The following is a 57,671-nucleotide window of genomic DNA, read 5'->3' as shown; positions in this document are numbered from 1 at the left end:
TAACGCTGAGCAGCCCCGAGAGCGGACAGCTCTCGCGAGGCCTCTCCCTGCGCCACATTATGTTCATCGCCCTCGGCTCGGCCATCGGCACGGGCCTGTTCTACGGTTCCGCCTCCGCGATTCAGCTGGCCGGCCCCTCCGTACTGCTGGCCTACGTCATCGGCGGCGCGGCGGTGTTCATGGTGATGCGCGCGATGGGCGAGCTCGCCCTGGCACACCCGGTCGCCGGCGCGTTCTCCGAGTACGCGACCCTCTACCTGGGCCGCTGGGCCGGTTTCGTGACCGGCTGGACCTACGCCCTAGAGATGGCGCTGGTGGCCGTCGCGGACGTGACCGCCTTCGCCGTGTACATGAAGTTCTGGTTCCCGAACAGTCCCTCGTGGATTTGGATTGTCTCGGTGCTGCTGATCCTGCTCGCCATTAACCTGGCGAAGGTCAAGGCCTTCGGCGAGGCAGAATTCTGGTTTACGCTCGTGAAGGTCAGCGCCATTATCGCCATGATCGTCGGCGGCATCGCCCTGCTCTTCGTGGGCGTGCAGGCGCACGAGGAAGTCGGCCCTTCGGTCACGAACCTCTGGGCCCTGGACGGCGGCTTCTTCGCGAACGGCTTTACCGGCTTCCTCGCCTGCTTCACCGTGGTGATGTTTGCCTTCGGTGGTATCGAGAACATCGGCATCGCTGCAGGTGAGGCGAAGGATCCGCGCACCTCGATTCCCAAGGCGATTCGCACGGTGCCGTTCCGCATCCTCATCTTCTATGTGCTGACTCTCTCGGTCATCATGTCCCTGTACCCCTGGTACTCGGTCTCGAAGGAGAACTCGCCGTTCGTGCAGATCTTTGAGGGCCTGGGCATCCCCGCGGCCGCTTCGATTCTGAACGTGGTCATCATTACCGCCGCCATCTCGGCCCTGAACGCCGATGTGTACGGTGCCGGCCGCATGATGTACGGTCTGGCCAAGCAGAAGCTGGCCCCCGCATCCTTCGCGAAGGTCACCAAGAACGGCGCTCCCTGGATGACCACCCTGCTCATGGTGCTGGTTATGGCGGTCGGCGTAATTGTGAACGTTCTCTTCGAGAACGCCTTTGAGGTGGTTGCCTCCCTGGCTACCTTCGCGACCGTGTTCGTGTGGGTCATGATTCTGCTGGCGCACATCGCGTTCAAGCGGGGCGGCGCGGACGCCGAGGCGCAGCCGGTACGCCAGCCCCTGTGGCTGAGCTACCTGGCGTTGGCGTTCATGATCTTTATCGTGGTGCTCTTCGGCTTCTTCGCCGACACCCAGCTGGCGCTGGTGATGGGTGCACTCTGGTGCCTGTTCCTGCTGGGCTATTACCGCCTCGTGGTGGTGCGCGCTCGCGCCGCGGCGTAGGCACTCAAGCCACCGGGCACCCGGCGGTAGCGGCTGCCGGGTAGCGCCCGTGTGAACGTTTGTCTCGAAAGCCCGGCGGCCGGTAGTGTGATGAGCTACCTGCCGCCGGGCTTTTGTGCGCTCTTCCGCGAACGCGTCCCGGTAGCGTAGAATGGGAAGAACGCGTCTGCAGTCCGCAGCAGACGTCGTGTATTGAGGGCGCAAGCCCACCACCCGGCGGCAACCGTCCGTACGGGACGTATGCGGTACTAACTCTAGGAGTTAAAAGTGGCACTGGATCCCGCTATCAAGCAGGAAATCATCAAGGAATACGCAACCCACGAGGGCGACACCGGTTCGCCCGAGGTTCAGATTGCAGTTCTGTCTCGTCGTATCTCCGACCTGACCGAGCACCTGAAGTTCCACAAGCACGATCACCACTCCCGTCGCGGCCTGATGATCCTCGTTGGTCGTCGCCGCAACATGCTCGGCTACCTCAAGAGCGTCGACATCGAGCGTTACCGTTCGCTGATCGAGCGCCTGGGCCTGCGCCGATAAAACGGGAGCGTTTGACGCTTCACGCGGTGATTAACCGCCCCGCGGCGGTTCGTGCGGACGTGCTGTAGCTGTTCCTCGCCTTCTTCGTAAGGCGCGGGCGTCGGCACGTCCGTACTGCCGCGTTCGGGGGCGCTCACCCCAACCGGTCGCGGGTCGGACGGCCCGGACCGTCCGGTGGGCACACCCCACCAACCATGACAGAAAACCAGCCGCGAGCGCACACGCCGCGGTCCTCGGTAGCGAATTACGGAATAACACCCCTCAGCACATAGCGAACGGTGCGGAACTCTGCCTGGAACCGCCGGAGCCAACCGGCGCGATGACGGCGGGGGAACGGTGCCGTGGTTTCCTATCGAAGGCCGACTCGTGCGCTACGCACCGGCTGACCAAGAGAAAGAAGGAACCGTGGAAGGTCCCGAAATCCAGTTTGCCGAAGTCGAAATCGACAACGGCATTTACGGTAAGCGCCACGTGCGCTTTGAAACCGGCCGTCTCGCCAAGCAGGCTAACGGCTCGGTGCTCGTCACCATCGATGACGAGACCACCCTGCTCTCCGCAACCGTGGTCGGCAAGTCTCCCCGCGAGGGCTTCGACTTCTTCCCGCTGACCGTGGACGTGGAAGAGCGCATGTACGCAGCCGGCAAGATTCCGGCATCCTACTTCCGCCGCGAAGGCCGCCCCAGCACCGAGGCCATTCTGGCAGCCCGCCTGATTGACCGCCCGCTGCGCCCCGCCTTCACCAAGGGCATCCGCAACGAGGTGCAGGTCGTCGTGACCGTCCTGACCTACAACCCGGACGAAATCTACAACACCTTCGCGATTAACGCGGCTTCGGCATCGACCACGCTCTCCGGCGCGCCCTTCAGCGGCCCCATCGGTGGCGTGCGCGTGGCCCTGATTGACGGCCAGTGGGTCTGCTTCCCCAAGTACTCCCAGCTCGAGAACGCCGTGTTCGACATGGCCGTGGCCGGTCGCATCGTCACCAAGGCCGACGGTACCGAAGACGTCGCCATCATGATGGTCGAGGCTGAGGCCACCGACAACTCCTGGAAGCTCATCAAGGAGGACGGCCAGACCGCCCCCACCGAAGAGGTCGTCGCTCAGGGTCTGGAGGCCGCTAAGCCCTTCATTGCCGCCCTGTGCAAGGCTCAGTCCGACCTGGCAGCCCGCGCTGGCAAGTCCGCCCTCGAGCTGCCCTTCTTCGGCGGCCACGGCGAGGACGTGGACGCAGCCGTGAAGGAATTCGCCGCAGACCGCCTGGTCGAGGTGTACTCCATCGCCGGCAAGCAGGAGCGCGAAGCCGCCGCAGCCGAGCTGAAGGAAGACCTCAAGGAGGCTCTGACCGGCGAGGGCAAGGAATTCGAAGAGCGCGATGACGAGGTCGACGTGGCATTCGCCGCCCTGACCAAGCACATCGTGCGCCAGCGCATCCTCACCGATCAGGTGCGTATCGACGGCCGCGGCCTGACCGATATCCGTCAGCTCACCGCCGAGGTTGAGGTCCTGCCCCGCGTGCACGGCTCCTCCCTCTTTGAGCGTGGCGAGACCCAGATTATGGGTATCACCACCCTGAACATGCTCAAGATGGAGCAGCAGCTGGACTCCCTGCACCCGCTCAAGTCCAAGCGCTACATCCACCACTACAACTTCCCGCCGTACTCCACCGGTGAGACCGGCCGTGTGGGTTCGCCCAAGCGCCGCGAAATCGGTCACGGCGCCCTGGCTGAGCGTGCAATCACCCCGGTGCTGCCCTCGCGCGAAGAATTCCCCTACGCTATCCGCCAGGTTTCTGAGGCTCTGGGCTCCAACGGCTCGACCTCCATGGGTTCGGTCTGCGCCTCGACCCTGTCCCTGCTGAACGCCGGCGTGCCGCTGCGCGCACCCGTTGCGGGTATCGCAATGGGTCTGGTGTCCGACGAAGTGAACGGCGAGACCCGTTACGCCGCCCTGACCGACATCCTGGGCGCCGAGGACGCACTGGGCGACATGGACTTCAAGGTGGCGGGTACCTCCGAGTTCGTGACCGCTATTCAGCTGGATACCAAGCTCGACGGCATCCCCGCCTCCGTGCTGGCCGGTGCGCTGACCCAGGCCCGCGAGGCTCGCCTGCACATCCTGGATGTGCTGACCAGCGCCATCGACGCACCCGACGAGATGAGCGAGTACGCACCGCGCATTATCTCCGTGAAGATTCCGGTTGCCAAGATCGGTGAGGTCATCGGCCCCAAGGGTAAGATGATCAACCAGATTCAGGAGGACACCGGCGCAGACATCTCCATCGAGGACGACGGTACCGTGTACATCGGCGCAGCCGACGGCCCCTCCGCCGAGTCTGCCCGCGCCGCCGTGAACGCCATCGCGAACCCGCAGGTTCCCGAGGTCGGCGAGCGTTACCTGGGCACCGTGGTGAAGGTGACCGACTTCGGCGCCTTCATCTCGCTGACCCCCGGTAAGGACGGCCTGCTGCACATCTCCGAGATGCGTAAGCTCAACGGCGGCAAGCGCGTGGTTGACGCCGAGGACGTTGTCTCCGTGGGCCAGAAGGTTCAGGTGGAGATCACCAAGATTGATGACCGCGGCAAGCTCTCGCTCGCACCGGTCGTTGAGGGTGGCGACGACGAGTAGTCGTAACCCCCGCTAAGTGATGAGGGGCGTTCGGCGCACCCGGTGCGGTTCACTCCCCGCCGGGTGCACCGGGCGCCCCTTGTCGCGAGTAAGAGGGATAAGATTAATATATTTCTCTTGCACTGGAAGGAAAGTGAGCGAATGTTGACACGACGTGACAGCACAATTGATATTGCTAAAGGCATCGCAATCATTGCAATTGTGTTTGGGCACATTCATCGAGGGATGTGGGCATCTGGACTGGGGACGGAAGCCTTCCGCCCCTATAAATATGTTCTTGACTACGGTGTCTATTTTTGGCACCTGGTAGTTTTTGCCTTCCTGAGCGGCCTGTTCGTGTCGCGAGGAGCAACGAAAACTACCCCCTCCTCATACCTGACGAAGCGCCTGATCCTCTTCGGATACCTCTACGTTATTTGGCAGGTTCTGCAGGTGGGCATGAAGCTTGTGCTTCCGTCTAATTCTTCCGATAAGACGACTGTTATGAGCCTGCTCGAGCTGTGGAAGCCTGAAGGTCAGCTTTGGTTCTTCCCCTGGCTCATGATTGTCACCATTATTGCTGTGGTGACGCGAGTATGGCGGAAGAACGCTATCGCTGCCCTAACGATTGCGGGCTCAGCGATTCTTGCACTCGCCTCGTGGGGGTACATCGGTGAGTATGTCGGTACTCAGGGCCTTTCGCTACTCTTCTTCTTCCTCGTTGGTGTGGCGCTTGGCCATGAACGATTCCAACGCATTATGAGCTCCATTCCCTTGGCAGCTCACGCGGGTATCGTTGCTGTTGGCCTGTTCGACTACATCTACCTTCTGATGCACATTCAGGCTACTCCGCCTACCGTCATTCCTTACTTCACGAATGATGCTGGTGCGGTAGCTATGGGTATTCTTGCGACGGTGATATCCTCGCTGACGGTGCTCTCGCTCTCCTACCTGCTGGCTCGGGTTCCGTGGAGCGGCTGGCTCGCCTACCTGGGACGCCACTCCCTGGAAATCTTTATCGCGCACATCGTGTGCGGTGCCGCTTTCCGTTTCGTACTGACGAAGTCTGGTCTTTTCTCGGTACCTCTGTTCCTGGTGGGCGGTACGATCTTTGCGATCCTCGCCTCGCTGCTGCTGGGGTACTGCGCTCAGAAGCTCCGGATTCCGCTCTTTACCCTGCCGCGTCCCATCGAACAAAAGATTAGCTAACCGAACTCACATCGAAGGACACTGAATGTCTATTTCCCTGCCCGTCGAGCTTGACGCCATTGCCGAGGAGCTCGACTACGAGCGTGGCCGCCTCATCTACGAGGGCGCGGGCGGCAACGAGGTGCGCCGCTCCATCCTGCCCGGTGGCGTGCGTGTCATCACCGAGAAGATGCCCGGCACGCGCGGCGTGTCCATCGGCTTCTGGGTGGGGGTGGGCTCGCGTGACGAGGCTCCCGGCATGCTCGGCTCCACGCACTTTCTGGAGCACCTGCTGTTCAAGGGCACCGGTACCCGCACGGCGCTCGACATTGCGTCCTCCTTCGACGCGGTGGGCGGCGAGTCCAACGCGCTGACCGCCAAGGAACACACCTGCTACTACGCGCGTGTGCTCGACGACGACGCGCCCATGGCCGTGGACGTCATCACCGATATGGTGACCAACGCCCTGCTGGATCCCGCCCACCTGGAGCAGGAACGCGGGGTGATTCTCGAAGAAATCGCGATGGATCAGGACGATCCGACCGACGTCGCCTTCGAGAACTTCGTGGAGCAGCTCATGGGCGCCAACCCCCTCGGACGCCCCATCGGCGGCACCCCCGAGGAGATTCAGGCGGTCCCGCGTGACGCCGTGTGGGAGCACTACAAGCGCTACTACACCCCGGATCGCCTGGTGATTTCCGCCGCCGGTTCCCTGGAGCACAGCACTATGGTTCGCCTCGTGCTGGAGTCGCTCACCCGCTACGGCTGGGACCTGTGGGAGGGCGTGGCCCCCGCGCCGCGCCGTGTGCGTACCGACAGCGGCATCGTTCCGCTGAGCGAGCTGCGCGAGGTGCAGAAGGGCTTTGAGCAGACCAACATCGTGATGGGCTGCCCGAGCATCATCGCGGGCGACGACCGCCGCTACGCGTTGAGCGTGCTGACCAGCGCGTTTGGTGCGGGCATGTCCTCGCGCCTGTTCCAGGAGATCCGCGAGAAGCGCGGCCTGGCGTACAGCACCTTCGCGTTCTCCGGTGCCTACTCGGACGCCGGCTACTTCGGCATGTACGCCGGCTGCCTGCCTGCCAAGACCGAGCAGGTGCGCGAGGTCATGGGCCACGAGTTCGATAAGCTCGCGGCCGCCGGCATCACCGAGGAGGAGCTGCTGAAGGTGCGCGGTCAGCTGGCCGGCTCCACCGTGCTCGGCAGCGAGGACTCCGGCTCGCGCATGTCCCGCCTGGGCCGCGCGGAGATGGATTCTGGCCAGTTCACGAGCACCGACGAGCTGCTGGAGAAGATTCGCGCCGTCTCCCTCGACGAGGTACGCGATCTCGCCGCCTTCCTGGGGGAGCAGCAGATGATTACGACCATCGTGCGGTAGCTTGTGCGGGGCATTGGCCCCTCGCCGTTTGAAATAGAGCTACGGGAAATCGAAAGGCCCTTGGTCACTCCCATGGGAGTGACCAACGGGCCTTTCAGCGCGTCTTCATCGCGTCAGAACCGCCTATGCATTGCTCCAACCAGCGTCACCGGGTTAGCGCCACCGGGCCAGCCGGTTCGGGTCGGTTCGACGCGGGGTACTTGCGCTTTGTGGCTGCGACGCCGCTACTTCTTCTGTGCCTTGGCGATGGCCTGCTCCACGACCCGGGCGTAGAGCTCCTGGCCGGCCGCCTCGGGGTGCACGCCGTCGGAAGCGAGCAGGCCGCTCTGGGTCTGCAGGGCCTGGCGAATCGCCGAGTTCCAATCCGCGATAATCACGCGGTCGGAGTGCTGGGAAGCAAACTCTCGAATCTTCGTATTCGAGTACTCGATCCAGCTCAGGTTGCGCGGGCCGTAACCGGTCACGAGCACCAGCTTCGAATCGGCGGGCATGGCCGCCAGCACCTGATCGAGCTGACCGTCCAGAATGGTCGAGTTTGCGGTCACCGACAGCACCAGGGTCTTTCGAATCTGACCGTTGGCGCCCATGGACTTAATAATGGGCAGCGCGTTAGCGATGGTGCGTCCCTCAGCCGCATTAATCTGGGCCTCGGGCATCTTGTCGTAGAGATCGGGGGAGGTCGCCACCACGATGGAGTCACCCACGACGGTCACCTGTGAGGAGTCGATGGGGCCGGTGGCCTCCTGGGAGGCCGAGGCGCTTGCTGAGGCGGTGGCCTTCGCATCCTTTCCGTCCTTGGCCGTGGGGTTGACCGAAGCGCTCGCGGAGGCGCTGGCGCGCGCCTCCTGTCGGGCCTTCAGGCGTTCTGCCGCGGCGCGCTTGCCGTCCTCAACGGACTGTTGGGCGGTGGTCATGGCCGGCGCGGTGCGTACGGCCACGCCGGTTGCGCCGGCGGCCGCAATCACGAGCAGGGTCAGAGCGATGGGCAGGGCCTTAACAGTGGCGTTCTGGAAGGAGGCGATAACGCGGTTGGCGCTTCCGCGGAAGCCGTGGCGTCGAATCGGGGTCTCAACCCAGCGGTAGGACATCTCGGCGATGGCGAAGGTCGCCACCAGCACGCCGACGTTCACCAGCGGGGAGCGGTCCGCGCCGAGCACGTAGTGCATGACCACGGCCAGCGGCCAGTGCCACAGGTACAGGCCGTAGGAGCGTTCGCCCACCCAGCGCAGGGGCGCAAAGTTCAGCAGGCGGCGCAGGGCCTCGGAAGCACCGGCAAGCATATCGGGCAGCATGCCCTGAATCACGCCGAGAGCCAGCAGGGAGGCGCCGAACAGACCCCAGGGGATTGCACCGGGTGCCGATTCGGGCACGAGAACCGCGTAGGGAATCAGCGCGAACAGGGACAGCCAGCTAATCATGACGCGGGCGAAAGCAACCACGCCAAAGGGCTGAGCCACGCGGTACAGCACGGACTGCTGCAACGGCGGGTACAGCGACCAGGGGCGCGCAAACGCCAGTAGGGCGCCGAGCAGCAGACCGTACAGGTGGGTGTCGGTGCCGTAGTAGACGCGGCTAATGGGTGCGCCGGACATCAGAAGAGCGGTAGCAACGCTCAGTGACGCAATAATGCCCAACACTATAACCACGCTAAAACGACGCCACGAACGGCGCAACAACAGGCCAAAACCAACAATGAGCAGCGGCCAGACCACGTAGAACTGCTCCTCGACGGCCAGGGACCAGAAGTTCGTGAAGAGCTCCGGGGAGGTCTGCGCGAAGTAGTCGTTTCCGGCGAAGATGGAAATCCAGTTGGAGGAGAAGGTTGCCGCGCCCAGCAGCTGGCGGCCCAGGTTGACCTGGATATCGCCGCCAACGATGAGGCTCACGGGACCCAGCACGAGAATCATGAGGGCGATGGCCGGTAGCAGACGGCGGGCACGACGAATCCAGAAGCTACCGAGCGCGATGCGGCCGTTCAGCGCACCCTCGCGCAGCAGGAGCGAAGTGATGAGAAAACCCGAGATGACGAAGAAGATATCCACGCCAATCATGCCGCCGGGCAGGACCGTGGGCCAGAAGTGGTACACGATCACCAGGAGCACTGCGATGGCGCGCAAACCGTCCAAACCAGGCAGAATATAACGCCGGTTTGCTTCATATGGGCGTACAGAGGAGGTAAAGAGGGACTTCATAGGTCTGTGTGCTCCGAGGGACGGATTGAAAATTAAATACCAACCTATTATAGGTTTGATTCCATTAGATGACGTAGTGGGATTCTTATATGGCGCCGAGAGCCAGCACGTCAGCGCCGGGATTGGGGCGCGAGCGGGCGCTCCGGGAAGGCCGGCCGAGAGACGAGAAGAGGCCCCCGGAGGGTCGCGCGGTAGCGCATCGGCGATAATGGAGGAGAAGAAACGGTGACGGGCCGCCCCACAACGGGCCTACCGCCACGGAAGAAGCCACCAGGAAGAAGCGAGGAGAGCGCATGAGCGAGAAGATTTGGAAGGTAGCGGTTCTTGGAGCCGCGGGCCGCATGGGGTCGGAGGCGGTTCGCGCCGTCAACACCGCCGAGGATATGGACCTGGTGGCGGCCCTGGGCCGCGGTGACGACCTGCAGGAGCTGGTCGACTCCGGCGCCGAAATCGTGATTGACCTGACCGTTCCGGATTCGAGCGAGGCCAACGTTCGCTTCGCGGTTGAGCACGGCATGCACGCGGTGGTCGGCACGACCGGCTGGACCCCCGAACGCCTGGACTCCCTGCGCGAGCTGCTGGGCGAGCACCCCGGCGTGGGCGTACTGATTGCCCCGAACTTCGCGATCGGTTCGATTCTGGCCACCGAGTTTGCGGCCAAGGCCGCCCGCTACTTCGATTCGGTTGAAATCATTGAGATTCACCACCCGAACAAGGTGGATGCCCCCTCCGGCACCGCGGTTCACACGGCCCGCAAGGTGGCGGCCGCCCGTGCCGAGGCCGGCGTGGGTCCGAGCCCGGACGCCACGACATCCGATCCGCTGGGCTCGCGCGGCGCGGTGGTGGACGGCGTGCACGTGCACGCGGTACGTCTGCGCGGAATGGTGGCTCACCAGGAGATTCTGCTGGGCGACCCCGGCCAGCAGCTGGTGATTCGCCACGATTCCTTCGACCGCGCCTCCTTCATGCCCGGCGTGCTGCTGGGCGTGCGCGAGGTGGCGGCGCATCCGGGCCTGAGCGTGGGCCTGGACGCCTACATGGACCTGTCTTAGGAGGGCACGATGTCTGAACAGACTTCTTCCGAGGGTTCGCCGGCTCCCACCGAGGCGCGAAACCGCGGCCCCTGGTGGGCTTCGCTGCGCCTGTGGACGGCGTGCGCGTGCGTTCTGCTGGTGGTGACGGTGCTCATCCTGCCGCTGCCCATCGTGGTGCGCGCCTTCATCCTGGGCGTGCTGATTTTTAGCGCGGTCTTCATGACCGTGGATGCCGGCGGGTTCGGCAAGACCTTCGCCGCGCTGACCTGCACGCTGCTGGTGCTGTACCTGGTGTACACGGCCGATCGTGGCGTGTCCCTGCTCCTTTCGGGTTCGGTGGCCGGCATGGTGCTGGGGCTCGGCATGATTCTGCTGCCCGTGCTCGGCGCGTGGGCCCTGGTGCGTGAGATTCTCTTTGGAACACGTATTCAGATGATGGCTCAGCAGCTGTCCGATTCGGGGGACCTGGCGGAGGATAACCTGCCGCGCACCCCGAGCGGTAAGGTGGACCGCGAGGCAGCCGCGGCGGAGTTTGAGTCCTTCGCGGCGGCGGTTGAGCAGGAGCCCGAGAACTGGAAGGCCTGGTTCAACCTGGCCTGCATGTACGATGCGGTGGGCGAGCGCAAGCGCGCCCGCGCGGCGATGCGTAACGCGTGGTCGTTGCGCTCGGGTGGCGCCGCGAAGGAAATGCGTTAGAAGCATCGGGAGGAGCGGTTGCGCTCCCGAAGGTTGAGGGGCCGCGCCGGGAGAGTACCCGGGGCGGCCCTTTTGCCGTATGAGTATTAGTTCGGCGAGCCGGGGCGGTCTATCGGGCCGGGGCCCGCGGGAGGCACCTCGGGAACCCACCGCGGCGTGCGGGGGGAGGGGGGGTGCCGCGCGACACTATATGAAAATTTATGCGTTATGTAGTAAAAACCTGCATTTCGGGGGTACCCTGGAAATATGTCTGAGAACCTATCTAACCCCGGCACCTTTGTTGAGCCCGTCTTCGGCCGCCTGCTGACCGCGATGGTCACCCCCTTCGCGCAGGACGGCTCCGTGGACGAGAAGCAGGTGGCAGACCTGGCGAACTACCTGGTCGATAACGGTCACGACGGCCTGGTGGTCTGCGGCACCACCGGCGAGTACTCGACCATGACCGACGACGAGAACGAGCGCGTCTTCCAAATTGTGAAGGACACCGTCGGCTCTCGCGCCAAGATCATTGCCGGCGTGGGTTCAAACGACACCGCGCACACCATTGAGCTGGCCCACCGTGCAGAGAAGGTCGGCGTGGACGGCCTGCTGGTCGTGACCCCCTACTACAACAAGCCGACCCAGCCGGGCGTGTACGCCCACTTCTCCACCGTGGCCAAGGCCACCGACACTCCCGTGATGCTTTACGACATCCCGGGCCGCGCGGGCATCCCGATTGCCCCCGAAACCTACCGCCGCCTGGCCGAGATTGACAGCATCGTCGCCGTGAAGGACGCCAAGGCTGATTTCGGCGCCGCAACCGAGGTCATGGCAACCACCGATCTGCACTACTACAGCGGCGACGACGGCCTGACCCTGCCCTGGATGGCGATGGGTGCCGTCGGCCTGGTGTCTGTGACCGCGCACGTGGCCCCGAACCTCTTCCGCGCGCTCATTGACGCGGTGGTGGCCCAGGACCTCGTGGAAGCGCAGCGCCTGCACCTGGAGCTGGCTCCGATCGTGCGCGCCACCATGGGTCGCGCCCCCGGTTGCGTGGCCGCCAAGGAGATTCTCGCCTGGCAGGGCGTGCTGGGCCAGCCGATCGTTCGCCTGCCGCACGTGCTCTCCGAACCGGAGGTGCTGGCCGCCATGCGCGAGGACCTGATGACCTCCAGCCTTGCCCACACCCTGAAAAACGCATAAACTTTTATTCAGCTTCTTTTATACGTCCGGGCTAGTGTGCTCGGGCGGCGTGAAGCAGGTTAAGAGAGACTTTTGGCCGCCCACGCGGTAATTTGGCCGCTCATAGCGAATTACCGTGACGCATGCTTTCAGCACGCGTGGAACGCGGCCCCCAACGCGGGCTCCTCGCCGTTACGACGGCGAGGGGTCCGCTCTGGCGTATTTCCCGAGGTGTCCGAAACGACCATGATCCGCCGCGGCACCGATAGGCCGCAGAAACACGTCGCGTAACCCGCGGAAACCCCGGAACACTCGGAAACTCCACAACATTTGGAACACTCCAGACCCGTATTCGGAGCGAAACTCGCCCCGGAACGCATATCACTAGACTTCCCGTGACGAACGAGGATGCGAACGTAGGCCCGCACGCTAAGGCCCGGCGCCTGAGCCCCTCGAACGAATCACGACACAACAGATAGTAAGAAAATAGAAAGAGGAGACACACGATGAGCGTCTTTGAAGCGAATCTTCCCCTGCCTCCCCGCCTGAAGAAGGGCACTCTGCGCGTGGTGCCCCTGGGCGGCCTGGGCGAAGTCGGTCGTAACATGACCGTGTACGAAATTAACGGCAAGCTGCTGATTGTTGACTGCGGCGTGCTCTTCCCCGAAGAGTCCCAGCCCGGTGTGGACCTGATCCTGCCCGACTTCAGCTACATTGTCGACCGTCTGGACGACGTGGTCGCCATGGTGCTGACCCACGGCCACGAGGACCACATCGGCGCCGTTCCCTACCTGCTGCGCCGCCGCCCCGACATCCCCCTGGTCGGTTCCGAGCTGACCCTGGCACTGGTCGAGGCGAAGCTGGCCGAGCACCGCATCAAGCCCTACACCCTCGCGGTGAAGGAACACCAGGTGGAGCGCTTCGGCCCGTTCGAGTGCGAGTTTGTTGCAGTGAACCACTCGATTCCGGATGCGCTGGCCGTGTTCATCCGCACCAAGGCAGGCAAGGTTCTGCACACCGGTGACTTCAAGATGGATCAGCTGCCTCTGGACGGTCGCCTGACCGACCTGCGCCACTTCTCCCGCCTGGGTGAGGAGGGTGTGGACCTGTTCCTGCCGGACTCCACCAACGCAGAGGTTCCCGGCTTCACCCCGACCGAGAAGAACATCGGCCCGGTGCTCTCGAACGTCTTCCGTGACGCTCGCGGCCGCATCATCGTGGCCTCCTTCTCCTCGCACGTGCACCGCGTGCAGCAGGTGCTGAACGCCGCCGCCGAACGCGGTCGCAAGGTCGTGCTCGTGGGCCGCTCTATGGTGCGCAACATGACCATCGCCGAGAAGCTGGGCTACCTGAAGGTGCCCGACAACGTGCTCGTGGACCTGAAGAAGGTTGACGACTACCGCCCCGACCAGATCGTGATGATGTGCACCGGTTCGCAGGGCGAGCCCATGGCGGCGCTCTCGCGTATGGCTAACGGCGACCACAAGATTCAGATTGAGCCGGGCGACACCGTGGTGCTGGCCTCCTCGCTGATTCCCGGTAACGAGACCAGCGTGTACCGCATCATCAACGCCCTCATGAAGCTGGGCGCCCACGTGGTGCACAAGGGCAACGCGAAGGTTCACGTGTCCGGCCACGCGGCCGCCGGTGAGCTGCTGTACTGCTACAACATCCTCAAGCCCAAGAACGTCATGCCCGTTCACGGCGAGGTGCGCCACCTGATTGCCAACGGTGATCTGGCGATTGAGACCGGCGTTCCCGCACAGAACGTACTCCTGTGCGAGTCCGGCACCGTGGTGGATCTGCGCGACGGCGTGGCCACCGTGGTCGGCGAGATTCCCTGCGAGTACCTCTACGTTGACGGCCGTTCCGTCGGCGAGGTGACCGAGAGCGACCTGAAGGACCGCCGCATCCTGGGTGAGGAAGGCTTCGTGTCCATCGTGACCGCGATTGACCGCGCGACCAAGCGTGTGGTGACCGGCCCGGACATCCACGCCCGCGGTATCGCGGAGGACGACGCCGTCTTCGACGAGATCGTCCCGAAGATTACCGCCGCCCTGGAAGACGCACTGCACCGCGCACCCGAGAAGGTGCACACCGTGCAGCAACTGCAACAGATTGTGCGCCGCACCATCGGCGCGTGGATCTCTCGCCGCCTGCGCCGCAAGCCCATGATCGTGCCCGTGGTCATCGAGAGCACCTCTCCGGACGCTAAGAACTAAATATCAGCGCGGCCGCCTCCCGCAGGTGGCATCGGCTTTCGGGCCGAGGCTGAAACGGGTTACCTGAAACGCAGGGGGCGGGGTCGATACCGAGTGTCGGCCCCGCCCCCTGCGCATCCGGCAGGGCGGGCTGGCTCGGCGGGTTTCGGCGGGTCCAGCACCCGCGTGCGACGCCCCATCGCAGCCGCTGCGCTCACTGATAACGAAGAAATCGTTAGATTAACGGGAAGGTTGATACTCTAAAAGGTATGGCTCCACGGACCACAAAGGGTCGTAGTACGACCGCTAAGTCAAAGAAAACCACCCGCAAGCGCACCACCTCCTCGAGGGGCGGTGCCCGTCGCGGTGCCGAGGCGACGAATCCTGTCGCCGGCGCCATCGCCTCCGTCTGGCTGAGCATCGCTCACGCTATCGGTGGCGCGGTGCGCTCGATTGGCACGGCGCGCACCGACCTGGAACCCGAACAGCGTCGTGATGGCGGCGCGCTCGTACTGCTGCTCTTCGGCCTCATCAGCGCCGGCGTTGAGTGGTACAACTGGCGCGCCCACACCTCTCTCGGTCTGCTGCGCGCGCCCCTGGACGCCTGGCACACGATGCTCGGCGGCATCTTCGGCCAGGGTGCCCTGCTGATTCCGGTGCTCAGCTTCGTGCTGGCCTGGTGCGTCTTCCGAGGCCCCGACCTGGTCAAACGCAATAACCGGGTGACCCTGGGCTCCCTGATTCTGCTGATTGCGACCTCCCTCTTCTTCGCCCGCCACGCCGGGCACCCGACCTTTGCGGACGGTTTCGAGGCCGTATGGGCCGGAGGCGGCGTCACGGGAGTAATCCTCGGCACCCCCATCGTTCGCCTGAGCGGGGGTATCGCGGCGGTGGAGATTCTGATTCACCTGCTGCTGGCGCTCGCCGGGTTGCTGGTCATGACCAACACCCCGATTCGCCAGATTGTGCCCCGCACCCGGCACCTGGTGGGCCTGGCCCTGGGCGAGAAGCCCAACGGCACCACCCGCGAGCGCTCCTCCTCGGATGATGCAACTCAGACCGTGGACCTGAACGCCGAGGAGCACGACCGCAGCTACCTGTACGGTGACGACGAGAAGCCGGCCCGAGCCTCTTCTTCGGGCGGTGGCCTGATGGCGCGCCTGCGCGGCTGGCTGGGCTTTGGCGTTTCCAAGGGCGATGACGGCCCCCTCGACGAGTACGCCGGTGACGAGGCCTTCGTGAACGCCGTGGTGGACGATGCCCACCCCGAGACCACCCAGATGCCCGTGCAGCCCGCCAACCCCGCTCCCGGCGCGCGCACCGGCGCCAAGCCGAACCGCCTGAGTCGCCTGCCCGGTCGCCTGAACCAGGCTCCCGCCGCGGCTTCGAGCGGCCCCGACCTCTTTGACGTGGAGGCCTCTCAGGCTCCCGCCGCCCGCCTGGATCAGGTGCAGCGCGCCGCGGTGGCGCACGGCCGCATCCCGGGGGAGGAGCCCCTCTTCGACGTGGAAGCCTACGATGGTTTCGGCGGCGACCCCTCGCAGCAGGCTCCCTCCGAGCCCGCCCCGCAGACCAGGCCCCGCGATGTGGTTCCGCCCGCGGGCGCACCCGCTCAGGAGGCCGGCCGAGGTGCCGCCGCGGGTCAGGCTCCGATTCCGACCCGCATGCATTCGGCCGGTGCGCATCAGGGCGCAAACCAGAGTACGAACCAGGGCGCGTCCCAGCAGGCGGCACGCTCCGGCGGCGGCCTGTCCCGCCCCCTGCAGAACAACACCCAGACCGCGACCACCGAGCAGGCTCGCGGCGAGCAGGTTGTGCAGTCCTCCCGCGGCGCCTACGTGCTGCCCTCGGAGGAGATGCTGGTTTCCGGCCCGCCCGCCAAGGAGTCCTCCGAGGTCAACGAGCACGTGGTCGAGGCCCTCACCAGCGTGCTGGAGCAGTTCAAGGTGGACGCCCACGTGACCGGTTTCTCGCGCGGCCCGACCGTGACCCGCTACGAGATTGAGCTGGGACCGGCCACGAAGGTGGAGCGCGTGACGGCGCTGAGCAAGAACATCGCCTACGCGGTGGCCAGCCCGGACGTGCGCATCCTTTCGCCCATTCCCGGCAAGTCCGCGATCGGCATTGAGATTCCGAATACCGACCGCGAGACCGTGGCCCTGGGCGACGTGCTGCGCTCCCCGCAGGCCCACGCGAACCACCACCCGATGGTCATGGGCGTGGGCAAGGACGTTGAGGGTGGCTTCGTGTTGGCCAACCTGGCCAAGATGCCGCACATGCTGGTCGCCGGTGCGACCGGTGCCGGTAAGTCTTCGTTCGTGAACTCGATGATTACCTCGATTCTGATGCGCGCAACTCCCGACCAGGTGCGCCTGGTGATGGTCGACCCCAAGCGCGTGGAGCTGACCGCCTACGAGGGTATTCCGCACCTGATTACGCCCATCATCACGAACCCGAAGAAGGCCGCCGAGGCCCTGCAGTGGGTGGTTCGCGAGATGGACGCCCGCTACGACGACCTCGCCCACTACGGCTACAAGCACGTGGACGACTTCAACAAGGCGGTGCGCGAGGGCAAGGTTCAGCCCGAGCCCGGCAGCAAGCGCACGATTCACGAGTACCCGTACCTGCTGGTGATCGTGGACGAGCTGGCCGACCTGATGATGGTCGCCCCGCGCGACGTGGAAGAGGCCATCGTGCGTATCACGCAGCTGGCCCGCGCCGCCGGTATCCACCTGGTGCTGGCTACCCAGCGTCCGTCGGTGGACGTGGTGACCGGTCTGATTAAGGCGAACGTTCCTTCCCGCATGGCGTTTGCGACCTCCTCGGTCACTGACTCCCGCGTGGTGCTGGATCAGCCCGGCGCCGAGAAGCTGATTGGTCAGGGTGACGCGCTCTTCCTGCCGATGGGTGCCTCGAAGCCGATGCGTGTTCAGGGTGCGTGGGTTTCCGAATCCGAGATTCACGCCGTGGTTGAGCACGTGAAGAAGCAGGCCCCGACCATCTATCGTGAGGACGTGATGGTTTCGGCCGCGAAGAAGCAGATTGATGAGGAAATCGGCGACGACCTCGACGATCTGCTGCAGGCGGCCGAGATCGTGATTACCACGCAGTTCGGTTCGACCTCGATGCTGCAGCGTAAGCTGCGCATGGGCTTCGCGAAGGCCGGACGCATCATGGACCTGCTGGAGTCGCAGGGCGTGGTGGGCCCCTCGGAGGGCTCGAAGGCCCGCGAGGTGCTGGTCCGCCCCGACGACCTGCAGGCGACCCTGGCGCGTATTCGCGGCGAGGAGCCCCCGGCGGCCGACCCGTACGCGAACGCGGTGGATCCGGGGGAGCCGGTTACCGATTATTACGACGAATCCGATGACGAAGGCTCGGAGGACGCCTGGCAGCTGACGGGCCGCTAGGCTCACGCGTTATCCACATGCGCCCCGCACGTTCGGCGGTGCCCGATGAGGCACCCGTATAATGGACGTACGGGGCGTTTGTGCGTTCCCGATACCCTTCGGTGCCAATATTTGACGATGGCTGTGCGCGTGCCTCGCGCGGTGTGCGGCCCGCATCGAAACTGCAACACCGGGCTCACCCGTTGAGCCCGCCGATTCTAAGGAGCACCCATGAGCGACGCTCACACCCCAGCCCCCACCGGTGAGGTCCGGGCGGTGCAGCCTCGCACGTCGAATTGGAACGTTCCCAACGTGCTGACGGTTCTGCGCATCATCGCGGTGCCCTTCTTCATCGTGGCGCTGGTCAGTGGCGGTACCTTTGGTGCCGACGACCCGACCCACCGCTGGCTCGCTTGGGTGATTTTCATCCTCGCGATGCTCACGGACTGGGCCGACGGCTACCTGGCGCGTTCCCGCAACCTCATCACGAGCTTCGGCAAGATCGCCGACCCGATTGCCGATAAGTTCCTGACCGGTGCCGCGTTCATTGTGCTCTCGGCCCTGGGCGAGCTGTGGTGGTGGGTGACCATCGTGATTCTGCTACGCGAGTGGGGCATCACGGTGATGCGCCTGTTCGTCATCAAGTACGGCGTGATGGCGGCCAGCAAGGGCGGCAAAATCAAGACGGTACTGCAGACCGTGGCGCTGGTGCTGATGCTCCTGCCGCTGGGTCAGCTGGGCCTGGGCTGGCTGGTGCCGGGCTGGGTGCTGATGGGCGCGGTCACGGCGATTACCGTGTGGACCGGCCTGGTGTACGTGCGCGATGCCTACAACCTGCGTCGCACCTGGTTGCAGAACCAGGCCGCGCAGAAGCAGCGCGCTCAATAGACGTTGATGGGGGAGTGGCTCATGCCGCTCCCCCGAACTGTACCCGGGGTGAGCGTTAGCGGCGCTCGAGCACCGGGGCGCTCGCGGAAGGAGCGGGCGCGTGAACGGGCGGTCGGGTCGGCCCGGCCGCCGGGAAAGGATGAATCATGGTTCCTCTTCTGAACGAAGGCACCCAGTCGGCCTCGCCCGAGCTGGCGCGCGCTGAGGTTTTTTCGGGTACCCCGCAGGCGGCGGCCCTGCTGCTGCGCGATGCGGTGCGCTCGTGCGCATCCCAGGAACGTCCGGTGCAGGTGGCCACTGCTGAGTCCTTGACCGGCGGGGACGTGGGCGGCGCGATCTGCACGGTGCCGGGCGCATCGGCCTACTATCGCGGCGGCGTGATTTCTTACGCCTACGAGGTGAAGGCGCGGGTGCTGGGCGTGGACGCTCAGCTGCTTGCGACCGAGGGCGCGGTGAACCCGGAGGTGGCGGCTCAGATGGCGGCCGGCGCGGCGCGGGTGTGCGGTGCCGATTACGCGGTGTCGACCACGGGTGTGGCGGGGCCCGACCCCGCGGATGGCCAGCCGGTGGGCACCGTGTTTATCGGGGTGCACGCCCCGGGCGGGTGTGAGGTGTTCGAGCGCCACTACGACGGGGATCGCGCCCGGGTTCGTGCGGCGGCGAGCGCGGATGCGATTGCGCTGCTGGCCCGCGCGGTGCGGGGGAGCGCCTCCGGCTCTTTGAGGGAGAGCCTCTAGGACCCAGCCCCGCGGCGCGTCCCGGTGGCATGACCAGGCGGTGTGTGAGGCACGTGAGGCACGTGAGGCGGGGCTCGTGAAGCTTGGGGGAAGGCACAGGGGAAAGACTCGGGGAGGATATTTTACGCTTCAAAGAATTTCCCAGTCTTCTCCCAGCTTCAAGGGAATAAACACATAGCTTGGTCTGTTTGAATGGATACAAGTCTGAAGAAGATGACGAAAACAGCGAGTTTTGTAGCTCGCATCCCAAAAATCAGTTAGGCTTAACTCTGTACAGTCCCGCGCGTCGGGAGGAACTACTCAGGAAAGTGGTAAAGAAGCTCATGGCTAAGCAGCGCGTATCAATCAACGGTATTACGAAGTGGAAGGAAATCGACGAGACCCCCAAGCAGGTGGCTCCGGTCGTTGAGGAAGCACGAGTTGTTCCTCTCCGCCAGGCCATCGGTGAGGTTCTTCGCGATGTCCGCCAGCGTCAGGGCCGCACCCTGCGAGAGGTTTCGCAGCGTGCCCGCGTTTCCCTCGGTTACCTGAGTGAAGTTGAGCGCGGTCAGAAGGAAGCTTCCTCCGAGCTGCTGGCTTGGATCTGCCAGGCTCTGGACATCCCGATGTCCCAGATGCTGCGCGAGGTCGCCGATCGTATGGCCGTCGCAGAGGGCGTTCAGATTCCGGATACCGTTCCGGCTGAGCTGTCCGAACGCTACAAGAACGACTACTACGTCTCTCTCTAAGACGTGAGGGTGCGGAAGCTCCGCACCGCTATTGGGCCGATGCCGTACACCCCGAACGGGTGTGCGGCATCGGTTCTTTGTCGAGCAATGGCGAGACAGAATTGTGAGAATGAAGAACTCGGGGTGGGTGCTCCGCCAATGGGCACGCTGCCGCCGGGTGCGGTGAAGGAGATTGCGATGAAGCTGAGTGAGTTTTGGGCGCTCATGGAGCACGAATTTGGCGCCGGGTACGCCCCGGTGCTGGCCCGGGATCTGGTGCTGGGATCCCTGAATCACCGGACGGCGGCGGAGGCGCTGGATGCCGGTGTCAATCCGAAGACGGTCTGGTTTGCCATCTGCGAGGAACAGGAGATCCCGCAGGAGCGCCGCTGGGGCCCGGATAAGGAACCGTTGCGTTAGCTCGGCGCGTGCCTGGGCGGCGTGTCTAAATGCCGCGGGGATGCGCTACGGGGGAGCGTGGCGGCCGGGTTACGGTGCGCCCCAGGCCCCGAAAGGTGTGCGCGAACCGATTGAGGCATCCTCGGGCGGGTTTCGAATATTCGAAAATATTTGCCGAAATCTTATGCGAGGTATTCGAAAATGCCTCGTAATTTTGTTCGATTCGTGCTAGACTTTTCCACATCGAGAATTTTTCGAAAAATCCGCGGGATTTTTCCACACATCGTGAAAATGGCCTTATCCTGTCAGGCCGTGACCCTAGAGTAGTCTCAGAAGGAACCGGCAGGCGAAAAGCTGGGGCGACGAGCCCCGCCGATTCCTAGAAACATTATTGACGTCATCACTGACACCACAAAGAACGAGGTACTAACGTGGCTAAGAGCACCAAGTCTCAGAGCGTAGCTCGCGTTCCCGAAGAGGGTCGCGCCAAGGCACTTGAAGCCGTCATGGCACAGATTGATAAGAACTACGGTAAGGGCGCCGTGATGCGCCTGGGTGATAAGGAAACCACCACCACCGAGGTTATCTCTACCGGTGCCATCGCCCTGGATGCCGCTCTCGGCATCGGCGGTCTGCCCCGCGGTCGCGTGATTGAGATTTACGGTCCCGAGTCTTCGGGTAAGACCACCGTGGCCCTGCACGCCGTCGCTAATGTGCAGAAGGCCGGCGGCGTGGCCGCGTTCATCGACGCCGAGCACGCCCTCGACCCGATTTACGCCGCTAAGCTGGGCGTGGACATCGACCAGCTGCTGGTCTCTCAGCCCGACACCGGCGAGCAGGCCCTGGAAATCATGGATATGCTGGTCGGCTCCGGCGCCGTGGATATCGTGGTGGTCGACTCCGTGGCCGCGCTGGTGCCCCGCGCCGAAATCGAGGGCGACATGGGCGACTCCCACGTTGGTCTGCAGGCCCGCCTGATGAGCCAGGCTCTGCGTAAGATTACCGGTCGCCTCTCTGCAACCGGCACCACCGCGATCTTCATCAACCAGCTGCGCGAGAAGATTGGCGTGTTCTTCGGCTCGCCCGAGACCACCACCGGTGGTAAGGCCCTGAAGTTCTACGCTTCGGTGCGCATCGACATTCGCCGTATTGAGACCCTGAAGGACGGCGCGAACCCGATTGGTAACCGCACCCGCGCCAAGGTTGTGAAGAATAAGATGGCTCCGCCCTTCAAGCAGGCAGAGTTCGACATCCTCTACGGCGAGGGCATCTCCGTTGAGGGTGGTATTCTCGACCTGGCCGTGGAGAACGATATCGTCAAGAAGTCCGGCGCATGGTTCACCTATGACGGTGAGCAGCTGGGCCAGGGCCGCGAAAACGTTCGTAAGCTACTCAAGGACAACCCCGAGCTCACCGAGGAACTGCAGTACAAGGTTCTGGTGAAGCTGGGCATCATCGAGGAGGAGCCCGCCGAGGAGGCCGCAGAGGCCGAGGGCACCGAGAACGATCCGCTGGACGAGCTGGCCGAGGAGTTCTAAGCCCTCGCCCGTGGGCCGTTCCCGATAGGATGCGCGGCCCGCTCGACAACGCGTGGTAATCGCCGTGCGCTGTGCTTTTCGCACGGTGCGCGGCGATTGCCGTTTAAGCCGGAACCGGCGGAGGTGCGGCTCGATACAATGGGGGAGCGCCTCCAACCGGAGGCACACGGGCTTCGGCGGATTAGAAAGAGAGGAGGGGACAGGCAGATGGAACGAAGCGTATTCGGCCAAGACGAGAACGCGCGCGGCGGCGAGCGTGACGGTATGCGCGAGGACGACGCCGGTTTCGCCGCCCTGGACGCAACCGAACCTTTCTTCGGGTCCTCTCCGGCGCAGAACTTCGGCGGCGCGGTGTCGGGCACCGACGGCTTTTCAGGTTTCGAATCGGCGGACGGCGGTATCGCGGCTCACGGAGGCTTTGAACCCCTCACCTTTGAAGCACCCACCGCCCCGGCCGAGCTGGGAGCCTTCGAGGCACTGGCCTTCGAAGCGCCCGCGCCCCTGGCCGAGCCCGTCCTCGACTGGGGGGCTCCGCAGTACGCATCCGCGGAGCCTGACGCACCCGCCGTGCCGCGTCAGGCACCGGAGGCACCGGAAGCGCCCGTATCGCAAAAGTTCGGGGCGCAAAAATCCGGGGCACAAAAATCCGGGGAACAAAAGCCGGTAGAGCAGAAGCCCGGGGCGAACAGGCCCGCGAAAACACCACAGGAAGCATCTCCGAAGACCTCCGCGCCCCAAGCATCGCGGGCGGTAGGATCCGAGCCCAAAAAACTGGCGCAGGCAAAACCTGCGCAGGAAAACGTAACCCGGAAAAACGCAGCCCCGCGCAAGGTTTCCGGGGAAAAGACCTCCTGGAAGATGCCGGTCCCAGAGGCAACCGAAGAGTTCCCCGATTGGCATCCGGCGGCCCACGGCTTCCGCGAGGAGCCCATCGCCCGCGATCTCGGGGACGACTACCCAGGCTACTTTCCGGTGCCCGCGGCACCCCTCGAACCCGCACCGGGCGGGGGAGCAGGGCAAGGCTCCGAGGAATCTTCGGAGGGCTCGCCGCGCCGTAGCCTGCGGGTGGATCCGAACCTGCCGGCCGTCTCCATCGACGAGGCCCCCGTGCGGGCCTTCATGCCTGGAGGCGCGGAGCCCCGCCCCATGGCGGCCGGCCGCATGAGCCGGGCCGGGGCCGCATCCATCGGGTCGGGGCTCACCGCGGAGGAAAAAGAAGAGATTGAGCGCCAGGCACAGCAGCGGGAGAAACAGCAGAAGAAGCGCTCGAACCGGCAGAAGCCGAGCGAGTACAAACGCGGATTCCGCCGCATGAGTGCGGCGCAGCGGGAGAAGATGCAGAAGCGCTCGCCCTACGCGCCCGCATTCGGGGCCCGGAGCGAGGAAGAGGAAACCCGTAAGAGCCCCGCGGGTCGCGGCTCGGGGAGCAACCTATTCAGGGAGGGAAGCAGCTTGAACGAGAAGCTCACCGCGGCCGAGGAAGCCTTTATTCGGGGTATCGCCGAGGAGGAGGCTCAGGGTATCGGCAGCGGCAAGCGCCCGGCCGCGCCCCGAGCCTCTCAAGCCTCCGGGGTTCGCGCGCCGAGAAAAGGCGGGAACGGCTCCGCCGGGATGGGCGGGCAGGGCCCCTCCTGGAAGCAGAAGGTGCGCGCCGACCGCGCCGCCGAGGAAGCCGACCCCTACACCCGCGCCAAGACCATCGTGTACAACCAGCTGGCCTACTCAGCAAAGACCAGGGGGCAGCTGCGCAAGAAGCTCCAGTCAGAAGGCTTCGAAGCCGAGCTCATCGAGCCGCTGCTCGATAAGTTCGAGGCGGCCAAGCTCATCGACGACGCCGAATACGCCGAGACCTTCGTGCGGCAGAAGAGCCGCACCAAGAAGCTCTCCCGCGCCGCGCTACGCCGCGAGCTCGCTGAACGCGGGGTGCGCGGTGAAGAGGCGGAGAACGCACTGGCTCAGCGTACCGACGAGCAGGAACGTGAGGACGCCGCCGAGCTGGTGCGCAAGAAGCTACGCCCCGGCATGGATCTGAGCGACCGCGCCGAGAAGGATAGGGTCACCCGTCGCCTGCTGGGGATGCTTGCGCGCCGCGGCTACTCCTCCTCGGTATCGATGTCGGTAATCCGCGAGGAGCTTGCCGCCTACGGCGCGGAGGACGACCTCTGGTAAGGGCCTGCGGTAGGAAGTCGGCAGGAGGACGGCAGGAGGACTGCGCAGCTACGCTCGGCACTATGACGAGCAAAAGGGTGAGCCCGCCACCGAAATACTCTGCGGCGGGCTCACCCTTTTAAAACCCTATAAAGCCCCCTGCCGAAGGCCTATGGCCGTTCCCTACTCGGGTGAGTCCAGACGCTCGGCACATTCGGCCAGGGTTGCATCCTGCGAACCCGAAATCTGCAGGAGCAGGCGCATCAGCTGCGCGCCCTCGCGGCGAATCATCGGGAGCAAGGCCGCACGCGGGGAAGCGGAGTAGAGCTCCACGAGCACGCACACCGTGACCGCGGTGCACACCGCAAGATCCTCGGCCAGGTGCGCCTCGAGCGGAGCATCATCGAAGAGCGCGGAGTACAGCGCCGGCAGGGCCCGCTGACGGTCCACCCGGTAGCGCGGGTATTCCGGTGACGAGGGGAATCCCAGCATGGCCTCAACGAAGGGGAAGCCGCGGTGATGCAGGCAGGTGCCCTCAGCGTCCACGATGCGCACCGGTGCCTCCTCGGCCGGGCCGATGAGCACGTTCTGCGGCGAAAAATCGCCCGAGGACAGCATGTAGACGCGCCCGCGGTTGAGCTTGAACTGCTCGGGAACGGGCGGACGCTTGGTGAAGAAGGGCTGTACCACGCGGCGGAAGCGGAAGGAGAGCTCCTCCACGGCGGGCGGCAGAGTACTGCGCGATTCGAGGTCCTCGGGAAGCTCAAAACCCTCGCGGTCCTCGAGGTGTTCCTGCTCATCCACGCCGTAAATTCGCTTGAGGCCACGCTCGGCCAGCGCCGGGGATGCGATGGCCCCGGGGAATTGCGCCTTGCGGTCGGCGCGGGCCAGGTTCGCGCGGTAGCTTTCCACGGCCTCGCCCATGATGCCGGCGCGCGCCAGCGAACGGTAGGCCCCCACGTAGTAGTCCAACGCGTTCAGGGCCTGCTCTTTGGTGCCCTCCGTCAGGGCGTGGGCGACCGAGTACTGCTCACCCTCGGCGGTTCCAGCGCTTACATCCTCGAGCGCGATGACCCGCAGCTCGGCATCGGCACCGTAGAACCGCGGGAAGAGCCCGGGCACCTGCTCGTTGAGGGCCGGTAGGCCGTAGCGTTCGCGCAGGTACCCGAAGCCGCCGGCGTTCTGCGTGGAATCCTTGCGGCGGTAGCGCTTAAGAATCAGGGAGGACGGCAGGGCCTCGGCGGCCTCCGCGGGGTCGGCTGCCTCAAAGTTCACACGCACCACGACCGAGCGCATGCCGGTGCCCAGAATCCGTACGCTCGCAAGGTCGCGGCCGCCGGATTGCTCCAGGCCCTTCGCCCAGGCCAACATGCGCGAGAGGTTGCGGCGCATCGCGGCGGAGTCTGCGCTCGCCTGGGGCGGCACGGGGGTGTAGAGGGCGATGGCCTCCTCGATGAGAGCATCGTCGGTAGAGCCGGCCTCGGCGCTAGGGGAGCGCCCGGCCTCGGGGGCGACCTCCTCCGGGTTTAGCACCTCGGGAGCCTCCGCCTGCCGCGCGGGGGCATCGGAAGAGCCAGAAGAATCGTTCGGTGAAAAACGCGAAAAGTTACTACTAAGGGAAACCTGCATAGAGCCATTATCCCCCATCGGATACCCTATAGGGCATGACTTCGACCCTCAGCGATTCCGCCCAGACCACTGAAACCAGCCCCCGCACCTACGAAGTGCGCACTTTCGGCTGCCAGATGAACGTGCACGACTCCGAACGAATGTCGGGTCTGCTCGAAGCTAACGGCTACGTTCGCGCTGAGGAGGGCGTCGAACCCGACCTGGTTGTTTTCAATACCTGCGCGGTGCGCGAAAACGCCGCCAACCGCCTCTACGGTAACCTCGGTCAGCTGGCCCCCGTCAAGCGCCGCCATGAGGGTATGCAGATTGCCGTGGGCGGCTGCCTGGCGCAGAAGGATCAGGACGCCATCATCGAGAAGGCGCCCTGGGTGGACGTCGTTTTCGGTACCCATAACATCGGCTCCCTGCCGGCCCTGCTGGAGCGTGCCCGCCACAACCACGAGGCGCAGGCCGAGCTGCTCGAATCCCTCGAGGTGTTCCCCTCGACCCTGCCGACCAAGCGCGATCACGTGTACTCGGGCTGGGTGTCTATCTCCGTGGGCTGCAACAACACCTGCACCTTCTGCATCGTGCCCTCGCTGCGCGGTAAGGAGAAGGACCGCCGCCCCGGCGACGTGCTCGCCGAGGTTCAGGCGCTGGTCGACGACGGCGCTATCGAGGTGACCCTGCTGGGCCAGAACGTGAACTCCTACGGCGTGGAGTTCGGCGACCGTCAGGCGTTCTCCAAGCTACTGCGCGCCTGCGGTGAAATTGAGGGCCTGGAGCGCGTGCGCTTCACCTCCCCGCACCCGGCCATGTTTACCGACGACGTGATCGACGCGATGGCCGAAACCCCGAACGTCATGCCCGTGCTGCACATGCCGCTGCAGTCCGGCTCCGACAAGGTGCTTAAGGATATGCGCCGTTCCTACCGCTCCAAGAAGTTCCTGAACATTCTGGAGAAGGTGCGCGAGCGCATCCCGAACGCCGTGATTACCACCGACATCATCGTGGGCTTCCCCGGCGAGACCGAGGAGGACTTCCAGGAGACCCTGAAGGTTGTGGAGCAGGCTCGTTTCTCCTCCGCGTTCACCTTCCAGTACTCGATTCGCCCCGGCACCCCGGCGGCGACCATGGAGAACCAGATCCCCAAGGAGGTCGTGCAGGAACGCTACGAGCGCCTGATTGCCCTGCAGGACCGCATCGCCGGCGAGGAAAACCGCAAGCAGCTCGGCAAGACCGTTGAGCTGATGGTCGTGGCGGAGGCCGGTCGTAAGGCCGAGCAGACCCACCGCCTCTCGGGTCGCGGCCCGGACCAGCGCCTCGTGCACTTCTCGGTGCCCGAGGGATGCGAGGCTCCCCGCCCCGGCGACATGGTGACCGTGCCGATTACCGAGGCCGGCTCCTTCCACCTGATTTCCGATCCGACCGCCGAGCAGTACAGCCTGCGCCGCACCCGCGCCGGCGACGCGTGGGACCGCTCCCAGGCGGATTCCTGCGGTACCGGCACCACCCAGGTTCCCGGTGCGCCGGTGGGCCTGGGCATGCCGACCATCGGCCTGCGCCCCTAATCTTTCATAGCGAGTCGTGCGCCCCGTTCTTCGGGTCCTCATCCTCACCGTGAGTGGGGCAGTGGGAACCGGTAGAATGGGGCGCATGACTATCTCCGAAACTCTGCCCGTTATCGCTATTGTGGGCCCGACCGGCACCGGTAAGAGTGCGCTCGCGATTGAGTTGGCTCTGCGCCTGAATGGCGAGTGCATTAACGCTGATTCTATGCAGTTCTACCGGGGTATGGATATTGGTACCGCGAAGGTCACCGCGGAGGAGATGCGCGGCGTTCCGCACCACCTGCTGGACATCATGGACGTGCGGGATGAGGCGTCCGTGGCGGAGTTTCAGGAGCGTAGCCGCGAGCTGATTGAGCAGATTCGCGGCCGTGGACGCTACCCGATTCTGGTGGGCGGTTCGGGCCTGTATGTGCGCGCCGCCCTGGATAAGCTGGAGTTTCCCGGCACGGATGCGCGGGTGCGCGAGCGCCTCGAGGAGCAGGCGCGCACCGAGGGTATTGGTGTTCTGCACGCCCGCCTGGCGGAGGTTGATCCTGAGTCGGCTGCGCGCGTGAAGGACGAGCGCCGCATTATTCGCGCCCTGGAGGTGTTCGAGGTGACGGGCCGCCCGTTTTCTGCGTTCATGCCGGTGCGCGAGTACGTGACCAAGAGTATTCAGATTGGTCTGGATATGGATCGTGCCCTGCTGCATGAGCGTCTGCACCGCCGTGTGGAGCTCATGCACGAGCGCGGCCTGCTGGACGAGGTGCGTGCCCTGAACGAGAAGGGACTGCAGGAGGGTAAGACTGCCTCCCGCGCGATTGGTTACGCGCAGTTTGCTCGCGCCCTTGAGGACGAAGACTACGGCGTGGAGCAGGCGATTGAGGACACGACCATTGCGACCCGCCAGTTCGCGCGCCGCCAGCTGACCTGGTTCAGGGGAGATGAGCGTGTGCACTGGTTGGATGCGCTCTCACCCACACTGGTCGATGAAGCGGAAGCCATCATCCGCGAAAGCACCCGATAAGCCACAATAACGAGCCGCCGCCGAACAGATACCCCCTCGAACCGGTCGGCGCGGTAAAATCATAGACGGACAGGCCCCCAACGTTTAAGGACAGCATATGAGCGAGAACCCCTCCACCTGGGGCGAGCTGGCAGGACTGACCCTCACCAAGGGTCACGGCACCGGCAACGATTTCATCTTTCTGACGGACGAGAACGCAGAGATTGCCCTCACCCCCGACCTGATTGCCCGCGCCTGCGACCGCCACTTCGGCATCGGCGCGGACGGCTTCATTCGCGCTGCCCGAAGCACCTCTTCCCGCGGCGGCCAGAAGCTCCTAGAGGAATACCCCGACGCCGTGTGGTTCATGGACTACCGCAACGGTGACGGCTCCATCGCCGAGATGTGTGGCAACGGCGTGCGCGCCTTCGTGGACTACCTGCGCACCGAGGGCTTAATCGAGCTTGAGGTCGGCCAGACCGTGCAGATTGCCACCCGCGCCGGCGTGAAGACCGTCGCCCGCACCGAGGAAGGCTACGCCGTCGACATGGGCCCCTGGAGCTTCATTCATGGTGACGCCGCCCGCGAGGGAGGCGAGGACTGCCTGGTGTCCGCCCGCGGCCTGAAGACCCCGCGCGCCGGCCTGTCCATCTCGATGGGCAACCCGCACACTGTGGTCATGCTCGGCTCCGAGGGCAAGCTGGACGGCCTGGACCTGTACAGCCAGCCGCAGGTTAACCCCGCACCCGCAGATGGCACGAACGTCGAATTCGTGGTGCCGGTCGACCTGGAAAATGACGGTAGCACCCACGTGGGCGCTATCCGGATGCGCGTGCACGAACGCGGCGTGGGCGAGACCCTCTCCTGCGGTACCGGCGCCTGCGCGGCCGCCGCAGCCACCCGATTCTGGGGCGGCGAGGAGGCGCCGGACGAGTGGCTCGTGCACGTGCCCGGCGGTACCCTGGCCGTCACCTTCGTGCTCGGCCCGGACGACCTTGAGCACGTGGTGCTGGCCGGCCCGGCGCAGATGGTTTCGACCGTGGTGCTGCGCTAGGGTAATGCGCTAAGGTACTGCGCCCGGAACACGGCCTGAGAGTGCAGAGACTTAATATAGAAAAGCGGCGGGTGTTTTCTGAGATCCTTCAGAAAACACCCGCCGCCGCTATGTCTTAAACGGTTGGCGACCTCCGTCGGGCGGTTTTAGCCGAGCGGTTTTAGCCGGGTGGTTTTCGCCGGGCGGTTTAGGCCCCGTGGCGGTGCACCAGCAGAATACGGAAGCCCTTCGCCGTTGCGTAGCGCGACACCTCAAACTCGCCGGGGTACAGCTCCTCCAGCTTCGCATCCAGCCACTTCTGCAGCGAGTCGGAGCCGAGGTTCTTCTGCACCACCAGGTACGCGTCCCCCTCGGGGGCCAGGCGCGGCAGCCAGGTCAGCAGAATTTCGTGCAGAACCTCCTTGCCCACGCGAATCGGCGGGTTCGACCAGATGGTGTCAAAGCGCAGTTCGGGATCCACCGAGTCGGGGGTTCCCACGGTGACGTTCGGCAGCCCGAGCGCGGCGGCGTTGCGCTCGGTCAGGCTGATAGAGCGGGAGTTGACGTCCACCGCGTGTACCTGAGCCTGCGGGGCGAGCATCGCCAGGGTCAGGGTGATGGGGCCCCAACCGCAACCGATATCGAGGAGGCGCTCGCCGCGGGGTTCGGGGGCCTCCTGAAGTAGGATGGCCGTGCCCTTATCGATGCCGGAGGGGCTGAAAATGCCGTTGGCGGTGGTGACGGTGACCTTGCGGCCTGCCAGCTCCACCTGCACGGGGCGGGGCTTGAACTCCGTCTCGGGGGTCTCAGAAAAGTAATGCTGCTCGCTCATGCTATCCAGTGTACCGGGAGGCCCGCACCGGCCCGGTTCCCGGGGGCAGAACGGCGTCCCGATCCCGCCTGACGCTCCTGGCCCGCACCGGCCCGGTTCCCGGGGGCAGAACGGCGTCCTGATCCCGCCTGACGCTCCTGGCCCGAACGGTGCTGTGCCCGCCTGCACGCCCTGAGCGCACAGGTGACCAAACCCCCTACCCGAGCGGGGCAACGGCGGTAGAATGGAAGGCGTATGACTTCTAAGAATAATTCCGTATCTGAGGCCGAGAAGCTGCCGAGCGACGAGCAGCTGCGCCGCACCGTGGACCGCGTTCTGGGCCGCTCCCAGTCCGCCTCCTCACTGACCACCTACGATGCCGCGGGCACCGCGCATCACGAGAGCGCGCCGACGCGCGGTAGCCACCGCGTGCTCGACACCCGCGCGCGTGAAATTTCCGATGTTCAGCGTGAGCACTCCGAGTTCGATGGAGATCAGGAAGACCTCGCCGAGCGCCGCGCCCTGCGCCGAGTAGCTAACCTTTCCACCGAGCTGGAGGACGTCACCGAGGTCGAGTACCGCCAGCTGCGCCTGGAACGCGTGGTGCTGGCCGGCCTGTGGACCGAAGGCACCGTCGAGGACGCCGAAAACTCCCTGCGTGAGCTGGCCGCGCTGGCCGAGACCGCCGGCTCCGAGGTGCTGGACGGCCTGGTTCAGCGCCGCCTCAAGCCGGACCCGGGCACCTTCCTCGGCTCCGGCAAGGCCCTGGAGCTCAAGGACATCGTGGAGGCCACCGGCGCCGACACAGTGATTGTCGACTCCGAGCTGGCCCCCTCCCAGCGCCGCGCCCTCGAGGATATCGTCAAGGTGAAGGTCATCGACCGCACCGCCCTGATTCTCGACATCTTTGCACAGCACGCTAAGTCCCGCGAGGGTAAGGCTCAGGTCGAGCTGGCCCAGCTGGAGTACATGCTGCCGCGTCTGCGCGGTTGGGGCGCCTCCCTGTCCCGTCAGGCCGGTGGCCGTGCCGCCTCCGGTGAGGGCATCGGCTCGCGCGGTCCCGGTGAGACCAAGATTGAGATGGATCGCCGCCGCCTGCGCGCCCGCATGGCCAAGCTCAAGCGTGAAATTGCCGCGATGGCCCCGGCCCGCGAGACGAAGCGCCTGAACCGCCGCCGCAATCGCGTGCCCTCGGTGGCTATTGCCGGTTACACGAACGCCGGTAAGTCCTCCCTGCTAAACCGTTTGACCGACGCGGGCGTGCTCGTGGAGAATGCCCTGTTCGCAACCCTGGACCCGACCGTGCGCAAGGCGCAGACCCCCGACGGCATCGGCTACACCCTCTCCGACACGGTGGGTTTCGTGCGCTCGCTGCCGACCCAGCTGGTGGAGGCGTTCCGCTCCACCCTGGAGGAGGTTGCCGACGCCGACGTGATTCTGCACGTGGTGGATGCCTCCCACCCGGACCCGGAGGGCCAGATTCGCGCCGTCCGCGAGGTCTTTGCCGAGGTGGACGCCCGCCACATCCCCGAAATCATTGTGTTGAATAAGGCCGACGCGGCCGACCCCTTCGTGCTGGAGCGGATGCGCCAGCGCGAGCCCGAGCACGTCATCGTATCGGCACGCACCGGCGAGGGCATCGAGGAGCTTAAGCAGAAGATTGCGGACACGATTCCGCGCCCCTCGATTGAGGTCAAGCTGCTGATTCCCTACAACCACGGCGAGATTATTTCGCGCCTGCACGAGTGGGACGCCGAGATTAAGAGCACCGACTTCGTATCGGACGGCACCTTCGTGACGGCACTGGTCCGCGAGGACGTCGCCTCGGACCTGGCCGAGTACGTGCTGGAGGGCGACCTGCTGGAGGTTCTGGAAGAGGAGCTGGCCGAGGCCCGCGCCCTCACCGCCGAGGCCGATAGCGCCGAGACTCGCTAGGATCCGGTTAACGTGACGCAGAAGATGACGGGACGCGCCAGCGTGCCCAAAAACGCCTCCGGGACTGCACCCGAGGGCACCCGATTCACCGGGCAGGAGCTTGAGACCCTGCCCGGTGCGAGGGATGCCCTGAACCTGCTCGACGAGGTTGTGGAGGCCACGGGCGGGCAGAAACGTGACGGTCAGCGCACGATGGCGGCGCACGTGGCGCAGGCCCTCGAACTGCAACGACATCTGCTCGTGCAGGCCGGCACCGGCACCGGTAAGTCTCTGGGCTACCTGGTTCCGGCTCTCGCTCGCGTGGGGGAGTCCGACCAGCCCATCGTGGTGGCTACCGCGACCCTGGCCCTGCAGGCGCAGATCGTGAACCGCGATATTCCGCGTCTTCTGCAAGCACTGGAGCCGCGCCCGGAGTCGCAGGCGCAGGTGGCCCTGCTCAAGGGCCGCAACAACTACCTGTGCCTGCACAAGCTCGAGGGCGGCTACCCCGAAGAGGAACAGGACGCCCTCTTCGACATGCCTTCATCGACCTCCCGCGTGGGCGAGGAAGTCGTGCGCCTGCGCGAGTGGGCTGACCACACGGAGACCGGCGACCGCGACGAGCTCAAGCCAGGTGTGTCCGATCGCGCGTGGGCTCAGGTCTCGGTGAGCGCGGCCGAATGTCTGGGCCGCCGCTGCCCGCTGGTGGAGGAGTGCTTTAGCGAGATGGCGCGTAGTCGTGCCGCCGAGGCAGATATCGTCATCACGAATCACGCCCTGCTGGCCATTAACGCTTTCGAGGGCATGAAGGTTCTGCCTGAGCACGAGACCGTCATCATCGACGAGGCCCACGAGCTGGTGGACCGAGTGACCGGTGCGGTTTCCGGATCGCTGACCGTTGCGATGGTTCGCCGCGCCGCTCGAGGCGTGAAGAAACACTCTAAGGCCGATTCCGGGGCCTTGGAGATGGCCGCCGGGACCCTGGAAACCGCACTGGAGGGCCTGCCCGAAGGGCTGCTCAACGGCCTCGACGGTCGTCTGCTCACGGCCCTGTCCGCGGTGAACGATGCGGCCCGCGCCGCGCTCTCCGATACGAAACCGGACGGCCAGGAGGCCGACGCCGGCCTGCAGATGGCCCGTTCCCGCGTCTCGGAGGTGCACGAGGTGAGCAACCGCATCCTGGAGGCTTCGGCTGAGCAGGATGTGCTGTGGGTTTCGCGTCAGGGCGGCTGGGAGAACGGCCGCTACGTGGCCGCCTCCGATACCGACCCGGCGACCCTGAATATCGCCCCGCTGAGCGTTGGCCTGCAGCTGCGTGACGGTCTGTTTGCCGACCGCACCGTAATCCTAACGAGCGCGACCCTGACGGTGGGCGATTCCTTCGATGTGGCCGCCGGCGCCCTGGGTTTGCAGGGGGAGGGGGCTCCCCGCTGGACGAGCATCGATGTGGGTTCGCCCTTCGACTACCGTAAGCAGGGCATCATATACGTAGCCGGGGATCTGAAGCCCCCGGGATTTGGCGTGCACGAGGGCCAGCTGGAGCGACTTCGCGAGCTGTGCGAGGCGTCCGAGGGAGGTGCCCTGGGGCTGTTCTCCTCGAAGCGTGCAGCCGAGCGCGCCGCAGAGTATATGCGTGAGCACAGCGATCTGAATATTCTTCTGCAGGGTGAATCCTCGCTGAAGGCTCTGGTGGAGGAGTTTAGCGAGGATGTTGACTCGTGCCTGTTCGGTACGATGAGCCTGTGGCAGGGCGTTGACGTCCCCGGAGACTCCTGCCGTCTGGTGGTGATGGATCGCATCCCGTTCCCGCGACCGGACGATCCGATTGCGCAGGCCCGCACGGAGTCGGTGAACCGTCACCGCGGTAACGGGTTCATGGCCGTCTCTGCGCATCACGCGGCTATCCGCATGGCGCAGGGCGCGGGTCGCCTGATTCGTTCGGTGAATGACCGCGGGGTCGTGGCGGTTCTGGATTCGCGACTCGCAACGAAGCGCTACGGCGGCTACCTGATGAGGGCCATGCCGCCGATGTGGCCCACCCAGAATAAGCAGGCCGTGGTGGGTGCGCTGGCCCGTCTCTCGGAATCCATCGACAGGTAGCCCGTCTACCGTGTGCTGAGCGGCCATTGTGTATTGAGCGGGCGGCGCGTTTTCCCCGCAGGGCTATTTCCCCGTAGAGTCAGAGAAAAGCCCCCGGCACTCGCAAACTTGCGAGTGCCGGGGGCTTTGTTCGTTATGGGCTTTGGAAGCGCTGAAGTCTCAAAGGACGTAGCTACCAGATTGGGGCGTTGGCGCCGGGAGGCATAGCACCCCATGATGCTCTCGCGAAGAGCGGGGATTAGAGGCTACGCAATACCGAGACAACCTTGCCCATGACGGTGGCGCGGTCACCCATAATCGGTTCGTAGCTTGCGTTGCGCGGCATGAGCCAGGTGTGGCCATCAACCTGGCGGAAGACCTTCACGGTGGCCTCATCGTCCAGCAGGGCGGCCACGATGTCGCCGTTGTCGGCGGTGTGCTGTTCACGCACGACGACCCAGTCGCCATCGCAGATAGCGGCGTCAATCATGGAATCGCCCTTGACCTTGAGCATAAAGAGCTTGCCGTTGCCGACCAGCTGGCGCGGCAGGGCGAGTACATCTTCCACAGACTGCTCGGCGGTGATGGGGCCGCCCGCGGCAATGCGACCGACGAGGGGGACGGGTACGAGGTCGTCCTCGCCAACCTCAAAGTTCGGAAGCTCAGGCAGGGGAGTGTGCATGCCGGCGCCGTTTTCGTCGAGCACCTCGATGGCGCGCGGGAGCTTGGGATCGCGGCGAATGTAGCCCATATTTTCGAGTCGGCCAAGCTGATGGGTGACCGAAGAGAGAGACGCAAGACCCACCATATCGCCAATCTGGCGCATGGACGGCGGATAGCCCTTCTGTTCAATCTCGGTGCGGATCGCGTCAAGAATCTTCTGCTGGCGCGCGGTCAGCGCCGGGCGGGGTGCTGTTGCCATATCTCTTCCTTTGGTCTGTGTCGCCGAAGGTTGCTGTACCTTCGGCGGAGCACGGATGGGTTGTCCACGTGTTCGTCATACGGTGACGTATATCGCACGGCTTAGGTGAAACATACCCCTTATCTCGTCAGGGGTGGATTAGATTCTAGATCCGTCGCGAGTCACGCCCCGCCATGATGGAAATCATCACGAGCGTGTGGAACATCTCTTGACACAAGTGTAGAACACTCTACCGACAAATTCAAACAAATATACTAGATTTTTTCTTCGAAACCGGAGGAATTTTTAGTATGTATCTGCTAGACTTTAGAACACTGATTCGGATACAGTAGAAAACCCTCCCGACTTTCGGGGTGTAAACGGGGTATTCTCCATGCAATTCGAATACTCGTTCTGCCTTGCGGGTCTGGAAGGGGGTCGTCGAATGTTCGAGAGTATTCGAACGAGAAACCGAATGACCTTCCTTAAGCCGAAGGGGAGTTCTGGGGAACGCGTCTGCAAGACAAAACCCCGAACGTTCCTTGACCCGATGTGTCGGGTCCCGGGCAGAAAAACGAACAACCACACTCAACTCACCTGCCGAGTCTCGAGAGAGCCGGCACCGTTCACCCCGGCGGATTACCGCGGGAGTGAGCTTGAGAGAAAGGAACCACAATTATGACCGCAGCTTCTTTGGCCCCTCACCGTGCCTCTGCGTCTGCTACCCTTCCGGAAGGTTTGGTGGTACTTCACCCCGCGCACGCACGGCAGTCCGCGCGCATCGCTCGAGGCTCCTCCCGTCGCGCATCCGCTCCTCAGTCTTCTGCCTCTCCGGCGCCCGTCCGCAGTGTCTCTCCCGCCGTGGCGGCTACCCAGTCTGTAGCCCCCTCCGCTCCGGTGAATGAACGCTCCGTTTCGGCGCACCTCTCCGGGCAGGGCAGGGAGTCGTCTTCCCGCCGTGCGGGCCTTGTGCCCTCCGCTATCTCGGGTCTTCGCTCCCTATCGTCTCGCCTGGAACGCTTCAACCCCCTGCGCAATTTCAAGGGGCTGCCTCTGCTGACCCTGGCCGCGCTCGTGGTGCTGGGCGCCATTACCTTCCTCGGCCCTTCCTTCGGCCCCCGTGTTGAGAACGCATCGGCCACCCAAGCCACTGTGACCGTTAAGCACGGCGAGACACTGTGGGACATCGCCCAGTCGGTGAACCCCGGCGGTGATGTCCGTGATACCGTGGTGCGTATTATGGAGATGAACTCGCTGACGAGCACCGCTGTCGACGCCGGTCAGCGCCTCGAGGTTCCCAAGCCGCGCCACTAGGCAAAGCTGTCGAGGCGAGAGCTTCGGCTCACTCGTCAGCGGATTATGAATCGGCTACGAACCGCCTACCGCACTACTCAAGGAGCACGCGATGTCAACACCCTCTCAGTCCCATCAGGACGCGGTCTCCTCACCGCTCCCCGTGGTCGCCGTTCTGGGAGATTCCGGAACTCACGGCGCCATGGTAAAGCTTCTTCGGGATTCGGGTGCGGAGGTCATCGTCACCGCTGACCCGCATCAGCTCCGCGAGGCTGACGGCATGGTGGTTGCCGGTCCTGCCGGTTCCCTTGAGGCGTTCGACGAGCTAAAAGCCAAGGACGCTGAGCGCGTGATTGGGCGCCGCGTGGCCGGTGGCCGTCCGGTGCTCGCGGCCGGTGCCGCCCTGAGCTGCCTTTTTGAATCCGTCGCGGTGAACCACCCACAGCTGGGCAGCGTGCAGGTTCAGGGTATGGGGGAGTGGCCCGGCGAGAGCGTGGAGCTTTCCACCCGGGGCCTGGTGCCCGGCTCCTCCGCGGTGTCCCCCTCGACCGGCAGTCGACTGCTCAAAGATATTGAGGGCGAGGCCCGTTTCAAGTCCGAGCACGGTGTTTTTGAGTGGGTCTTTGACCAGAGCATTGACTATATCGCTCCTCCCGCGGTGAGCTGGACGGCAACCGAACCTCCCTATATTGCCGCCGTGGAGAACGGCCCGCTGACCGCTGTGCAGTTCTGCCCGGTCGTATCCGGTGAGCTGGGTGCTGAGTTTATGCGCCGCTGGGTTGCGTCCCTCGCGGTGACCGGCCGGCTGTCGCCTGCCGCGGGTGAATCCGCTACCGGTGGGGAGGAATCATAATGGCTAAACCCATCCTCGAACTTCTGCCGGCCGTCGATATTTCCGAGGGCTACGCGGTACGCCCTGTGGGCGGCACCCTGTCCGGTGGCGAGCAGCGTCTCGATCCGGTCAAGGCGGCGCTCACCTGGGTGAAGGCTGGCGCCCGCTGGATTCATCTGGTTGATCTTGACCTAGCCTTTGGTCGCGGTACGAATACGGATGTTCTGGCGGAGGTTGCCGCCGCCGTCCGTGCCGAGAGCGCCCGGAGCTCTGCCCCGGTTCGTATTCAGGTCAGTGGCGGTGTGCGTAATGCTGAGAGCCTGGAGCGCGCCCTGAGTCTCAACCCGGACCGCGTGAACGTGACCAGCGCGGCGCTGGCGGATTCTGCCTGGCTTGAAAGTATCCTGGCTCGTTACGCGGATTCTGATCTTCTAGCCCTGGGGCTCGACGCCCGTTACGACCCCGAGCGGGGTTGGGTGACGGTGGCTCGGGGAACCGACTGGTCGGGCCCCGAGGTGGCGGAGGCGCTGGCCTGGCTGGAAAGCGTGGGCGTGCGTCGCTACATTGTCACCGATGTGAGTAAGGACGGCTCGCTGGCTGGTCCCGGCGCGGAACTGCTCGATGAGGTGCTGGCCCAGACCGTCTGTCGGGTGGTGGCGTCCGGTGGCGTGGCGTCGCTGGCTGACCTTGAGAAGCTGCGCGCCATGGTACCTTACGGCTTGGAGGGCGTGGTGCTGGGCAAGGCGCTGTACGTGGGGAACTTTAGCTTTGAGCGGGCACTCGAGGTCGCTGGCTCCCGCTGAATCTCTCCTTTCTGATAAGGCTGTCGGATCCCGCCAGTCCGCGCAGAACATATGCGGAATACATACGGCAAAGCCCCGTCTTCCTCAACGTGAGGGAGACGGGGCTTCGCTGCGAATAGACCGGGTACGGTTTAGTACACCGGGCCGGTCAGCTTCTCGCCGGGGCCCTTGCCGGGCTCGTCCGGGAAGGGGGAAGCCTCACGGAATGCCAACTGCAGGGTGCGCAGGCCATCGCGCAGGGGTGCTGCGTGCTGGGAACCGATTTCGGGGGCGGCAGCGGTGACCAGGCCCGCCAGGGCGGTGATGAGCTTGCGTGCTTCATCGAGGTCCTTGAGATCGTCTGCGTTCTCGTCGGAGGCCAGGCCGCACTTGACGGCTGCGGCGCTCATCATGTGGATGGCCGCGGAGCTAATGATTTCGATGGCGGGAACGTCTGCAATATCGCGCAGCTGCTCATTAACGGCCTCGACCTGCTCCTCGGTGAGCTCGGTGTGGCCGTGGACGGGGGTTTCTTCTCCCGCGGTAAAGCGGAAGTTATTGTTTTCAGTGCTCATAACCCTAGAATCTCACATTTCGTTTAATTCGGTAAATGCGTCCTTAAGAGTGGGTGCTTCTGTGGACTTTCTGGGGGAGCCCCCGCAATTTTATGGTGTTTTGCGTCTATTTCCTTGCGTCTGTCGGGGATTCTGCGGTATGGTTGTAGGCAGTTTGCAAGTGGAGCATGCCTCCCACCCGGTTGACCGCCGCAGGCGTTTGTTTGCGAGTTTTGAGGTGAACGGGTTCGTCCGCCGATTTCGGCGTACGCTGGTTTGTGCCTCCGCTTGTGTAACTGCGGGGGCTTTTTTAGCGCCCGCAACGGATAGTATTCACGGGGAAACCCACAGAGCACAGGAGCTAGTCATTAGCGAACCACGCATTAACGATCGTATCCGCGTTCCCGAGGTCCGACTCGTCGGTCCCGGTGGCGAGCAGGTAGGCGTTGTCCCTCTGAAGGACGCTCTGCGCCTGGCTGAGGACGCCGAACTCGACCTGGTCGAGGTTGCCCCGAACGCGAAGCCGCCCGTGTGCAAGCTCATGGATTACGGCAAGTACAAGTACGAAGCCGCAATCAAGGCTCGTGAATCCCGCAAGAAGCAGGCTAATGCCGTTCTGAAGGAGATCCGTTTCCGCCTGAAGATTGATACCCACGACTACGAAACCAAGGTTGGACACGCTCGTCGTTTCCTTTCCGGTGGTGACAAGGTCAAGGCAATGATTCAGTTCCGTGGTCGTGAGCAGCAGCGCCCCGAGATGGGTGTGCGTCTGCTGGAGCGTCTGGCGGCTGAGCTGGCTGAGGTGAGCACCGTTGAGTCTCGCCCCCGTCAGGATGGCCGCAACATGGTGATGGTTCTGGCTCCGCTTCGCGGTAAGGCAGAGGCTCGCCGTGAGCAGGGCGCCGGCGGTCGCAAGGGTCGCGAGCGTATTGACACGACCAAGGCGAAGCCCGTAACTAATTCTCTGGCAGACGCTATGCCTGCCGAGTTGAAGGCACAGGCTTCCGCCGAGTAGGGAACCGGGTCGTCACTTTAGGATGGGCACGCGCCTCCACCGTTGGGTGGGTGTTGCGGGTTCACCCGGTGCCGGTTCCGAGGCACCTCGCGAGGGGTGCCTCACCTTTGGTCCTTGGGGCTGATGCGTTCGCGTACGCAGCCCCACTAAGCTACCCCGCCACTGTGGCGGGGGATGAATGTAAGGAGAACGGCAGCTATGCCGAAGCAGAAGACCCACTCTGGTGCTAAGAAGCGCTTCAAGCTCACCGGTAGCGGCAAGGTTAAGCGCCAGCAGGCGAACCGCCGCCACTACCTGGAGCACAAGTCCTCTCGTCTGACCCGTCGTCTGGCTTCTGACCAGATCGTTACCGGCGGCCAGGCAAAGGTTGTCAAGAAGATGCTGGGTAAGTAAGCACCGCTTACGCTCTGCACCTGGCGCACCGATAGGGGTGCGCACTGATTAAAGACTCGCTCCTGTTCAGCGTGATATGTGAGCTGTTCAGGACATAAGACGAAGGAGACACACGTGGCACGTGTGAAGCGCGCGGTTAACGCGCACAAGAAGCGCCGTACTATTCTCGATCGTGCATCCGGCTACCGCGGTCAGCGTTCTCGCCTGTACCGTAAGGCTAAGGAGCAGGTCACCCACTCGCTCGTTTACAGCTACGACCACCGTCGTAAGAAGAAGGGTGACTTCCGTCGCCTGTGGATCCAGCGTATCAACGCTGCTTCCCGCGCACAGGGCCTGACCTACAACCGCTTCATCCAGGGCCTGAAGGCTGCTGGTGTTGAGGTTGACCGCCGTATGCTGGCTGAGCTGGCCGTGAACGAGCCCGCTGCCTTCAACGCACTGGTTGAGATTGCTAAGAACAACCTGCCCGAGGACACCTCGGCTCCCAAGGCTTAATTAGCCTGAGGTTGTGTGCTTCTGCCTCGAAGATCTAGGTTCGGGGTGGGATGCTCAAGCGTCGTGAGTGGCCGTCTGCACTTTTGAGTGTGGGCGGCCGCTTTCTGCGTATCTGGGGTTGTGACTGTTCTGCGTTCTTTGGGTACGTCTTTGCCTGTACCCTTAAAGGGTGAATTTTTTTGAACGTATTAGTACCCCCGTTGTGATGTCCAACCCGCAGGCTGACCGCGTGCGCGATATTGCGAAGCTTCGCACTCGCTCGGCCCGCACGAAGAAGGGCCAGTTCCTGGTGGAGGGTCCGCAGGCCGTGCGTGAGGCCCTGAAAGCACACCTGAAGAGCCCCATCCTGGACGCCGTGTACGTTACGGAGGCCGCGTTCGATCGCCACGAGGATATTGCTGAGCTGCTGGAGCAGGTGTACGGCACCCCCACCCCGGAGGAGGGCCGCCGCGTTTTCATGCGAGTGGTGACCGAAGAGGTGCTGGCGGCTATGGCCGATTCGGTGTCGCCGCAGGGTATTATTGCGGTTTCCTTTATGGTGGACGCCTCCTTCTCGCTGCTCTGGGGTGAGGGCGCGTTGAACCCGAAGTTGATTGCTGTGCTGTCTCGTGTGCAGGATCCGGGTAATGCGGGCACGATCCTGCGTGTGGCTGATGCCGCCGGCGCCGATCTTGTGATTACCACCAAGGGCTCGGTGGATTTGTACAACCCGAAGACGGTGCGTTCCACCGCGGGTTCGCTGTTCCACGTGCCGGTTATTCAGGGTGTGGAACTCGAGGACTTCGCGGAGGATGTGAAGTCTCAGGGTACTGCTGTGTTGGCTGCTGACGGCTACGGCGTGGTGAACCTGCAGGAGCTGAGTGAGTACACCGCGGCCCGTCGCGCGGGTGTGGAGACGAGCGCCCCGTCCGGCGTGAAGGGTAATTTTGATCTTTCTAAGCCGACGATGTGGCTTTTCGGTAATGAGGCGCAGGGCTTGAACGTTGAAGAGAAGGCTGCCGCTACGATGCGAGTGGCTGTGCCGGTGTACGGCTCGGCGGAGTCCCTGAATGTGGGTACCGCCGCGGCGGTCTGCCTGTACGCCTCGGCGATGGCGCAGCGCTCGAACGCTCTGGGCTAATACCGTAAGCCCATCATCCCGTGGTGTGCTCTCCCGGCGAGCTGTGTTCGTCGTGGCTGTATCGGGCCGAGGTTTGGCCGTGCCCGCCGCGGGCCTTTTACAGACTTTTGAATAGTGTCGCCCCCGATGGCTCCGTGCTTTTCGGGTTAGCGCGGCCTGCAGAAAGGTAAATATGTCTCAATCCAGTCATTCCGGCCACTCGGGAGCCGGGGCGATTATTGCCGCCCTGGGGGCGAACCTCGGTATCGCCGTCCTGAAGTTCTTGGCTTTTGCTCTGACCCGTTCCTCCTCGATGTTGGCCGAGGGCATCCACTCGGTGGCTGACTCCGGTAACCAGGTTCTGCTTCTTTTGGGTGGCCGCGCCTCCCGCAAGCAGGCCGACGAGGAGCACCCGTTCGGTTACGGCCGTAACCGTTACATTTACGCGTTCATCGTCTCGATTATCATCTTTGCACTGGGCGGTCTGTTCGCCCTGTATGAGGGTTTCGAGAAGCTTCACGACCCGCACGGTATTACCGAGTGGCAGTGGGTTCCGGTGGCTGTTCTGGTGGGTGCGATTCTGCTGGAGGGTAACTCGTTCCGCGTGGCGGTGAAGGAGTCGCGTGGGCTGAAGGGCAAGCAGAGCTGGAGTCGTTTCTTGCGCACCTCGAAGAACCCGGAGCTTCCGGTTCTTCTGCTGGAGGATGCGGGTGCACTGGTCGGTCTGCTGCTGGCCCTGATTGGTGTGGGAATGACCCTACTGACCGGTAACGGTCTGTGGGATGCTTTCGGCACCCTGGCTATCGGTATTCTGTTGGTTTTCATCGCGGCGTTCCTGGCCGTGGAGATGAAGTCGCTGATTTTGGGTGAGTCTGCTTCACCGGAGGATTTGGCGAAGATTCGCGCGGCGATTGAGGATGGCGATAGCGAGCGCATTATCCACATTAAGACCGTGCACCTGGGTCCCGAGGAGATTCTGGTGGCGGCGAAGATTCGTATTCACGATGCCGACACCGGCCGCGCTGTGGCTGATGAGATTGATGCGGCTGAGGTGCGTATTCGTGAGGCTGTTCCTGCGGCACGCATCATTTATTTGGAGCCGGATATTTTCCGGGCTTAGTTCTAGGAGATTTTTGTTATGACCGTTGAGATGATCGTTTATCGTTTGCTAAAGATTTTCGTTGGCCTGATCATTCTTTTGGTGTACCTGCGTCTGACTCACCGTTCTCAGGCGGGGCACCAGACCCCGATTGATACCATCGGTAACTTTGTCATCGGTGGTGTGTTCGGTGGCGTGTTGTACAGCGAGCAGATTAGCCTGTTCTACTTTGTCATCTACATGGTGTTTACGCTGTGCATGATTCAGCTGCTGAATGTGGCGACCACGAAGATTCGTTTTCTGCATATGGCGGTGCGTGAGCAGCGCGTGCCGGTCATTACGGATGGTGATATCGATATTAAGAGCTTCCAGCAGGCAGATGTGGTTCTTGATCCGATGCGCCTGATTGCTGACCTTCGTGCGCAGGGTATTTACGACCTGGAAGACATTGAGTTCGCTCAGATTGAACCGAACGGTGCGCTGAGCGTGATCCGTAAGGGTGACGGTGTGCCGAACTTTGCTCTGATTGTGAAGGGTACCTTGGTCACTCGCGATATCGCGGATGCGCACAAGACCGAGGATTGGGTGTACCTACAGTTGCGTGCCGCTGAGGTCGAACTTGAGGATGTCTTCCTCATGGAGTTCAAGAACGGTAACCGCCTTCTGATTCTGCTGAATGACGGCACTAATATTCGCCGTGAGGTAGCAGAGGCCTCGAATATGAATGATGAGGAAGAAGAGTGGCAGGAAGGCGTGGAGGAAGCTCCTGAGCATGAGGATACCGAGGATGCAGAGCAGGAAGTAGCGGAGCACGCTGCTGAAGATGCGCATCCGACGAAGGAATCTAAAGCGTAGAAGAAGGTAGAGAAAGATGAGTGAAGTGTCGCCCTCGTTTGAGGTTCAGGTGGTTGGCGCCGCCGTGGTTGATTCTTTGGTGGCTCCGACCCGTATGCTGGTGGCTCAGCGTTCTGAGCCGCAGACTGTTGCCGGGATGTGGGAGTTCCCGGGCGGTAAGGTCGAGCCGGGGGAGAGCTGCGAGCAGGCGCTGGTGCGTGAGCTGAAGGAGGAGCTGGGGGTGCAGGCGCGTTTGGGTGCTGAGGTGCCCGGCGCGTACCCGCAGGGCTGGCGTCTGAGCGAGCGTCTGGCGATGCGCGTGTTCTTCGCGGAAATTCTTTCGGGTACTCCGGATACTTTGGAAGATCACAGCGCTCTGCGGTGGATGCCGCTTCCCCCGGCGGGGGAGGGAATCCTCGAGGCCACGGAAGCCGCCGAGATTCTGGCGCTGCCGTGGATTCCCGCGGACTTCCCAATCGTGGAGGCACTCCTGCGTCAGCTCGGTCGGTCTGGGGCGGGTCGGTCTGGGTCGGGCGACGAAAGCTAAGGGCGCGCACCTCGCGTGCCGGTAACGCTCTCTTCGCGGTGCCGCCCGGGGTGAAGGATGAGAACGACTACATCTGCTCGGGCCTCTTTAACTAGGCGCGCTCGATGTAGCTGGGCATCTGCCCGATGCTCCAATACCGCCCGATGTGCCGGTGAACGCCCCGATGGGAGGTTCACCGGCACATCGTCATATATGAGTTCGACACGAGCATTTTCTTTGGAAACTTCTTACCGACCGGGTAGTATTGAGGGAGAAATCACATACAAATTGGGAGACAATGATGACTGCTCAACCTCCGTACGACCCGAATGCGTACCGCTCCGACGCGGTACCTTCAGACACCCAGGCCATCTACATTCAGGAAGGTGGCTCCAAGCCGGGTGGAATCCTGTTCCACTCGCCGACCAAGCACCCTAAGATTCTGCGCCTGCAGGAGATTATGATTGTCTCCGCGTTGCTCTGCTTTGTCCACGGCATCATTTCTTCGTTCGCACCGGATAACCTGTCCCCGCTGAAGGGCCTGCCGGAGTTTGGCGTTGCGGGCGGCCTGGGATTGCTCATCGGCTCGGCCATCGTGTACTCGTGGGTGTACTTCACGATTCAGAAGGGTAAGCGCCAGGGCCTGACCGTCGGCCTCATCTTCGCGATTCTCGGCGCCTTCGTCGCGGTCCTCTCGCTGATTGGCAACGTGATTGACGCTCAGCGCTACGGCTTCGTGCCGCTGTACGCCGCGTGGTTTATCGCCAACGTGCTGTGGATTCGCTCCTCCTTCGACCCCGAGGTCAAGGAAGCGCTGGCCTAACCCTCGCCCCCGCGGGGACCCGTTCGGCAAATATGCCGCCGCGGGGCGCGCGCACCTGACGACTCCACACCTAATCAAAGCATCAGAGCGCCCGGATGGACTATCCGGGCGCTCTGATGCTTTCGCGTGGTTCTCTGGTCTAAAATGGGTAGGATATGCGCCCGCAGACCCTGCCGGGATGCTCCGCCCCTCACACGCTCGGCGCCCGCCGTGCCCGGGGCAATTGGTGAGCTCTCGCGGTCCCCGCGGTGCCGCCCCATAGTGACAAACCAGCCGACCGGCCCCAACGTGCCGGTGGTACGCAGAGAAGAGTGACAATGACCGATTCCGTGCAGGAACACGAGGGCCCGAAGGGCCCGGCTCAGGTCCTCGCCAACATCGCGCAGGTCCTGGAGAACAACCCCGAAAAGGGTCTGGACGCCGTTCGTGAGGCATTTGAGGCCGAGCGAGAGCGCGCCCAGCGGGAGATTCGCGAGAAGGCAAAAGACTTTGACAGCCTCAAGGAGGTGCGCCTGAGCTTCTTCGGTGAGAAGGGCATCATGAGCATCGCCAACCGCCAGATGCGCGACCTTCAGAACCAGCACAAGGGCCCCGTGGGCAAGCTGCTGGGCCAGGCCCGTGCCGCACTGACCGAGGTTATTGAGGCTCGCACTAAGGAGCTGGAGACCGAGCGTGAGGCCCGCATCCTGGCCGAGGAGGCCGTGGACATGTCGGCCGCATCCGCTCGCCGCTCCCTGGGCGGTCGCCACCCCATCGCCCTGATGCAGGAGCGTCTGACCGACATCTTCGTCGGCATGGGCTGGGAGGTTGCCGACGGCCCCGAGCTGGAGTCCGAGTGGTACAACTTCGACGCCCTGAACATTAAGCCGGACCACCCGGCGCGCGAAATGCAGGACACCTTCTACGTTGAGCCGAAGAACGCTCACCTGCTGCTGCGCACCCACACCTCCCCGGTGCAGATGCGCTCGATGCTCTCGCGTGAGCTGCCCCTGTACATTGTGTGCCCCGGCCAGGTGTACCGCACCGATGAGCTGGACGCGACCCACACCCCGGTCTTCCACCAGATTGAGGGCCTGGCCGTGGATAAGGGCCTGACCATGGCCGATCTGAAGGGCACCCTGGAGTACATGGCCCGCGCCATGTTCGGCGAAGAGGCTAAGATTCGCCTGCGCCCGAACTTCTTCCCCTTCACCGAGCCCTCCGCCGAGCTGGACCTGTGGCACCCCAACGCCAAGGGCGGCCCCCAGTGGATCGAGTGGGGTGGCTGCGGCATGGTGAACCCGAACGTGCTGCGTGCCGCCGGCATCGATCCCGAGGAGTACTCGGGCTTCGCGTTCGGTATGGGTATTGAACGTACCCTCATGTTCCGTAACAACGTCGCTGACATGCATGACATGGTCGAGGGCGACATCCGTTTCTCTGAGCAGTTCGGGATGGAGATCTAAATTATGCGTGTACCCCTGTCATGGCTGCGCGAGTTCGTGCCTGTAGCCGAGGATGCTTCGGCTGAAGATTTGATGGCAACCCTGGTGAAGGTTGGTCTGGAAGAAGAAGACGTTCACCGCCCCACCGACGAGATGTCGGGCCCGATTGTGGTGGGCCAGGTTCTCTCTATGGAGCCGGAGACCCACTCGAACGGTAAGACCGTGAACTGGTGCCAGGTGCGTGTGGTTCCGGAGGGTCAGGAGCAGACTCTGACCGGTAAGGGCATCGAGCCTTCCGGTGTTCAGGGCATCATCTGCGGTGCCCACAACTTCAAGCCCGGCGACAAGGTTGTTGTGACCCTGCCCGGCGCCGTGCTGCCCGGCGGTTTCGCGATTACCGCTCGTAAGACCTACGGCCACAAGTCGGCCGGCATGATTGCCTCGACCCGCGAGCTGGGTATCGGCGACGACCACGGCGGCATCCTGGTGCTCTCGACTCTGGGCCTGGACCCGGAGCTTGGCACCGATGCGATGGAGCTGCTGGGCCTGTACGATCAGGCGGCTGAGGTGAATGTGACCCCGGACCGCGGTTACGCGTTCTCTCTGCGTGGTATTGCTCGCGAGTGGTGCCACGCTACCGGTTCTTCCTTTGAGGATTTTGTGCTGGCGTACGGCGAGCGCGCTCCCGAAGCGAACTCCTCCGGTCACCCGGTGGTCCTGCGCGACGATGCCCCGATTCACGGTAATCCGGGTTGCGTGCGCTTCGTGATGCGCGAGGTATCCGGCGTGAAGGCGGACGCGCCGGTTCCGACGTGGATGTCCTCGCGTCTGCGTCTGGCCGGTGTGCGCTCGCTGTCGCTGCCCGTCGACATCTCCAACTACGTGATGCTGGAGACCGGTCAGCCCCTGCACTTCTACGATGCCGATAAGGTTCAGGGCGAAATCGTGGTGCGCCGCGCGGTGGCCGGTGAGAAGCTGGTGACCCTGGACGGCGTGGAGCGTACCCTGCACCCCGAGGACATCGTGATTGCCGATGATTCGGGCGTGATCGGCCTGGCCGGTGTGATGGGAGGAGCCTCGACCGAGGTGACCGACTCGACCACCCGCATCCTGATTGAGGCCGCACGCTTTGACGAGGTGTCGGTGGCTCGCACCGCCCGCCGCCACAAGCTGATTTCCGAGGCCTCCAAGCGTTTCGAGCGCGGCGTGGACCCGCAGATTCAGGCAGCTGCCGCCCAGCGTGCCGTGGAGCTACTGGTCGAGCTGGCCGGTGCCCAGGCTGAGCCGGGCGTTACCGACGTGTCCCTCGGCTACGAGCCGGTCGTCATCGAGCTGCCCGCCGAGTACACCGCCGGCCGCATCGGCGTGGACTACTCCCCGGAGCAGATTGAGTCCAGCCTGCGCGAGATTGGTTGCTCGGTGGAGCGCACCGAGTCCGGCTACCTGGTGGCCGTTCCTTCCTGGCGCCCCGACCTGCGCGCGAAGGAAGACCTGACCGAGGAAATCGCCCGTATCGACGGCTACGAGAACATCCCCTCGACCCTGCCGGTGGCCCCCGCCGGCCGCGGCTACACCCCCGAGCAGGCAGGCAAGCGCCGCGCCCTGAACGCGCTGGCCGCAGCCGGCCTGACCGAGGTCTTCGCCTACCCCTTCGTGTCGGCTGAGGCGAACAACCTGTGGTCGGCTCCGTGGGTCAGCACCCCCGAGAACCCCGTGACCGAGGTGCCCTCAATTCGCCTGGAGAACCCGATTTCTTCGGCTGAGGGCTGGATGCGCCGCTCGCTGCTGCCCGGCCTGGTCGAGGTGCTCAAGCGCAACCTTTCCCGCGGCTTCAAGAACCTGGCCATCTTCGAATCCGGCCACGTGTTCATCCCGGGTGAGAAGCTGGGGTCAGACTCTATCCCGCCGCTGGGCGTTCGCCCCTCGGATGAGGTTCTGGCGGACCTGAACGCCGGCATCCCGAAGCAGCCCTCGTTTATTGCCGGCCTGTTCGCCGGCACCGAGCACGAGGTGATGCCCGGTGCGGCTCCTCGTGCTTACGATTGGCGCGATGCCTTGGACGCCGTGCGTCTGATTGCGGATGCCGTATCCGCGCCGATTACCGTGCGTAACGGCGTTCATACCGCATTCCACCCGGGACGCGTGGCCGAGGTCCTGGATGCGAACGGCGAGCGCATCGGTTTTGCCGGTGAGTTGCACCCGAAGCTGTTGCAGGAGCTGAACCTGCCGGAGCGCACCTGCGCCTTTGAGCTGGACTTCTCCGCCCTGTTCGCGCACCGCGTCGAGGTACACCAGGCCGTTCCGGTGCTGACCTACCCGGCGGCAACCCAGGACGTAGCCCTGCTGGTGGACCGCGATCTGCCCGCTTCTGAGGTGGAGCGCGTGCTGCGTGAGGGCGCCGGTGAGCTGCTGGAGGATATCCGCGTGTTCGACGATTACCGCGGTACCGGCATCGATGAGTCGAAGAAGTCCTTGGCGTTCGCGCTGCGTTTCCGCGCACCGGATCGCACTCTGACCGCGGACGAGGCTTCCGCCGCTCGAGAGGCAGCCGTGGCGGCCGCCGTCGAGCAGCTGGGCGCGGAGGCTCGCGTCTAGTCGAGACCAAGTGACGCTGACGGGGTGGGGGCTTCGGCTCCCACCCCGTTTGCGTGAACACCTGCGCGTTCGACGGCGCATCCGCCGAATTTGTATCTGAATATGCGCGTTTGGCCTCGTCAGATAAAGAATAAAGCACAAGTTTGTTCTTTTATTGGTGATGCTCCGCGGTAATGGGTACCCTAGAAGGTAGACGATTTGAGGGAGAGATAATGGCTAACCGAGAAAGCTCGCACGATCGCCGTCCGCAGAACGAGGATTCTGCGACTAATCATTCCGAGGATTTCCGCTACGAGGAGCCCGAAGAACTAGAGTATGAAGAGTACGACGAGTACGACGACTACGAAGAGTACGATGACGACGAGGATGACGAGGAAAACGCCTCCCTTTTTGCGATGAGCGAGGATGAGCTGGAGGAGCGCCCCGGCGTGAACTGGCTGTCGGTGCTCTCGGCCGTCGTCGCGGTGGTCGTGGCCATTATTCTGGCGGTCGTGGGCGTGCGTTCCTTCGCCTGGGTGAACGCGAATGCCGACTACGCCGGCCACAGCTGGGTTGTGCAGGGCACCTACCAGGATTTGACTCCCGACCTGATTACCAAGGAGAACGTGGCGCGCTATAAGGGCAACCTCCCCGCCGATGATGCGCTCAACGGCAAGACGTACGTGTCGAATCTGAAGGATAAGTACAAGGTCAATTCCAGCGCTACGGTGGAGTTCCGCGGTTCGCAGACCGGTGACGTTCCGGCCGATTTCCCGCGTGAGGTGGATGGCCTACTGGTTGAAAACAACGGTCAGCTCGAGGTTGTTTACACCGCAGAGATGGGCACCCTGAAGCCCGTAACCGAGGGCCAGGTGACCGGTCATCGCGTGGCCGGCATCGCAAGCATCATCGGCGCGATCCTGGTGCTGCTGGGCGGTATGGTGTTCGCCGTGTGGCTGAACCGCCGTTCCCGTAACGTGGAATACGAGGACCTGGACGGTCTGGTGGATAACGAGGACTAACCGATCAGTCCTTCCATAACGATTTTGTGGGGGCCCGCCTCCCGCGCCGGTACGTGATGAGCGTAGTCGGTGCGGTAGGCGGGCTTTCGCTGTGCTCCCGGAAGATGCTCCCCAAAGAGGGGGCGGCGCCTATGCATAGCACGCGAGGTTATACGTCCGGGTGCGTATTTGCACGCGGAGATACGGCGGCTGGAACGTACATATCGTGAGATTCCGGGGCGGATTTCCCTATAAATATGAGAATAATCCATATTTATGACGCATATTTATGTGCATATGTATTATCTTGGGTAGAGAGGACGCTACCCGTTCCACCGACGGACGGGAAGGTCCGTACTCGTGATTGGCACCGTAGGAAGAAGAGATAACATGCCTTTCCCCTCGACCAAGATCGCGCGTCAGGCCCGCATCGTTGAGCTGCTGCAGACCCGACGTGTACGTTCCCAGGCTGAACTGGCGCAGTACCTGACCGATGACGGTATGAAGGTTACTCAGGCCACCCTTTCCCGCGATCTCGTTGAAATTGGAGCCGAGCGCATCCGCGATGAGGGCGCCGGTCTGATTTACGCTGTTCCGAACTATCCGGCTCGTCGCGGTGGCGGCACCGCGCCGGACGCCCGCATGATTTCCCTGTTCAAGGAGCTGCTGATTACCGCCGAGGGTTCGGCGAATATCACGGTGCTGCGTACCCCTCCGGGGGCGGCCCAGTTCCTGGCTTCCTCAATCGACCAGAGTGGCATGGACGCCATCCTGGGCACGATTGCTGGAGACGACACCGTGATGGTGATTACCCGCGACCCCAATGGCGGGGCCGGGCTGGCTGAAAGCTTCCTGGACTGGTCGGCAGCCCAGTAGCGTGCGAGGGGTGCGCCCCGGATCGTCCGATGAAGAATCGGCGGTCCCGGACGCACCCCCGTTGCGTACCCGAGACAGGGCAAGTGGGCCCGGAGGCCGAGAGCCTCATGAGGGCATCAACCTATAGACGAAGACGATACGAACAACACAGAACAACACCGCAGGAGAACTCAACGATGACTTCTACAACCGCTTCGACTCCCAGCGATCCCTCGCAGGCAGCGCCCTCGGCCCGGAATAATACCGCCTCAATTCTGGCGGAGGCGGCCGCAGCCTCCCCGCGCAAGACCGCGCTCGCACTGCCCGCCGCGGGTGACGCCTCCGAGTCCTCCTCGCTGCTGAACATCAGCTACGGCGAACTGGCCTCGGCAGCGGCAGAGGTGCAGCGATACCTGGGGACCCTGGGCGTGGAGGCGGGCGACCGAGTGGCCCTGTCCATGCCGAACGTGCCGCTGATGCCCGCCCTCTACTACGGTATTGCCGCGCGCGGTGCAATTTGCGTGCCGCTCAACCCCCTGCTGTCGGGAGCGGAGCTGGAGTACCACCTTGAAGACAGCGGCGCAAAGGTTCTCTTCGCCTTTGCCGGCACTCGCCTGGCGCAGGAGGCCGCCTCGACGGTGCCGGTGAAGAACGGTTCGGTGCGGTGCGAAATTTTTGAGCCCTCCGCCTCGCCCCTGGCCCCCTTTGACGGTGTGGACGTTCCGCTGGCACCCGCCGTGGTGAAAGAGCAGGATCCCGCGGTTATCCTGTACACCTCGGGCACGACCGGCCGCCCGAAGGGAGCCACCCTCAGCCACGCGAATATCCTCTCGAACGCCCGCAGCTGCGTGAAAGTTTTTGGTTTCACCGCCGAGGACGTCATCTTTGGCGGCCTCCCTCTCTTCCACGCCTTCGGCCAGACGGTGTCGATGAACGCGGCTTTTGCGGCCTGCGCGACGGTGGCGTTGCTTCCGCGCTTTACGCCCGACCACGCGCTGAGCCTGATTGAGGCGGCCCGGGTGTCGGTCCTGGCAGCCGTGCCGAGCATGTACATCTCTCTTGCGGCCCTCATGGCTGAGCAGCCGGAGCGTTGCGCCCGCCTGCGCGGTACGGTGCGCTTCGGCATTTCGGGTGGTTCGGCTCTGCCCGCTCCGGTGCACGAGGCTTGGAAGGAACTGGCCGATTGTACCGTGTACGAGGGCTACGGCCTGAGCGAAACCTCGCCCGTGGTCTCCTTCAACCAGGCGGCCTTCGGCATGGTGCTGGGCTCGGTGGGCCGCGTCCTGCCCGGTGTGCAGGTTCAGGTGCGCGACTCCGCGGGCGTCGAGTGCCCGACGGGGGAGAGCGGCCAACTGTGGGTGCGCGGCGAGAACGTGATGCTCGGTTACTGGAATAACCCCGAGGCAACCGCCGGAGTGTTCGACGGTGAGTGGTTTGCGACCGGGGACGTGGCTCGCGTGGATGCCGACGGCAATATCTTTATCGTGGACCGCATCAAGGACATGGTGTTGCGCAACGGCTACTCGGTGTACCCGCGCGAGATTGAGGACGTGCTGTACACCCATGATTTGGTGCAGTCTGTGGCGGTGCTGGGCGTGCCGGATGAACGCGTGGGCGAGGAGATCGTCGCCGTCGTGGTGCCGCGGGCCGGAGCCGACTGGGGCGTGGTGCAGGCGGAGCTCAACGCCCTGGCCCGAACCCGCCTTGCGGCCTACAAGTACCCGCGCCGCTACGTTGCGGTGGATGCGATGCCGCTGGGCCCGACCGGAAAGATTCTGAAGCGGGACCTGCGTTCGAAGCTGGCGGAGTCCTAAGAGCATACTGAGAGCGTAGAGTCCTAGAACGCGGGGCCCTAACCCCCGATGCTTCCCGCGCTTCAAAGCCCCGGCCCCCTCACATGAGGAAGCGGCCGGGGCTTTACGCGTGAACCTCGCGTCAATCTCGCGTTGATGCGGGCTAATGCGGGTGACCTGCGAGTGTATAGAGGAAAAAAGCGCTGGAACAGAGTAGAATTCTCTAGGCGGCCTGTGCCGCCGCAGACGATTCCGGGCCGTTCGAGCCCGACGCCACCCCACGAAAGAGAGAGCATGAGCGTTCCCGCTTCTGAGGCTACCCCCATCGAACAGCGCATCCCCGCGGCCTGCGCCACGATTCAGGATTACCCGCACGAGGGCATCCTCTTCTACGATGTGACGACTCTCTTCGCCAATCCCGAGGTATTCAAGGCCTGCATCGATGAGCTGGCCCACCGCTTCGAGGGCGAGTTTGATGTGGTCGCCGGTGTGGAGGCCCGCGGCTTCCTGCTGGCATCGGCCCTGGCTTACGCTACGGGCAAGGGCATCATGACGATTCGCAAGGCCGGCAAGCTTCCCCGCGAAACCTACCGTGAGGAGTACGCGCTCGAGTACGGTACCGCGGCCGTCGAGATTCACTGCAGCGACTTCGCGCCGGGTACCCGAGTGCTGATTCTTGACGATATTCTGGCAACCGGCGGTACCCTGGAGGCCGCGGTGAAGCTCGTGGAGCGCGCCAACCTTAAGGTTGCCGGCGTGGCTGCCCTGCTGGAGCTGGACGGCCTGGGCGGCCGCGATGCGCTGGCCGGTTACCGCGTTGAGACCCTGAGCCTGGTCTCCGAGTAGCGGCCCGATAGCGGATTCCGCATTATTTCTTCCTGCCGTAGGGCAGAACCGAGGTGCCCCTTCCGATGCTTTCGGGAGGGGCACCTCGTCGTCTGACCGGTGCTACCGGAAGCCGTCATATTTCTGGGCTCGAGAGCCCATCCTGTAGAATAGTGACCCGTATTTTTAGGTGCCGCTCACGGTGCCGCACTGAGACGCACTATGTTTAAGGAGCTTGCGTGTCATCTGAATCCCTGTCCCACCGGCCCGAGGAATCGTCGAAGGCTGAGCAGCTATTTGCAGAGCAGATGGCTGCTGAGCGCGAGTACGTGTCCCGCGTATACGCTCGTCTGGACGAGCTACGCGAAGAGACCGGTCAGAAGCTGGCGGATGTGCGCAAGAACCAGGCGGTGGGCGGGCACCAGAACCGTTCGGAGCGTGATTCCTTCGCAACCTATTACGAGGATCGCCTGGCTCAGCTGAACGCCGTGGATTCTCGCTTGACCTTCGGCCGCCTGGACATGGACCGCGAGGGTGCGGATGCTGTGCGCTACATCGGCCGCATCGGCATTATCGACGATAACCAGCGTCGCCTTCTCATGGACTGGCGTGCCCCCGAGGCGGGTACCTTCTACCAGGCCACCGCGTTTCAGCCGATGGGCGTGCGTCGCCGTCGTCACCTGATGCTGGAGGGCCGCACCGTCGTAAACATTGAGGACGAGGTCTTCGACGAGGCCATGCTGGAGGACTCGGATGCCCTGCACGGTGAGGGAGCGCTGCTGGCCGCGCTGAATAAGAAGCGTACCGGCCGCATGGGCGATATCGTGGCGACCATTCAGGCTGAGCAGGATGCAATCATCCGCTCGGAGCTGCCGGGCGTGCGCGTGGTCCAGGGTGGTCCCGGTACCGGTAAGACCGCGGTGGCTCTGCACCGCGCGGCCTATCTGCTGTACACAAATCGTGAGCGCCTGTCGAAGGCGGGTGTGCTCGTGGTGGGCCCCTCGAATTCTTTCATGTGGTACATCGAGCGTGTGTTGCCTTCGCTGGGCGAAACCGGCGTGGTGATGGCTTCGCTGGCGACCCTATACCCGGGCCTGCGCGCCGTGCCCGAGGAAGACCGCGCGGTGGCATCCCTTAAGGGCGATTTGCGTATGGTCAAGGTCATTAAGCGCGCTGTGGCGGACCGTCAGAAGGTTCCCGCACGGGCGCAGCTTCTGAACGTTGAGGGAACGGACGTCGAGCTGACCCCCGAGATGGTGCGTTCGGCTCGTTCCCGCGCCCGCTCGACCGGTAAGCCGCACAACGAGGCCCGCGAAACCTTCGTGAAAATTCTGTTGAAGGAGCTGACGGCCAAGCTTGATGAGCAGCTGAACCGCGCGGCGGGCCGCGTGGTGGAGCGCCCTTACCTGCAGGATGACGTGCGCGCCTCCATGGACGTGCGTCGCGCCCTGAACCTGGCGTGGATGCCGCTCTCGCCCGAGACCCTGTTGCGCTCGCTGTATTCGAAGCCGCACTACCTGGAGTCGGCTACCCGTAGTCTGTCGAAGGCGGAGCGAGAGCTTCTGGCCCGTCCTGCGGATGCTCCCTTTACCGAGGCTGATGTCCCCCTGTTGGATGAGGCCGCGGAGCTGCTGGGCGATTTCTCGAAGGTGACGGGTGCCGCTGCGGCGGCGCGTGCGGCGGCCGAGCATCGCGCGAACCTTGAGAACGCGACGAAGGCTTTGGAGAACGTGCACCAGTCCCTGGAGGATATTGGCGCCGATGGCGTGATTACCCCCGAGCAGATTGCGATGATGAACGAGGTGCGTGGCGAGCGGATGACCGCGGCGGCCGCGGCTTCGTCCGATCGCACCTGGGCGTACGGTCACGTGGTGGTGGATGAGGCGCAGGAGCTCTCGCCGATGCAGTGGCGTCTGCTGATGCGACGCTGCCCCATGAAGTCCTTCACGATTGTGGGCGATATTGCGCAGGCTTCGTCGCCGGCGGCGGCTTCGTCGTGGGCGCAGGCCCTGGAACCGTTCGTGGGGGAGCGCTTCACCCTGGACGAGCTGACGATTAACTACCGCACTCCGGCGCAGATTGCGCAGGCGGCAGCTTCGGTGGCTCGGGCTGCCGGCTACGAGGTGTCGGCTCCTCGCGCGGTTCGTGAGGGTCAGTGGCCTCCGCTGATTCGCGAGGTTGCCCCCGATGCCGTGGTGGAGCAGACCGTGTCCGTGGTGAGCGATGAGGTTGCCCAGTCCGGCGGCGCGCTGATTGGCGTGATTTGCCCGTCGAGCCTGTACCTTGAGACGGCTCGGGCGGTGGCTCGTGCGCACGCCGACCGCACGGGTACCGCGCAGACGGCTCTGGAAAACCAGGTGCTGGTGCTGACCCCGTGGGAGGCGAAGGGCCTGGAGTTCGACGTTGTGGTGATTGTTGAACCGCAGCAGCTGATTGATGATGCGGACGGCGCGGTGGGTGACGTGTACGTGTCGATGACCCGTCCCACCCAGCGCCTGTATCTGGTGGGCTCGCGCATGCCCGCGGGCCTGTAGCCGCATCCATGCACCCGCCGCCGGGCGCTTGTTCTGAGCGTTTGTGCCGGTGCGGTGTTAGGCTTAGTACATATTTTGTTCGGACGCCTCGTGCGTCGTTACCTTGTGAATGGGAGAAGCATGTCTGCCGAGATCCTCAACGCGCAGCATAATGACGATACCTTCGAGAATATTTGGCAGGAGCTGAAGTGGCGCGGCCTGGTGCACGTGAGCACCGATGAGGCTGCCCTGGAGAAGGCGCTGAGTGAGGAGACCCTGACTTTCTACACGGGTTATGATCCGACCGCGGCTTCGCTGCACCTGGGCCACCTGGTGCAGCTGCTGGTGATGCGTCGTCTGCAGCTGGCAGGTCACAAGCCGCTGGGCCTGGTGGGTGGTTTCACCGGTCTGATTGGTGATCCGCGTCAGACGTCTGAGCGTGTGCTGAACTCTCCTGAGGTTGTTGCTGAGTGGGTGAAGTCCCTGCGCGCACAGATTGAGCGTTTCCTGTCTTTCGAGGGTGAGAACGCTGCTCGGATGGTGAATAACCTGGACTGGAGCGGTCAGATGTCTGCTCTGCAGCTGCTGCGCGATGTTGGTAAGCACTTCCGCGTGGGCACCATGGTGAAGAAGGAGATTGTGGCGAAGCGCCTGAACTCCGACGAGGGCATTTCGTACACCGAGTTCTCGTACCAGATTCTGCAGGGCCTGGACTTCCTGGAGCTGAACCGTCGTTTCGGCTGCACTCTGCAGACCGGTGGTTCTGATCAGTGGGGCAACCTGACCAGCGGTACCGAGCTGATCCGTAAGGTCGAGGGTAAGAGCGTTCACGCTATTGGTACCCCGCTGATTACTAACTCTGACGGCACCAAGTTCGGTAAGAGCGAGGGTAACGCTATTTGGCTGAACCCGCAGATGTGCTCGCCGTACGCTTTCTACCAGTTCTGGCTGAACACCGCGGATGCGGATGTTGTGGATCGTCTGAAGGTGTTCACCTTCCTGACTCGCGCTGAGATTGCTGAGTTCGCCGAGAAGGTTGAGAAGGAACCGTTTAAGCGTGAGGCTCAGAAGACTCTGGCGTACCTGGTGACTTCGCTGGTTCACGGTATTGAGGCTACCGATCAGGCCGTGGCTGCTTCGGAGGCTCTGTTCGGCAAGGGCGATTTCGCTGCTCTGGACGAGGTAACCCTGGAATCTGTGGTTGCGGAGCTTCCTTCTGCGAAGCTGACCGAGGATCGTCTGGACTTGATTTCGGTACTGACCGAGCTGGGCTTTGCGAAGTCTAACTCTGAGGCTCGTCGCATTCTGAAGGAGGGCGGCGCTTCGGTGAACGGCGTGAAGGTTCAGGGTGAGGACGCCACCATCTCCAAGGATGACCTACTGCACGGTCGTTTTGCGATGGTTCGCCGTGGCAAGAAGAACCAGGGCGCGGTTGAGCTGGTCTAGTCTCTTCTGACTTTCTCTATACATAGAGGGGGAGGGGTTCTTCTCTACTGAAGTATTCATTACTGAATGTTCGGTGGGGGAGTGCCCCTCCTTTTCTGTTCCCGATATACGTTCCCTATATGCACAGAGAGCCCCTCCGTCAGGAGGGGCTCTTCTTGTATCGTTCTGCTGCCCTCTTCTGGCTCTGAGTTTTCTTGGTTTGTCTTTGTCCGCGAGGGCTTTGGGCACCTTTCGACCCTGTTTTGGGGCTCCAGAGAGGGGAATTCGCAGATTTTTGAGGTTTCTAGAAGTTTTTTGAAGATTTTTTAGCACCCATAAAACGCACTGACTAGGCAGTTTGGTGTTTGTGGGGGTGTTCGAGGCCCTTTCAAGGCCTTATTTGTGTTCTACTTCACCCGTATTCGGGTTGCGGGCCTGTATTCGGGTCTGTAT

Annotated in this window: 45 protein-coding genes (1 of these 45 running past the window's edge); 40 read left to right on the top strand and 5 right to left on the bottom strand. The window is 63.6% G+C overall.

Features of this window, described 5'->3' with window-relative positions; all coding sequences use genetic code 11:
- The 5 genes from ADJ95_RS03905 to ADJ95_RS03885 all read left to right on the top strand — a co-directional run.
- On the top strand, positions 1-1,367 hold the 3' portion of the coding sequence (locus ADJ95_RS03905) for an amino acid permease (protein ID WP_049332782.1). It extends 34 nt beyond the left edge of the window; 1,367 of the gene's 1,401 nt are visible here — the last part of the coding sequence; its start codon lies beyond the left edge, outside the window; its stop codon occupies positions 1,365-1,367.
- 267 nt (positions 1,368-1,634) lie between these two features.
- Positions 1,635-1,904: a 30S ribosomal protein S15 gene (gene rpsO, locus ADJ95_RS03900; protein WP_049332781.1), complete on the top strand. Its 270-nt coding sequence runs from the start codon at positions 1,635-1,637 to the stop codon at positions 1,902-1,904.
- 405 nt (positions 1,905-2,309) lie between these two features.
- Entirely contained in the window at positions 2,310-4,529 is a 2,220-nt protein-coding gene (locus ADJ95_RS03895) for a polyribonucleotide nucleotidyltransferase (RefSeq protein WP_049332779.1), read from the top strand.
- Between the two features lie 141 nt (positions 4,530-4,670).
- Positions 4,671-5,717 (top strand): acyltransferase family protein, encoded by a 1,047-nt coding sequence (locus tag ADJ95_RS03890; protein WP_049332777.1) that lies wholly within the window; start codon positions 4,671-4,673, stop codon positions 5,715-5,717.
- Positions 5,718-5,742: 25 nt separating this feature from the next.
- Entirely contained in the window at positions 5,743-7,074 is a 1,332-nt protein-coding gene (locus tag ADJ95_RS03885; RefSeq protein ID WP_049332775.1) for a M16 family metallopeptidase, read from the top strand.
- Positions 7,075-7,298: 224 nt separating this feature from the next.
- On the opposite strand, the gene ADJ95_RS03880 is transcribed toward ADJ95_RS03885, so the two are convergent.
- Positions 7,299-9,266 (bottom strand): acyltransferase family protein, encoded by a 1,968-nt coding sequence (locus tag ADJ95_RS03880; RefSeq protein WP_049332772.1) that lies wholly within the window; start codon positions 9,264-9,266, stop codon positions 7,299-7,301.
- A gap of 293 nt (positions 9,267-9,559) precedes the next feature.
- On the opposite strand from ADJ95_RS03880, the gene dapB reads away from it, so the two are divergent.
- From dapB to ADJ95_RS03825, 11 genes are all read left to right on the top strand, one after another.
- Positions 9,560-10,318 (top strand): 4-hydroxy-tetrahydrodipicolinate reductase, encoded by a 759-nt coding sequence (dapB, locus tag ADJ95_RS03875; protein WP_049332771.1) that lies wholly within the window; start codon positions 9,560-9,562, stop codon positions 10,316-10,318.
- Positions 10,319-10,327: 9 nt separating this feature from the next.
- Entirely contained in the window at positions 10,328-10,996 is a 669-nt protein-coding gene (locus ADJ95_RS03870; protein WP_049332769.1) for a tetratricopeptide repeat protein, read from the top strand.
- 246 nt (positions 10,997-11,242) lie between these two features.
- Entirely contained in the window at positions 11,243-12,178 is a 936-nt protein-coding gene (gene dapA, locus ADJ95_RS03865; RefSeq protein ID WP_049332768.1) for a 4-hydroxy-tetrahydrodipicolinate synthase, read from the top strand.
- 485 nt (positions 12,179-12,663) lie between these two features.
- Positions 12,664-14,379 carry a ribonuclease J gene (locus ADJ95_RS03860; RefSeq protein WP_049332766.1) on the top strand — a complete coding sequence of 572 codons (1,716 nt, stop codon included), beginning with the start codon at positions 12,664-12,666 and terminating at the stop codon, positions 14,377-14,379.
- 248 nt (positions 14,380-14,627) lie between these two features.
- Positions 14,628-17,765, top strand: coding sequence for a DNA translocase FtsK (locus ADJ95_RS03855; protein ID WP_049332764.1), 3,138 nt, complete (start codon positions 14,628-14,630; stop codon positions 17,763-17,765).
- Positions 17,766-17,975: 210 nt separating this feature from the next.
- Positions 17,976-18,632: a CDP-diacylglycerol--glycerol-3-phosphate 3-phosphatidyltransferase gene (pgsA, locus tag ADJ95_RS03850; protein ID WP_049332762.1), complete on the top strand. Its 657-nt coding sequence runs from the start codon at positions 17,976-17,978 to the stop codon at positions 18,630-18,632.
- A 143-nt stretch (positions 18,633-18,775) separates the two neighbouring features.
- Positions 18,776-19,369 carry a CinA family protein gene (locus tag ADJ95_RS03845; protein WP_049332760.1) on the top strand — a complete coding sequence of 198 codons (594 nt, stop codon included), beginning with the start codon at positions 18,776-18,778 and terminating at the stop codon, positions 19,367-19,369.
- A 323-nt stretch (positions 19,370-19,692) separates the two neighbouring features.
- Positions 19,693-20,097 carry a helix-turn-helix domain-containing protein gene (locus ADJ95_RS03840; RefSeq protein WP_049332759.1) on the top strand — a complete coding sequence of 135 codons (405 nt, stop codon included), beginning with the start codon at positions 19,693-19,695 and terminating at the stop codon, positions 20,095-20,097.
- Between the two features lie 177 nt (positions 20,098-20,274).
- The gene (locus tag ADJ95_RS03835; RefSeq protein ID WP_049333114.1) at positions 20,275-20,496 is read left to right on the top strand and encodes a DUF3046 domain-containing protein; all 222 of its coding nucleotides are present in this window, start codon (positions 20,275-20,277) and stop codon (positions 20,494-20,496) included.
- 410 nt (positions 20,497-20,906) lie between these two features.
- Positions 20,907-22,013: a recombinase RecA gene (gene recA / locus ADJ95_RS03830; protein WP_049332756.1), complete on the top strand. Its 1,107-nt coding sequence runs from the start codon at positions 20,907-20,909 to the stop codon at positions 22,011-22,013.
- Positions 22,014-22,220: 207 nt separating this feature from the next.
- Positions 22,221-24,182: a regulatory protein RecX gene (locus ADJ95_RS03825; protein WP_049332754.1), complete on the top strand. Its 1,962-nt coding sequence runs from the start codon at positions 22,221-22,223 to the stop codon at positions 24,180-24,182.
- A 162-nt stretch (positions 24,183-24,344) separates the two neighbouring features.
- Here ADJ95_RS03825 and ADJ95_RS03820 read toward each other — a convergent pair whose 3' ends face one another.
- The gene (locus ADJ95_RS03820; RefSeq protein WP_049332752.1) at positions 24,345-25,790 is read right to left on the bottom strand and encodes a hypothetical protein; all 1,446 of its coding nucleotides are present in this window, start codon (positions 25,788-25,790) and stop codon (positions 24,345-24,347) included.
- Positions 25,791-25,825: 35 nt separating this feature from the next.
- Here ADJ95_RS03820 and miaB point away from each other — a divergent pair, with 35 nt between their 5' ends.
- From miaB to dapF, 3 genes are all read left to right on the top strand, one after another.
- Positions 25,826-27,340, top strand: a complete 1,515-nt coding sequence (gene miaB, locus ADJ95_RS03815) for a tRNA (N6-isopentenyl adenosine(37)-C2)-methylthiotransferase MiaB (RefSeq protein WP_049332750.1) — start codon at positions 25,826-25,828, stop codon at positions 27,338-27,340.
- A gap of 85 nt (positions 27,341-27,425) precedes the next feature.
- Positions 27,426-28,346 (top strand): tRNA (adenosine(37)-N6)-dimethylallyltransferase MiaA, encoded by a 921-nt coding sequence (gene miaA / locus ADJ95_RS03810; RefSeq protein ID WP_049332748.1) that lies wholly within the window; start codon positions 27,426-27,428, stop codon positions 28,344-28,346.
- Between the two features lie 97 nt (positions 28,347-28,443).
- Positions 28,444-29,379, top strand: a complete 936-nt coding sequence (gene dapF / locus ADJ95_RS03805; protein ID WP_049332746.1) for a diaminopimelate epimerase — start codon at positions 28,444-28,446, stop codon at positions 29,377-29,379.
- A 187-nt stretch (positions 29,380-29,566) separates the two neighbouring features.
- On the opposite strand, the gene ADJ95_RS03800 is transcribed toward dapF, so the two are convergent.
- Positions 29,567-30,190: a class I SAM-dependent methyltransferase gene (locus ADJ95_RS03800; protein WP_049332745.1), complete on the bottom strand. Its 624-nt coding sequence runs from the start codon at positions 30,188-30,190 to the stop codon at positions 29,567-29,569.
- Between the two features lie 234 nt (positions 30,191-30,424).
- Here ADJ95_RS03800 and hflX point away from each other — a divergent pair, with 234 nt between their 5' ends.
- Entirely contained in the window at positions 30,425-32,104 is a 1,680-nt protein-coding gene (gene hflX / locus ADJ95_RS03795; protein ID WP_049332743.1) for a GTPase HflX, read from the top strand.
- A gap of 24 nt (positions 32,105-32,128) precedes the next feature.
- Positions 32,129-34,183, top strand: a complete 2,055-nt coding sequence (locus ADJ95_RS03790) for an ATP-dependent DNA helicase (RefSeq protein WP_049333112.1) — start codon at positions 32,129-32,131, stop codon at positions 34,181-34,183.
- Positions 34,184-34,421: 238 nt separating this feature from the next.
- On the opposite strand, the gene lexA is transcribed toward ADJ95_RS03790, so the two are convergent.
- Positions 34,422-35,084 carry a transcriptional repressor LexA gene (gene lexA, locus ADJ95_RS03785; RefSeq protein WP_049332741.1) on the bottom strand — a complete coding sequence of 221 codons (663 nt, stop codon included), beginning with the start codon at positions 35,082-35,084 and terminating at the stop codon, positions 34,422-34,424.
- Positions 35,085-35,741: 657 nt separating this feature from the next.
- Here lexA and ADJ95_RS03780 point away from each other — a divergent pair.
- The 3 genes from ADJ95_RS03780 (at position 35,742) to ADJ95_RS03770 (ending at position 37,991) form a co-directional block, all read left to right on the top strand.
- Positions 35,742-36,377 carry a LysM peptidoglycan-binding domain-containing protein gene (locus tag ADJ95_RS03780; RefSeq protein ID WP_152691700.1) on the top strand — a complete coding sequence of 212 codons (636 nt, stop codon included), beginning with the start codon at positions 35,742-35,744 and terminating at the stop codon, positions 36,375-36,377.
- Positions 36,378-36,468: 91 nt separating this feature from the next.
- Positions 36,469-37,209 carry an imidazole glycerol phosphate synthase gene (locus ADJ95_RS03775; RefSeq protein WP_049332737.1) on the top strand — a complete coding sequence of 247 codons (741 nt, stop codon included), beginning with the start codon at positions 36,469-36,471 and terminating at the stop codon, positions 37,207-37,209.
- Complete coding sequence (locus tag ADJ95_RS03770; protein WP_049332736.1) at positions 37,209-37,991, top strand: HisA/HisF-related TIM barrel protein; 783 nt, start codon at positions 37,209-37,211, stop codon at positions 37,989-37,991. The genes ADJ95_RS03775 and ADJ95_RS03770 overlap by 1 nt, the downstream gene beginning before the upstream one ends.
- A gap of 131 nt (positions 37,992-38,122) precedes the next feature.
- On the opposite strand, the gene ADJ95_RS03765 is transcribed toward ADJ95_RS03770, so the two are convergent.
- Positions 38,123-38,545, bottom strand: coding sequence for a DUF1844 domain-containing protein (locus ADJ95_RS03765; protein ID WP_049332734.1), 423 nt, complete (start codon positions 38,543-38,545; stop codon positions 38,123-38,125).
- Positions 38,546-38,891: 346 nt separating this feature from the next.
- On the opposite strand from ADJ95_RS03765, the gene infC reads away from it, so the two are divergent.
- The 16 genes from infC to tyrS all read left to right on the top strand — a co-directional run bounded on the left by infC (position 38,892) and on the right by tyrS (position 57,239).
- A complete protein-coding gene (infC, locus tag ADJ95_RS03760) occupies positions 38,892-39,539 on the top strand; it encodes a translation initiation factor IF-3 (protein WP_044142246.1) in 648 nt (215 codons plus the stop codon).
- A gap of 198 nt (positions 39,540-39,737) precedes the next feature.
- Positions 39,738-39,932 carry a 50S ribosomal protein L35 gene (rpmI, locus tag ADJ95_RS03755; RefSeq protein ID WP_004006287.1) on the top strand — a complete coding sequence of 65 codons (195 nt, stop codon included), beginning with the start codon at positions 39,738-39,740 and terminating at the stop codon, positions 39,930-39,932.
- Positions 39,933-40,046: 114 nt separating this feature from the next.
- A complete protein-coding gene (gene rplT / locus ADJ95_RS03750) occupies positions 40,047-40,427 on the top strand; it encodes a 50S ribosomal protein L20 (RefSeq protein WP_005507127.1) in 381 nt (126 codons plus the stop codon).
- 205 nt (positions 40,428-40,632) lie between these two features.
- Complete coding sequence (locus tag ADJ95_RS03745; RefSeq protein ID WP_239662782.1) at positions 40,633-41,547, top strand: TrmH family RNA methyltransferase; 915 nt, start codon at positions 40,633-40,635, stop codon at positions 41,545-41,547.
- Between the two features lie 172 nt (positions 41,548-41,719).
- The gene (locus tag ADJ95_RS03740) at positions 41,720-42,646 is read left to right on the top strand and encodes a cation diffusion facilitator family transporter (protein ID WP_049332729.1); all 927 of its coding nucleotides are present in this window, start codon (positions 41,720-41,722) and stop codon (positions 42,644-42,646) included.
- Positions 42,647-42,664: 18 nt separating this feature from the next.
- Positions 42,665-43,480 carry a DUF421 domain-containing protein gene (locus tag ADJ95_RS03735; protein WP_049332727.1) on the top strand — a complete coding sequence of 272 codons (816 nt, stop codon included), beginning with the start codon at positions 42,665-42,667 and terminating at the stop codon, positions 43,478-43,480.
- A gap of 16 nt (positions 43,481-43,496) precedes the next feature.
- Complete coding sequence (locus tag ADJ95_RS03730) at positions 43,497-44,006, top strand: (deoxy)nucleoside triphosphate pyrophosphohydrolase (RefSeq protein ID WP_049332725.1); 510 nt, start codon at positions 43,497-43,499, stop codon at positions 44,004-44,006.
- Between the two features lie 280 nt (positions 44,007-44,286).
- Complete coding sequence (locus ADJ95_RS03725) at positions 44,287-44,808, top strand: ABC transporter ATPase (protein WP_049333108.1); 522 nt, start codon at positions 44,287-44,289, stop codon at positions 44,806-44,808.
- Positions 44,809-45,125: 317 nt separating this feature from the next.
- Positions 45,126-46,253, top strand: a complete 1,128-nt coding sequence (gene pheS, locus ADJ95_RS03720; RefSeq protein WP_049332723.1) for a phenylalanine--tRNA ligase subunit alpha — start codon at positions 45,126-45,128, stop codon at positions 46,251-46,253.
- A 3-nt stretch (positions 46,254-46,256) separates the two neighbouring features.
- Complete coding sequence (pheT, locus tag ADJ95_RS03715; protein ID WP_049332721.1) at positions 46,257-48,827, top strand: phenylalanine--tRNA ligase subunit beta; 2,571 nt, start codon at positions 46,257-46,259, stop codon at positions 48,825-48,827.
- Between the two features lie 212 nt (positions 48,828-49,039).
- Positions 49,040-49,828 carry a hypothetical protein gene (locus ADJ95_RS03710; protein ID WP_049332720.1) on the top strand — a complete coding sequence of 263 codons (789 nt, stop codon included), beginning with the start codon at positions 49,040-49,042 and terminating at the stop codon, positions 49,826-49,828.
- 369 nt (positions 49,829-50,197) lie between these two features.
- Positions 50,198-50,683, top strand: a complete 486-nt coding sequence (locus ADJ95_RS03705) for an arginine repressor (protein ID WP_049332718.1) — start codon at positions 50,198-50,200, stop codon at positions 50,681-50,683.
- 176 nt (positions 50,684-50,859) lie between these two features.
- On the top strand, positions 50,860-52,476 hold the full coding sequence (locus ADJ95_RS03700) for an AMP-binding protein (protein WP_049332716.1): 1,617 nt from the start codon (positions 50,860-50,862) through the stop codon (positions 52,474-52,476).
- Positions 52,477-52,749: 273 nt separating this feature from the next.
- Positions 52,750-53,301: an adenine phosphoribosyltransferase gene (locus ADJ95_RS03695; protein ID WP_049332713.1), complete on the top strand. Its 552-nt coding sequence runs from the start codon at positions 52,750-52,752 to the stop codon at positions 53,299-53,301.
- 218 nt (positions 53,302-53,519) lie between these two features.
- Positions 53,520-55,814: a HelD family protein gene (locus tag ADJ95_RS03690; protein ID WP_049332711.1), complete on the top strand. Its 2,295-nt coding sequence runs from the start codon at positions 53,520-53,522 to the stop codon at positions 55,812-55,814.
- A 120-nt stretch (positions 55,815-55,934) separates the two neighbouring features.
- The gene (tyrS, locus tag ADJ95_RS03685) at positions 55,935-57,239 is read left to right on the top strand and encodes a tyrosine--tRNA ligase (RefSeq protein ID WP_049332708.1); all 1,305 of its coding nucleotides are present in this window, start codon (positions 55,935-55,937) and stop codon (positions 57,237-57,239) included.
- Positions 57,240-57,671: the final 432 nt, after the last annotated feature.

The organism is Rothia mucilaginosa (assembly GCF_001061665.1).
Classification (GTDB): Bacteria; Actinomycetota; Actinomycetes; order Actinomycetales; family Micrococcaceae; genus Rothia; species Rothia mucilaginosa_A.
This window is presented reverse-complemented; position numbering and strand designations above follow the sequence as displayed.

What these genes read in the sequence shown, in the direction of transcription:
- dapA (WP_049332768.1), top strand. Translation starts at nt 11,243, where the DNA reads ATGTCTGAGAACCTATCTAACCCCGGCACCTTTGTTGAGCCCGTCTTC.
- ADJ95_RS03710 (WP_049332720.1), top strand. Translation starts at nt 49,040, where the DNA reads ATGGCTAACCGAGAAAGCTCGCACGATCGCCGTCCGCAGAACGAGGAT.
- hflX (WP_049332743.1), top strand. Translation starts at nt 30,425, where the DNA reads ATGACTTCTAAGAATAATTCCGTATCTGAGGCCGAGAAGCTGCCGAGC.
- pheT (WP_049332721.1), top strand. Translation starts at nt 46,257, where the DNA reads ATGCGTGTACCCCTGTCATGGCTGCGCGAGTTCGTGCCTGTAGCCGAG.
- ADJ95_RS03745 (WP_239662782.1), top strand. Translation starts at nt 40,633, where the DNA reads ATGTCCAACCCGCAGGCTGACCGCGTGCGCGATATTGCGAAGCTTCGC.
- ADJ95_RS03890 (WP_049332777.1), top strand. Translation starts at nt 4,671, where the DNA reads ATGTTGACACGACGTGACAGCACAATTGATATTGCTAAAGGCATCGCA.
- ADJ95_RS03770 (WP_049332736.1), top strand. Translation starts at nt 37,209, where the DNA reads ATGGCTAAACCCATCCTCGAACTTCTGCCGGCCGTCGATATTTCCGAG.
- ADJ95_RS03735 (WP_049332727.1), top strand. Translation starts at nt 42,665, where the DNA reads ATGACCGTTGAGATGATCGTTTATCGTTTGCTAAAGATTTTCGTTGGC.
- dapF (WP_049332746.1), top strand. Translation starts at nt 28,444, where the DNA reads ATGAGCGAGAACCCCTCCACCTGGGGCGAGCTGGCAGGACTGACCCTC.
- ADJ95_RS03695 (WP_049332713.1), top strand. Translation starts at nt 52,750, where the DNA reads ATGAGCGTTCCCGCTTCTGAGGCTACCCCCATCGAACAGCGCATCCCC.
- ADJ95_RS03765 (WP_049332734.1), bottom strand. Translation starts at nt 38,545, where the DNA reads ATGAGCACTGAAAACAATAACTTCCGCTTTACCGCGGGAGAAGAAACC.
- tyrS (WP_049332708.1), top strand. Translation starts at nt 55,935, where the DNA reads ATGTCTGCCGAGATCCTCAACGCGCAGCATAATGACGATACCTTCGAG.
- ADJ95_RS03740 (WP_049332729.1), top strand. Translation starts at nt 41,720, where the DNA reads ATGTCTCAATCCAGTCATTCCGGCCACTCGGGAGCCGGGGCGATTATT.
- rpmI (WP_004006287.1), top strand. Translation starts at nt 39,738, where the DNA reads ATGCCGAAGCAGAAGACCCACTCTGGTGCTAAGAAGCGCTTCAAGCTC.
- ADJ95_RS03725 (WP_049333108.1), top strand. Translation starts at nt 44,287, where the DNA reads ATGACTGCTCAACCTCCGTACGACCCGAATGCGTACCGCTCCGACGCG.
- ADJ95_RS03780 (WP_152691700.1), top strand. Translation starts at nt 35,742, where the DNA reads ATGACCGCAGCTTCTTTGGCCCCTCACCGTGCCTCTGCGTCTGCTACC.
- ADJ95_RS03855 (WP_049332764.1), top strand. Translation starts at nt 14,628, where the DNA reads ATGGCTCCACGGACCACAAAGGGTCGTAGTACGACCGCTAAGTCAAAG.
- dapB (WP_049332771.1), top strand. Translation starts at nt 9,560, where the DNA reads ATGAGCGAGAAGATTTGGAAGGTAGCGGTTCTTGGAGCCGCGGGCCGC.
- miaA (WP_049332748.1), top strand. Translation starts at nt 27,426, where the DNA reads ATGACTATCTCCGAAACTCTGCCCGTTATCGCTATTGTGGGCCCGACC.
- ADJ95_RS03800 (WP_049332745.1), bottom strand. Translation starts at nt 30,190, where the DNA reads ATGAGCGAGCAGCATTACTTTTCTGAGACCCCCGAGACGGAGTTCAAG.
- ADJ95_RS03885 (WP_049332775.1), top strand. Translation starts at nt 5,743, where the DNA reads ATGTCTATTTCCCTGCCCGTCGAGCTTGACGCCATTGCCGAGGAGCTC.
- ADJ95_RS03700 (WP_049332716.1), top strand. Translation starts at nt 50,860, where the DNA reads ATGACTTCTACAACCGCTTCGACTCCCAGCGATCCCTCGCAGGCAGCG.
- ADJ95_RS03825 (WP_049332754.1), top strand. Translation starts at nt 22,221, where the DNA reads ATGGAACGAAGCGTATTCGGCCAAGACGAGAACGCGCGCGGCGGCGAG.
- ADJ95_RS03730 (WP_049332725.1), top strand. Translation starts at nt 43,497, where the DNA reads ATGAGTGAAGTGTCGCCCTCGTTTGAGGTTCAGGTGGTTGGCGCCGCC.
- ADJ95_RS03840 (WP_049332759.1), top strand. Translation starts at nt 19,693, where the DNA reads ATGGCTAAGCAGCGCGTATCAATCAACGGTATTACGAAGTGGAAGGAA.
- ADJ95_RS03705 (WP_049332718.1), top strand. Translation starts at nt 50,198, where the DNA reads ATGCCTTTCCCCTCGACCAAGATCGCGCGTCAGGCCCGCATCGTTGAG.
- lexA (WP_049332741.1), bottom strand. Translation starts at nt 35,084, where the DNA reads ATGGCAACAGCACCCCGCCCGGCGCTGACCGCGCGCCAGCAGAAGATT.
- pgsA (WP_049332762.1), top strand. Translation starts at nt 17,976, where the DNA reads ATGAGCGACGCTCACACCCCAGCCCCCACCGGTGAGGTCCGGGCGGTG.
- ADJ95_RS03835 (WP_049333114.1), top strand. Translation starts at nt 20,275, where the DNA reads ATGAAGCTGAGTGAGTTTTGGGCGCTCATGGAGCACGAATTTGGCGCC.
- ADJ95_RS03820 (WP_049332752.1), bottom strand. Translation starts at nt 25,790, where the DNA reads ATGCAGGTTTCCCTTAGTAGTAACTTTTCGCGTTTTTCACCGAACGAT.
- pheS (WP_049332723.1), top strand. Translation starts at nt 45,126, where the DNA reads ATGACCGATTCCGTGCAGGAACACGAGGGCCCGAAGGGCCCGGCTCAG.
- ADJ95_RS03860 (WP_049332766.1), top strand. Translation starts at nt 12,664, where the DNA reads ATGAGCGTCTTTGAAGCGAATCTTCCCCTGCCTCCCCGCCTGAAGAAG.
- miaB (WP_049332750.1), top strand. Translation starts at nt 25,826, where the DNA reads ATGACTTCGACCCTCAGCGATTCCGCCCAGACCACTGAAACCAGCCCC.
- ADJ95_RS03775 (WP_049332737.1), top strand. Translation starts at nt 36,469, where the DNA reads ATGTCAACACCCTCTCAGTCCCATCAGGACGCGGTCTCCTCACCGCTC.
- ADJ95_RS03870 (WP_049332769.1), top strand. Translation starts at nt 10,328, where the DNA reads ATGTCTGAACAGACTTCTTCCGAGGGTTCGCCGGCTCCCACCGAGGCG.
- ADJ95_RS03790 (WP_049333112.1), top strand. Translation starts at nt 32,129, where the DNA reads ATGACGGGACGCGCCAGCGTGCCCAAAAACGCCTCCGGGACTGCACCC.
- ADJ95_RS03880 (WP_049332772.1), bottom strand. Translation starts at nt 9,266, where the DNA reads ATGAAGTCCCTCTTTACCTCCTCTGTACGCCCATATGAAGCAAACCGG.